Below are 55,580 nucleotides of genomic sequence, written 5' to 3' on the forward strand. Positions count from 1 at the left end.
CGTTGTGGGAAAGTCGCTATAACTGGCGTGTTGCCGGTACATCGAACTGAACCCTGTTCGGGCGCGGATGGTGGACGATGTGGCGGCCTATCCCTGGTCAAGTTATGGGCTGCAGAGCATAAAGGGGACAGATTTATTTTCCCTACTCTAATTTAAAGGAGATAAAACATACACGTTCTACTCAAGATCAAAAACTACGGGGCTACCTTCTGCGGAACTAAAGATAGGTGGAAATAATAAGAAAAATATTGCTGTAAAGATTCGTTTTGAAAATCCTTAGGGGTGTAATATGAATAGTTCCTGTCAGCATGTTTTATGTGGTTTGATGGACTTTTCAAAGAAGCTTCCAGATAATGTTGTTAAGGTAAAGAAAGGGATGGCATTTTTTGTTGAGAGATCGGCTCTATATAGTTTGAGTATTTTAAAATTGTTATTTTTTGTTAGCGTTAATTGTGGTGCGAAAAAAATATTTTTCTGCTTTTTGGTAGCCCAAAAAAATAAATTTGAGATCTCCTCGGTTTATGAGGTTGATCTGCTTGAAGTTAATTTTACTGAGATAGAGAATAGGCTGTTTTCTTTATATGAAGAGCATGTTTTAGTTGGAGAGGTAGGTAGAATAGTAGCTTTTTCAGATATGGTCTCATGGGTTCTGTATGAAGAGGTTTTAGAAGAGATAGGGGTTTTGGTTATGTTGGATGAAACGAGATCTGTATATTCGAATTTTGATTTTGGCGAGTTCGTTAGTAGAGAGTTTATGATGGAGCAGGCTGATTTGGGTTTATACCGTAAAGAGTACGTAGATAAACTTATTTCTAATTATTAACATAAAGGAAGAGTTTTTATTTTCCCTATCCTAACTTCTGAACACGGAGGCTCCAGCGCAGGCTCCGTCAAGGGGGCGACATGCCTAGGTAAGGGCGCATGGTTTAGCGAGTTATTCGCTTTGGGTTCGGCGTGGGCGCAGTCGCCGAAACTAGAGTAGTAAAAATAAATCTGTCCCTTTTTCTACTATTAACCTAGTTGTGGAAGGGGGACTTGGATTGTGATTGTTATGCGCAATTTCACTAAGGAAGAGGTAAGGAATATGACACGTAGCCAAGGATGGGACAGTCTGCCATTTTGATATGAGAGTAATCATGATCGCTAGATTAGAGACTGAGGCAGGAAGTATAGTTTTCTCTCTAAAAAGCAAAGATATGGGGAGTGATTTTTTTGGTTTTTCTGTTCATGTTTATTTGCGCGAAGATTTTCCTAAATTTTTGAGTGGGGATTTTTTTTGTGAGTTAAATTCAGCAGATATTAAAAGGTTGAAAGAATATTTTTCCTCCCATTTGGCTGGATTGAAACTGCAGCATAAAGGGGACAGATTTATTTTCCTACTCTAATTTTCTAAGCAAGGAGGCTCCAGCGCAGACGCCGTAAGGAGGCTCCGCGATGCCTAGGCAAGGGCAAGTGGTTTTACCGAATTATCCGCTTCACGTGGTCCAGCGGGGACACAATCGGCAAGTGGTATTCGCCGAGGACGAGGACTACCAACGCTACCTCTCCGACCCTCAAGACCTCGAGGATGCCTTCGGTATCAAGGTCTACGCATTTGTCTGATGACCAACCATGTCCATCTGCTCCTGGCGGCTTGCCGGCCCTACTTTCTACTGCTCCCGTCGCACAGCGCCCCAATGTACTAGTACACCGGAAACCGCCGTCTCCCGTTGAACGGGCGGGCCCCGGCCCCCTACCATTCACAGCACACCGACCCGCGCAAAGGGAGCGGGATGCCGCGTAGGCAGGCCGCCATGGAAGGAGAAGCACATATGCCGGTACTGGCTCTGAGACTCACCGCCCTGGCGGCCCTTGCGATCAGCGTGTCGGGGTGCGTCATGGAGGCCTATGGCAGTCGCGCGCGTAGCGATGCGCAGTCCTGGATCGGCTTGCCGATCCAGGACGTGATCAAGCGCTTCGGCGAGCCGGAACGCGTGACGGGGGATGCCGCCAGGCAGAAGTACGTGTGGAAGGAGTACGAAAACTATAGCCACGACTACGACTACACCTACTACGAGCAGGGTCATGGCAATACGCCCAACAGCTCGGTCCTGAACCAGAAGACCGGCACGGCCAACCAGAGCGGCTATTACACCTGTATCTACGAGTTCTTTGCCGACGCCTCGGGCAGGGTGGTCGATGCGACCGCGCGGGGTGAGTGCCGCTAGTTCCAGGCGCCCTTCACGCCGCAAAGGGCGATTGGCTCAGCCAGCCACCGCCTTGTCTCCGACGTCGCAGAGACGCCTCAGTCCAACGCGGAGGCGTCCCCTCCCCTCGCTCCGCCGTGATCGCCAGGCCGCCCTGCCTCACCCGGGTCCTGGTCCGGTCCTTGGCCTTGAAACCCGGCCGTTGCAGCCAGTAGCCGCGGAGGTTGATGCGGGGCGCCAGGCGGTTGTCGTCGCGTTCGTCCAGCGGCGCTCCGAGCTTTCCCCGGCGCCTCACAGCAGGATCAGCAGCGCTCCTACCAGCAGCCCCGCCAGGCTGAAGGGCAGCGTTTGCAGGGCCAGCCGCTTGCCGCCCACCAGCACGATCAGGCCGGCCTTGACCAGGCTGTTGCTCAGGGCGGCAAGGGCGATGCCGCGGCTGGCCACGCCTGGATCGAGTTCGCCCTGCGCCGCGCGGGCCAGGGACAGGGTGATCGCGTCGACGTCGGCGAGGCCGGAGAGCAGCGCGACCGCGTAGATGCCGGCATCGCCGAACAGCCGCCGGCCGACCTCCACCAACAGCAGGATCGCGCTCAGCAGGGCGGCGAAGCGCAGGGCCGGGAGCAGTTCGAAGGGGTTGCGCAGGCCTGGCTCGTCGGGCGCCTCCTGGCTGGCGCGGCCGCCGCGCAGGGCGTGGAACAGCGTGCCGCCAAGGTAGACGAGGGTGGTGGCGGCGAATGGCAGGGCCAGTTCCTTCAGCAAGGCCGGGTGGATCGCGCCGATCTCGACGAGGATGCGCGGGAACATCAGCGCCGAGGTCGCCAGCAGGGCGCACGCCAACAGGGCGTCGGGCATGCGCTCGCGCAGGCGCGCCAGGGTCAGGGTCATCACCGTGGAGGACACCAGGCCGCCGAGCACCGCGGTCAGCAACAGGCCCTTGCGCGAGCCGATCAGGCGGATGGCCAGGTAGGCGGAGAAACCGAGGGCGGCGATCAGCACCACCATCCACCAGGTCAGGTAGGGATTGAAGAACGCCCAGGGACCGTAGCCCTGGTTGGGCAGCACCGGCAGCAGGACCACGGAGATGAACAGCAGCTTGAGGGTGCCCGACAGTTCCTCGGCGGTCAGGCGCTTCAGCAGGGCGTGGAGCTTGTCCTTGAGGCTCAGCAGCAGGGTCAGCACGATGCCGCCGGCGGCAGCCAGCAGGCGCTGTTCGGTGAGGGCGAGGCTGCCGAGGAGGAAGGTCATCAGCAGGGCGATCTCGGTGGTCATGCCCTGGTCGCCGCCACGCCTGACGTCGCTCACGTAGCCGGCCACGGCCAGCGCCGCGAGGGCCAGCAGCAAGGCTACCCAGACCGCGCTGCCCAGTTCGCCCGCGAGCAGGGTGGCGAAGCCGCCGAGCAGGCCGGCCAGGCTGAAGGTGCGGATTCCGGCGATCTGCCGCGCATCTTCGTGGTCGCGCTCCTGCCAGCCGCGCTCGGCGCCGATCAGAAGGCCGATGGCCAGGGCCGTGCACAGGCTCAACAACAGATCCAGGGAAAGCGTCATGCTCGATTCCATTCGCCGGGAGAGAGGATGGCGACGTGCCTGTGCGCACCATAGCAGCAGACGACCCCGAGGTGCCTGCACGGTGGTACGCCGTCCGCCATGAGGCCGGCGCTGCCGCCGGTATCCATCGGGTTCTCCGCCCCGGTGTAGGCGCACGGGAGCTGGCGTAGGGAAAGTCCGCTGTTTTTCGGCCGCTGACGGTTCTCTTTCCGCGTGCTCCGACGGCCGCCAACAGTAAAAAAACCACGGCCAATCCTGATAGGCGGAGGGGCGCCTCGTTCCTAGACTGGCGGGGAAACATCAGGAGACGTCAATCATCATGCATATTCAATCATCTCAGCAGAACCCGTCTTTCGTGGCTGAGTTGAGCCAGGCCGTGGCCGGGCGCCTGGGACAGGTCGAGGCCCGCCAGGTGGCCACTCCCCGGGAGGCGCAACAACTGGCCCAGCGCCAGGAAGCACCGAAGGGCGAGGGCCTGCTCTCCCGCCTGGGGGCCGCCCTCGCGCGTCCCTTCGTGGCGATCATCGAGTGGCTGGGCAAACTGCTGGGGAGCCGTGCCCACGCCTCCACCCAGGCGCCGCTCTCCCGTCAGGACGCGCCGCCTGCCGCCAGTCTCTCGGCCGCCGAGATCAAGCAGATGATGCTGCAAAAGGCACTGCCCCTGACCTTGGGCGGACTTGGCAAGGCGAGCGAGCTGGCGACTTTGACAGCGGAGAGACTGGCGAAGGATCACACGCGCCTGGCCAGCGGCGACGGCGCCCTGCGCTCGCTGGCCACCGCCCTGGTCGGGATTCGCGATGGCAGCCGGATCGAGGCTTCCCGTACCCAGGCTGCCCGCCTGCTCGAACAGAGCGTTGGGGGGATCGCGCTGCAACAGTGGGGGACCGCGGGCGGTGCCGCCAGCCAGCATGTACTCAGCGCAAGCCCGGAGCAACTGCGCGAAATCGCCGTCCAACTGCATGCGGTAATGGACAAGGTCGCCCTGTTGCGCCACGCGGTAGAGAGCGAGGTAAAGGGCGAGCCTGTCGACAAGGCGCTGGCGGATGGCCTGGTGGAGCACTTCGGGCTGGAGGCGGAGCAGTACCTAGGCGAACACCCGGACGGGCCGTACAGCGATGCCGAGGTGATGGCGCTCGGTCTCTATACCAACGGCGAGTACCAGCACCTGAATCGTTCCCTGCGTCAGGGGCGAGAGCTGGATGCGGGCCAGGCGTTGATCGACCGGGGCATGTCTGCCGCGTTCGAAAAGAGCGGACCGGCTGAACAGGTCGTGAAGACCTTCCGCGGCACCCAGGGCAGGGATGCCTTCGAGGCGGTGAAAGAGGGCCAGGTCGGCCACGACGCCGGCTATCTCTCCACCTCCCGGGACCCCAGCGTTGCCAGGAGCTTCGCGGGCCTGGGCACGATAACCACCCTGTTCGGCAGATCCGGGATCGATGTCAGCGAGATATCGATCGAGGGCGATGAGCAGGAGATCCTCTACGACAAGGGGACCGACATGCGCGTGCTTCTCAGCGCCAAGGATGGGCAGGGTGTGACCCGTCGGGTGCTCGAAGAGGCTACGCTGGGGGAACGGAGCGGCCACGGCGAGGGACTGCTCGATGCCCTGGACCTGGCAACCGGGACGGATCGTTCAGGCAAGCCCCAGGAACAGGACCTGCGCCTGAGAATGCGCGGCCTCGACCTGGCCTGACCGGTCGACGGCAGAGACGGACACTCCCAAGGGGTGTCCGTTTTCGTTTGCGCCGTACAGCGTCGGGCGCAATGGGCGGCAAGGATGCCTGGCTGGCTGCCACCGGTGGGTGGCGGACACCGGTGCCCGGCGTCCCACCTCGATCCTGCGAACGAGACGCAGTCAGAATTCTCCGAGTATGCTTCCTGCATAACGAAACGATCGGAATAACTGTGGTAACTTTGCCGCCCACCGAGATGGCCTATTGATGGCTCATACGGTTCGTGCATCGCTTCCCGCACGATTCTTTCGGATTTCCAAGGCCGGCCGGGAGCGCCGGTTGATCGACGCATTCGTATTTCAAGGAAAGAAATCGTGGCCACCCCATTTCGCCCCTCGCCTTGGCGCGCCGCCGTGCCGCCTGGCCTTCCTCGATTTTCACTACGCCCTCTTTTCCGCACACGGGTCGGCTAGAAGCCGCTCCGCGTCGATAGCGTTTTTTTCCAGGAGAACCCCATGAGTCACAGCGCCAAGAAAACACTACTGCCGCTCCTCGCCGTTGCCACCCTGGCCGGCCTGGCGGGCTGCGCCACCGAGACCTCCACCGCGTTGCCGGTACAGCAGGTCGAGAGCGTCAACCGACCCTACAGCGGCGTGCGTTCGCCGATTGCGGTAGGCAAGTTCGACAACCGCTCCAGCTACATGCGCGGGATCTTTTCCGATGGCGTCGACCGCCTCGGCGGCCAGGCCAAGACCATTCTCATTACCCACCTGCAGCAGACCAATCGCTTCAACGTGCTGGACCGCGACAACATGAGCGAGATCCAGCAGGAAGCGGCGATCAAGGGCCAGGCCCAGCGCCTGAAGGGTGCCGACTACGTGGTGACCGGCGATGTCACCGAGTTCGGCCGCAAGGAAGTCGGCGACCGCCAGCTGTTCGGCATCCTTGGCCGCGGCAAGTCGCAGATCGCCTACGCCAAGGTGGCGCTGAACATCGTCAACATCTCTACCTCGGAGGTCGTCTATTCGACCCAGGGCGCTGGCGAGTACGCCCTGTCCAACCGCGAGGTGATCGGCTTCGGCGGCACCGCCAGCTACGACTCGACCCTCAACGGCAAGGTTCTCGACCTGGCCATGCGCGAGGCGGTGAACAAGTTGGTCAACGCGGTCGATAGCGGGGCCTGGAAGCCACAGAACCAATAATCCACTAGAAACCAGGGAATCACGGCACACATGAGCAAGACGATCACATGGACGGCGGCGCTGCTGGGGAGCATGGCGCTGGCCGGGTGCAGCGGACCGAAGACGCTGTACCAGTGGGAGGGCTACCAGGCCCAGGTCCACGAATACTTCAAGGGTGAATCCAAGGAGGCCCAGGCGCAGGCGCTGGAAGCCGACCTCGAGAAGATCCGGGCGAAGAACGGCGCGGTGCCGCCGGGCTACCACGCCCAGCTGGGGCTGCTCTATTCCAGCATCGGCAAGGACGACCAGATGGTCCGCGAGTTCGAGACCGAGAAGGCGCTGTTTCCCGAGTCGGCGACCTACATGGACTTCCTCCTGAACAACGCCCGTGGAGGTGCCCGTTGAAACTCGCCCGACTGTCCGGCCTGGTGGCCGGTTTCACCCTGCTGGCCCTGCTCGGCGGCTGCGCGCCGACCAAGAGCGTCGACTACTCGGCGTTCAAGCAGGCCAAGCCGCGCTCGATCCTGGTCCTGCCGCCGCTGAACGAGTCGCCCGACGTGAAGGCGACCTACAGCATGCTCTCGCAGGTCACCTTCCCGCTGGCCGAGGCCGGCTACTACGTGGTGCCGGTGGCGCTGGCCGACGAGACCTTCCGCCAGAACGGCCTGACCAGCGCCGGCGACGTGCACCAGGTGTCCCCGGCCAAGCTGCGCGAGATCTATGGCGCCGACGCGGCGCTGTACGTCACGGTGAGCGACTACGGCACGCGCTACATGGTGATCAGCAGCGCGACCATCGTCACCGCCAGCGCCAAGCTGGTCGACCTGCGATCCGGCACCACCCTGTGGACCGGCTCGGCGACCGCCTCCAGCGAGGAAGGCAACGGCGGCAACAACGGCGGCCTGGTGGGCATGCTGATCACCGCGGCGGTCAAGCAGATCATTAACAGTTCGGTGGAGGACGCCGGTTATCCGATCGCCGGGATGACCAGCGCGCGCCTGCTCTCGGCCGGCCAGCCGGGCGGACTGTTGTACGGCCCGCGCTCGCCGAGGTACGGCAGCGACTGAGCCGTGCGCCGGGGCTACGGGGACGTCTCCGTGGCCTCGGTGCAAGCCGCCGGGAGGGGCTTGGCCGCTGCGTTGCGCTTGGCCATGTACTGGCGGATCAGGTCGTCGAGCAACGCCCGGATGGCGCGCCGCTCGTCCAGCCGCAGGCGGCCGATGGCCTCGAACTGCAGGCGCAGGTCTTCCGGTAGCGCCTGCCGCTCGCTGCGCTCGCAGACCAGCCAGTCGAGGGGCACCGCGAAACGTCCGGCGATGGTTTGCAGCACCACCAGCGACGGGTGCCCGCCCTTGGTTTCGAAGTGCCGCAACTGGCTCACGGTGACGCCCAGTCGCTCGGCCATCTGCCGTTGGGTCAGGGCGTTCTGCTGGCGTAGGCGTAGGAGATTCTGCGCGAAGCTCATGGAAAACTCTCCAAGTCAGGGGAAATCCTTGCCACCGCCCCGGTGATGCGGGCGATGGCGGTTGTCTCCATCATCGGCGTTCGCACTCTTCGACTCTGCCCTACCGTTCCGGCGCGGGCTTGGGAAAGCTCCGGGTCGTGAGTCCGAGGTTTCCCCGCGTGCCGCCTTTTTCGATTCAGTAGAGGCTGAAGCGACGGGCTACCGTCCCGTTGGCCTGCGTCGGCGGCAGTTTGGCTCCGCGGCGAAGCGATAGGACGCGAGGGCCTTGCGCCTGGCGAGGACTAGTCCGCTTGCGCCCCCTGCGCCAGGGCGTTGCCGACGCCCACCAGCAGCGCCCGGGTCTGCGCCACGATGGCGCTGCGGTAGGCCTCGTAGCGGGCGTCGCTGATGGCGTTGTCGTTGCGCGCGCCGCCGCCGCTCGCCGGTACGCCGGTGTAGTAGTTGTTCATCACCGGGACATGGATGTGCCCGGCGGGAATCTCCAGGCGGAACGCGTCGCGCAGCACCGTGTTGCGGTAGGCGCTCTCGTTGGACAGGTAGTCGCCGCCACCGCCGTTGCGCGCGCAGATCCGTCGGTTCGGCGGGAGCACCAGGGAGGGATCGGGCATGGCGTTCATCACCCCGTTGGTCGGTACGTTTTCGGTGCGCGGGTTGGCGCAATCGGGGAAGAAGTCGTAGTTGGTGTGCCAGGTGACGTCGAAGCCTTCCGCGGCCTGGCTGGTAGCGCCCGGCGGCCGCTCGATGCCGCGCCAGGTATCGGCGGCGAGCAACTGGCGGACCGGCAGCGAGGCCTTGGAGAACTGTGCCGGCAGGTTCTGCCGCCAGCGGCTGGCGCTGTCGTAGCCGAGCCAGCGGCGCGGCGGGTTGATATTGCAGCCGGAGCCCCGCAGGGAAATCGGCGCGGTGCCGGGATTGGTCACGCTGCCCAGGGGAAGCACGTAGTTGGGCAAAGCGCTGTCGGCGGGGCAGTAGACGATGCCGTCGTTGCCGGCGGAGGAGCCGTGGAAGCGGCCGTTCCAGGCCTCCAGCCAGAACTGGTTGGCGCCGCCCTGGCTGATGGTGATGGAGGCGTCGACCCGGCGCGGGCCGGGGCGGAACCAGGGGCCCAGGGTGTCTTCCTGCATGCCGCGGTTGAACGGGTCGTAGCTGACCGGCAACAGGTAGGCCTCGATACGCAGCAGGCTGCCGTCGGCCAGCCTGAACTCGCGGCCGTCCAGCGCAAGGGCGGTGGCGCCCGAGGGGTTGCCGTTGCGCAGGCCGGTGTTCGCCGTCCCGGGAGTGCCCAGGGTGAAGACGTCGAAGCCGCTGATGATCATCCGCCGGTAGCGCGAGCCGTCGGCGGCGTAGCGGCGCGGCAGGTCGATGTCCAGCTGTCCGCGCGAGGCGCGTTCGAAGCGCCATTGCAGCGCCTGGGCCTGGGCCTTGCCGAGGTGGAAGGATGGCGCCCACTGGCGCAGGGTGCGGGTCATGTAGAGGCGCGTCCAGTAGAGCATGCGGTCATCGCTGGCCGGCAGCGCGCCGGCGGGAATGGCGCGGCGACCCTGGGCCCGGTCGACGGCGGCGCGCCACAGCGCGCGGCCCTCTTCGGTGACCAGCTTCAGTGCCTTGGCGTAGCTGGTGACCGGGGTGCGGCCGTCGGCGGCGCACAGGCGCTTGGCGAAGGCCGGTTCGAAGCCGTCGAAGCCGGCGCCCTTGACGATGCGCTCGGCCAGCGGCGTCTGGTCATGGGTGACGACGTTGGCGCCGCTGAACGGCAGCGGCGTGTCGAGCCGGCGCTCCTCGTAGGACAACGCTGCCTCGCGGTTCCAGGAGCAGGCGACGCTGGGCGGCTTGCGGGCGCCGGCGAGGTCGCCGTTGGCGGCCCAGCCGGCGCCGGGCAGCAGGGCTGCCGAGACGGCCAGGGTGAAGAGGGAGTATCGGCTTGCGTGACGGGCGTAGCGCATCGGGTGGACTCCTGTTCTTGTTCGGTTCATGGGTCGATCGGTGCGGCGGGCGGAGCGCGGGCGAGCGGCGCCCGCCGGCGGCGTGGGCCGGGACCGACGCAAGGTGCGTCGCGGGTTGCTGCGGTGGCGGACGGGAGGGCGGTGCTAGGGGGCGCGTGTCGCCGGTAGACGGAGGCGCGCGGAGGGAGGGTTGCGGGACGACGCGGAGGCGTCTGGGAAAGTCAGGTCCTTTGCCATGGATGCACCGATCGTTGTTCTTGCTGTTGTGGGGCGTCGGTGGGTGCACGGCCGGACTTCGCACCCGTGCGGCATTCTTGGAGGCGCCGGCGCGGTGCGTCCAACGAATTTATGTGGCCGCCGGGGATAGGAAAAGTTGATGGCGAACCGGTGCCGAAGCCCCCTGCCCCGGTACTTTCGCTGGCGCTGCGGCAATCCACCGCACTGGCGCGTTCGCTCGGGCTGGTCTTTGCTCTCCGGGGTCCGGCGGCTCGCCGGCGAGTCTTGCGGTGCGCCGCGAGCGGACGGGCGTTCGGTCCTTCTGCAGGCAAATGCCCTTGTTTTCGGAGAAGGACACGGATCGTTGATCGCTGTTTCGACCAAGGAGGTCAGATGAAAAGGAAGATGCTGGCGGCTTCGCTGCTGCTGTGGATGTTCTCGCTGACGGCGCAGGCGGACTGCGCGGTGCTCGGGCCGGGGGAAGATCCCTGCGCGGGCCCGGTGCTGGGACCGACCGTCTGCGAGTGCCCGTGATGACCGACTGTACCCTCGACCAGGGACAGGGAGCGTTCGATTACCAACCAGGAGGTTGCAAATGAAGAAAGTACTGTTGGCTGTGTTCCTGCTCTATGGCTTCTCTCTTACCGCCCAGGCCGCGTGCCCGGTTTTCGGCCCGTCCGAGGACCCGTGCAGCGGGCCGGTGTTCGGTCCGTCGACCTGCGAATGCCCTTGAGGTAGGTCGTCTGGCGGGCCCGGTGCAGCGGGCCCGCTTCCGGATGTATCGCTCGCTCGAAGTTGCCTTCTTTAATTCTCCATTCCCCGCGCCGCCCTACTTTTCCCGCTCGTCCATCGTCGCGTCGAACGTTGCCACGAAATCAGCGTCGATGGACAACTCTTATATTCAATAGTTGTACGATCTGAGTTTGTTGTAGTCATTTGCTTAGTTGGCTATTCATATGATTGCCGTAAAGCAATTATAAGTTTAATTGGATTAGCCTTCTAAGTCTTTGGAAAGAGCCGTGAACGACCCTGTAATATCTGGTTGTAGAGCCGCGTAATGATGTTTCAGGATATTTCATTAATTTTGTAGATTGTTGTTTTTCCTTTGTTTTTTTAAAAACAGCTACCAGATTTAGATAGATATTAATTAACTCGGCCACGTTTTTTCCTGTTCTATCATTGGCCTTCCTTGGGCGCAGGCCTGCCGAAACTGCTTATCTTCAGGTCCTCGAAAAGTTCATACATCGACCGCCTTGGGCGAAGCATTCGTACGCCGGAAATCGTCCGGCCGCACGGATGTTTTCAGCATGTTCTCTGGATGAGTTTCCCGATAAACATCAATTAGAGGAGTTTCCCTATGTGCGGTCTCGCGGGTTGGGTGGATTACACGCGCAAGCTCGACGACGAATTTCCGGCGATCTTCGCCATGACCGATACGCTCGCCTTGCGCGGGCCGGATGCCGAGGGCATCTGGAAGCACCGCAACGCCCTGCTGGGTCACCGGCGGCTGGCGGTCATCGACCTCAGCGGCGGCGTGCAGCCGATGTCCTATCGCTTTCCCACCGGCCAGGAGGTCACCCTCGTCTACACCGGCGAGGTGTACAACCACGATGCCCTGCGCGAGCGGTTGCGCCGGGCCGGACATGAGTTCCGCACCCGCAGCGATACCGAGGTGGTCCTGCACGCCTATCTGCAATGGGGCGAGCGTTGTTGCGAGTACCTGACCGGGATGTTCGCCTTCGCCGTCTTCGATGGCCGCGACGGCCACCTGCTGCTGGTGCGCGACCGCCTGGGCATCAAGCCGCTGTATTACGCGCGGCACCGCGAGGGACTGCTGTTCGGCTCGGAGATCAAGTCCATCCTGGCGCATCCGGAATTCGCCGCCAGGCTCGACGCGGTCGGCCTGGTCGACCTCCTGACGCTGTCCCGGGGCACTTCGCAGACGCCGTTCCGCGAGGTCCAGGAACTGCTGCCCGGCCACCTGCTGTCCTGGCGTCCCAATTCCCAGGCGAAGTTGCGCCGCTACTGGGAGGTGCGCCGCCAGGAGCATGCCGACGACCTGCAGAGCACCGTGCAGCGCACCCGCGAACTGGTCACCCGCGCCCTGGGGGCGCAATTGCACGCCGACGTTCCGGTGTGTTCGCTGCTATCGGGTGGGCTCGATTCGACCGCCCTGACCGGCATCGCCCAGCGCATCGCGAAGGCGGAGCACGGCGGCGACATCAATTCGTTCTCGGTGGACTTCGTCGGCCAGGCCGAGCAGTTCCGCAGCGACGACCTGCGTCCCGACCAGGACCAGCCGTTCGCCCTGCTGGCCGCGCAGTACATCGGCAGCCGTCATCGCACCGTGCTCATCGACAATGCCGAACTGGTCTGCGAACGAGCGCGCGAAGAGGTATTCCGGGCCAAGGACGTACCTTTCACCTTCGGCGACATGGATACCTCGCTGCACCTGATGTTCGGCGAGATCCGCCGGCATTCCACGGTGGCCATCTCCGGTGAAGGCGCCGACGAGCTGTTCGGTGGCTACGGCTGGTTCCGCGATCCGCAGGCGGTGGCTGCGGCGCGCTTCCCCTGGGCCTCCAGGGTGCGCCTGCCGGCCGGCTTCATCGACGCCGGTTTCAACCGCCGCTGCGATCTCCTCCAGTACCAGCAGGCCAGCTACGACGATGGGCTGCGCCAGGTCGAACACCTGGCCGGCGACAGCCCGGAGGAGCGGCGGATGCGCGAGTTCAGCCACCTGCATCTGAAGCGCTGGATGGTGCTGCTGCTCGAACGCAAGGATCGCCTGAGCATGTGCAACGGCCTGGAGGTGCGGGTGCCCTACACCGACCATGAGCTGGTGGAGTACGTCTACAACGTGCCCTGGTCGATCAAGAGCCGGGACGGCGAGGAGAAGTGGCTGCTCAAGCGGGCCTGCGCCGACTATGTCCCGGAAGCCGTGCTCAAGCGCCGCAAGAGCCCTTATCCGACTTCTGCCAACCTCGGCTACGAGCGTTTCCTGCGCGGGAGCGTGCGGCGCCTGCTGGAGGACGCGGCGAACCCGGTGTTCGGCATCGTTTCGCGAGAGTTCCTGGCCGCCGAACTGGAGCATCCGGAGGGGTACTTCAACACCCAGGTGAGCCGCCACAACCTGGAGACCGCGCTGGCGCTGGAAGGCTGGCTCAGGTTGTACGGGCTCTCCGCCTGAGCGTGACGCGGGGCGTGGCGGGTTCGGGCTGCTGTCCGGCCCGCCGGCGTCTTCAGGCGTCGGGCATTTCGCCGCGTTCGCCGAGCCCCACCGGCATGCCTTCCACGCCGGCATGGAACAGCAGGGCTTCCACCGGTTCGGCCCCGGCTATCAGGCGATGGATGATGTTCATCAGGCAACCCGCCGCCTCGCCTTCCAGCACCCGCGTGCTCTGGGCTCCGTCGCGGGTCTCCAGGCGCAGTTCGCCCTTGAGCACGTAAAGCGCGCTGGGCATCGGATGGACCTGCCAGTCCAGGCGTTCGTGGGCGGCCAGGCTCAGGCGCTGCACGGTGAGCTGCGGCTGGCCAAGGGGATAGCCGAGGTAGAGCGAGCCGTTCCAGGCGCAGCCGCTGCGCAGCAGGGTTTCGCGGTGCGGACTGGTTGCGGCCGGGAGGTCGCGGCTGGGTGGGAACACATGCACGTGGCTGGGGCGAAGGTCCATCGGGCGTCCTGCGCTTGTCGGTGTTTTTCCTCAGTCAAGCCGGCTTTCACCGCCTGCTCCACTGCCGCTTCTGCTAGGCGGCAGCGGGCCATCAACGTTCGAGGCTCGTCTGCAGGCTGCTAGGCCATGTTGCGGTGCGCCTTGCCAGTGCTTCCGGTTTCGAGAGGACATCTGTTCCCTGCCTGCACTGGTATATGCTTGAACACTGAATATTCGTCCCCTGCCCGGGGCAGGCAGGTCCGGGAAGTGGATCCTTGGAGGTACATATGTCGCGATCGCTGCGCAAATCGAAGAAACTCGTCATTCCTCCCCGTCCTCGCGATGAGGTCGTGCGCGCGCGCCCGGCCTTGGGAGAACATCAGAAGCAGGTCGAGAACGCCTTTGCCCTGGCCTTCGAACGCTACGAAAAAACCTTCGAAGAGCTGGCCAAGGTTTAAGCATGTCGCAAGACCAGCAAGGGATACGCTATCTCTCCGTTGCAGATCTCGTTCGCCTCAATGAGTTGCTCATCCTGGCCCAGACTCCGGACGAGCCGATAGGCGTCCTCAAACCGAACGAGTTGGAGTCCGCACAGCAACGGCCAGCCAACCATCGTTACTATGCTCGAACCGACGATATCATCACGCTGGCTGCGGTCTTTGCGGAAAGCTTGGCAATGAACCACTGCTTTGCCAATGGCAACAAACGCACGGCGGCGGCGGCCGCTACGGTTTTCCTCCTGCTCAATGGCATAGAGCTGACGGGGCCCGCTCAGGACTTCGTCGACATCATGGTCGCCCTCGTGACTCGTGAAGCGAGCGTTCAGGACCTGGAAGACTGGATGTTCTACTGGCACAGACCATTCGACGCTTACAACCTGCCGGACAGCGACGCTTTCGAGCGAATGGTCGCCCGCTTGGGCATTGGTTAGTCCGTAGAACGCCTTCTCAAGCCTCGCGGATGAACCGCACGGGTACCCGCTCGGTCAGCCAGACGCCGTTCTCCGCCTGGTGGAATAGGTGCCCGGCCAGGTGCATGTCGCGCGCGTCGATTTCCAGCAGAACCGGGCTGCCGTAGCGGCGGCCGACTTCCAGGGCGGTGGCGCGGCGGGCGGAGAGATGGACGTGGTGGCGGCTGCCGGGAACCAGGCCGCGCTCGCGGATGGAGTCGAGGAAGCGGCTGGCGGTGCCGTGGTAGAGCACTGCGGGCGGGACCGCGGGGGCGTAGGCGATGGCCACCGCGGCATGCGAGTGGCCTTGCACGGCGCGGATGCGCTGGCCATCGGCGGAGAGGGCGAAGCGCTTCTTGTCGTTGTTCTCGACCACCGCGCCGAGCAGCATGCGGTCGAGGGCGCGGCCGTCCCGCGCCGCGCCGGCGATCAGGGCGTCGATGTCGGCCCAGCCTTCGCCGTCCAGCGTCAGGCCGATGGCCTCGGGCTGGTGGCGAAGGACATAGCTGAGGAACTTGCTGGTGTCGTCGAGGGTTTTCCGATCCATTCCATGGTCCTTGTGCGTGCCATCCCGGCGCGGGAACCTCAGGCGCCGCCGAGGAAGTCCATCTTGCCCAGTTCGACGCCGTTGTGGCGGAGGATGGCGTAGGCGGTGGTGACGTGGAAGAAGAAGTTGGGCAGGGCGAAGCCGAAGAGGAAGTCGCGGCCGTTGAAGCTGATCTCCTGGCCGCGCACCTTGAGGGTCACGTTGCGCTCTTCGGCGCCGTCCAGTTGTTCCTCGCGGATGCCCTCGAGGAACTCGACGGTGCGGGCGATGCGTGCCTGGAGTTCGTCGAAGGTGGTTTCCGTATCCGCGTAGCTCGGCACTTCCAGCCCGGCCAGCCGCGCGCCGGCGCCCTTGGCGGCGTCGCTGGCGATCTGCACCTGGCGCGCCAGGGGGAACATGTCCGGCGCCAGCCGGGCGTCGATGAAGATGCGCGGATCGATGTTCTTCGCTTCGGCGTGGGCGGCGGCTTTCTTCAGGATCGCCGAGAGGTTGCCGAGGGTGCGCAGGAAGGTCGGGATCGAAGCCTGGTAGATCGACAGGGACATGGACGTGCTCCAGACAGGGGATAAAGGTGCGTCGAAGGCGGCGCGTCCAGCAGTCTACCCGGCTTTCACGCCAGCGCCAGGGGGCCCGCCTCGTCCCAGTGCGGATCGGCCGCCATCCGTTCGACCAGGAAGTCCAGCAGCGCCCGCAGCGCCGGCGGCATCTGCCGGCGCGAGGCGTACACCGCGTGGATGCCGAGCACCTGCGGCGACCACTCCGGCAGCAGCGCCACCAGGCGTCCGCTACGGATCAGCGGGGCTGCCGAGTACAGCGGCTGCTGGCTGATCCCGGCACCGGCGGCGGCGGCCTCCAGCAGCACGGTGGATTCGTTGGCGCTGAGACTGCCACCCACCGGCACGCTGGTCGGCTCGCCGTCGCGCTCGAACTGCCAGAGACTGCGGCCGAAGTAGGAGTAGGTCAGGCAGTTGTGCAGCGCCAGGTCCTCCGGGCGCCGCGGGGTGCCGTGGCCGCGCAGGTAGTCCGGCGCGGCGCAGATCACCGAGCGGCATTCGCCGAGGCGGCGGGCGATCAGGTTGGGGTCGAGCTGGTTGGCGATGCGCAGGGCCAGGTCGATGCGCTCCTCCACCAGGTTGACCACCTGGCTGTTGACCTGCAGGTCGATGGCGGTGCCCGGGTAGCGCTCGACGAAGGCGGCGGCGGCACGGGTCAGCCAGGCCTGGGCGAAGGACAGGCTGCTGGTGATGCGCAGAGTGCCGCGCGGGCTGTCGCGGCGGGTCTGGCCGGTGGCCTGCATGGCGTCGGCCACGGCGAGCATCTCGCGGCACTGTGGCAACAGCTCCGCGCCGGCGTCGGTCAGGCTCAGGCGGCGGGTGCTGCGGTGCAGCAGGCGTGCGCCGACCCACTCCTCCAACTCGGCGAGGTAGCGCGAGACCATCGCCCGGGACATGTCCAGACGCTCGGCGGCGGCGGTCTGGCTGCCGCTGTCGATGACTTCGACGAAGACGCGAGTGGCGGTCAGGCGGTCCATGATTCGCTCGATCCATGCAACAAAGCTGTGATTATTGCGGGGCTTTTTGCGCGCTTTCAAGCAACTAACATGGCAAGCCTCTGATCCCACTGCCTGGAGAACCGCTCATGTCGCGCCATGGATTGCTTCGTTCCCTGTTCGCCGCCGCCGCCCTGCTGGGTGCCGCCGGCGTCTTCGCCGCCAGCGCCGAACCGCTGCGGCTGGAGGTCTACAACCCCGGCGAGAAGGCGATCTTCGCCGTGTCCTCGGAACTGCTGGTGGGCCAGCGCGAGGCGATGCTGATCGACGCGCAGTTCTCCCGCGCCGACGCCGAGCAACTGGTCAAGCGTATCCAGGCCAGCGGCAAGACCCTCAGCACTATCTACATCAGCCACGGCGACCCGGACTTCTACTTCGGCCTCGACGTGCTGAAGGCCGCCTTCCCCGAGGCGAAGATCCTCGCGACGGCGCAGACCGTCGCACACATCCAGGCGACCAAGGATGCCAAGCTGGCCTACTGGGGGCCGATCCTCAAGGACAACGCGCCGACGTCGCTGGTGGTGCCGGAGCCGCTGAAGGGCGACCAGTTGAAGCTGGAAGGCCATGCCCTGAAGGTGGTCGACCTGAAGGGGCCGAGCCCGGACCGCACGGTGCTGTGGATTCCGTCGCTGAAGACGGTGGTTGGTGGCGTGCTGGTGGAATCCGGTTCGCACGTCTGGACCGCCGATACCCAGACCCAGGCCTCGCGCCAGGCCTGGGTGGCGATGCTCGACCGGATCGAGGCGCTGCAACCGCGGCGCGTGGTGCCCGGCCATTTCACCGGCGAGGAGCCGAAGGGCCTGGACGGCGTGCGCTTCACCCGTGACTACCTGAAGGCCCTGGAAGCCGAACTGCCCAAGGCCAGGGATTCCGCCGCGCTGGTCGAGGCGATGAAGCGCCGCTACCCGAACCTGCCGGGCGAGGAAGGCCTGGAGCTGAGCGCCAAGGTGCTCAAGGGCGAGATGCAGTGGCCCTGAGCCGCGCCCGCCGATAGCCGCTGATCGAGGCGTCCCCTGCGGGGCGTCTCGTGGAGACCGAGATGAACGACCTCACCCTGCATTACCTCTACGATCCGCTCTGCGGCTGGTGCTACGGCGCCTCGCCGCTGCTCGCCGCCGCCCGCGAGGTGACGGGTCTGGACGTACGCCTGCATGGCGGCGGCATGATGACCGATGCCAACCGCCAGCCGGTCGGCGCCGGTCTGCGCCACTACGTGATGCCCCATGACCTGCGGATCGCCCAACTGACCGGTCAGCCGTTCGGCAAGGACTACTTCGACGGCCTGCTGCGCGACACCAGCGCGGTATTCGACTCGGCCCCGCCGACCGCCGCCGTGCTTGCCGCCGAAGCGCTCGACGGCCTCGGCGCGGCGATGCTGGCGCGGATCCAGCGTGCCCACTACGTCGAGGGCCGGCGTATCGCCGAGCGTCCGGTGCTGCTCGAGCTGGGTGCCGAACTGGGGCTTGGCGAGGGCTTCGCCGAGGCGTTCGACGCCTGCTCCGGCGAGCCGCTGCGCGCGCACTTCGCCGACAGTCGGCGGCTGATGAACCGTCTCGGCGCCGCTGGCTTCCCGACCTTCGCCCTGGAGCGCGACGGCCGCCTGCAGGTGCTCGACACCGGGCGCTACCTCGGCCAGCCGGACGACTGGCGGGCTTTCCTCGAAACGCAGCTGCGCCTTGCCGGCGGCAGCGGTGCCGTGGGCGGGGCCGCGGCGCCGCTCTGCCGCATCGACGGTTGCGCCTGAATCCCGCCGCCGCGCAAGCGGACTGAACTTGTCCGGCTGCGTCGTCCTCCCATGTAGACATGCCCGCTCGCCGACGCGAGCGGATGTCCATCCACAGCTCCGGAGGAGTCGACATGAAGAAGACGGCATCGGCGGTCTGGCAAGGCGGCCTGAAAGACGGCAAGGGCACCCTTTCCACTGAAAGTGGCGCGCTCAAGGACAACCCCTATGGCTTCAATACCCGCTTCGAGGGCGCACCGGGAACCAACCCGGAAGAGCTGATCGGCGCGGCCCACGCCGGCTGCTTCAGCATGGCCCTGTCGATGATGCTCGGCGAGGCCGGCCTGACCGCCGAACGTATCGAGACCCGCGCCGAGGTCACCCTCGACAAGCAGTCCGACGGTTTCGCCATCACTGCCGTGCACCTGGTGCTCAGGGCGCGCGTGCCGGGGGCGGACGCGCAGACCTTCGAGCAGATCGCCAACAAGGCCAAGGCCGGTTGCCCGGTATCCAAGGTGCTCAACGCGAAGATCAGCCTGGACGCCAGCCTCGACGGCTGAGCGGAACGCTTCCCCAGCCCGGCGAACTGGCCCTGGCCTGCCGCAGTCGAATGCGGCAGGATGCGCTGCGCAGCACTCGGCTGCCAGGCATCGACGAGGAGTGACGGGTCATGAAAACCATCGGGCTGGGGATTGCCGCCTTGCTGTTCAGCGCCACGGCGCTGGCCGCGCCGAAGCCGTGCGAGGAACTCAAGGCGGAGATCGAGACCAAGATCCAGTCGGCCGGGGTGACCTCCTACACCCTGGAGATCGTGCGCAACGACGAAGTCAGCGACCCGAACATGGTGGTCGGCAGTTGCGAGAACGGCACCAAGAAGATCATCTACCAGAAGAACGACGACTGAGCCGCTGCGTTTCAGTACGGCGGGCAGCGGCTGGTCTGGAAGTTCGAACGGGCGACCACCTCGCCACGCTCGTCGCTCAGTAGCGCCAGCGCCCTGCGCAATTGCGGGCGCACCTCCAGGCGATAGCGCCGGCCCGCCTCGAAGCCGTCATAGACCACCTGCTGGTAGCAGTTGATCTGCACCGGCTCGCCGAAGCCGCCGCCCCCGCCGCCGGAACCGCCATAGAGTTCGTACTGGAAGCGCACCTCCAGCACATGGCGTCCCGGAGTGACCTGGAAGTAGCGCCCGTCGCTCAACCGCTCGCCGTCCAGGCGCTCGGCCAGCAGGGTGTTGGCCGGCGCGCTGCGCAGCTCGACCCAGGCCATCTGCGGGTCCGGCTGCGGCAGCGGTCCGGCGCAGCCGGCGAGGAGCAGCAGCGCGAGCGGGACGAGACGGGTGAGTGGACGCATGGGGCGGGCTCCGGAGGGTGTTCAGCTCCTAGCATAGCGCCCTCGCCTTGCGCCGTTCAGACCTTCGCGCAGCGCCCCTCGCGGCCGCGCGCCAGTTCCCTGTTGTCCTGGTCGTAGAGCTTCGCCCAGGGACGGAAGCCGATGTGCCCGGCCTCCAGGCGGTAGCGCTGGCCGGCGCTGAAGTCCTTGAACTTGAGGTTGAGCTGGCAATCGCGCCAGAGCGGGCTGTCCACGGGGCCGATGTTGGTCGGGTCGACGGTGAACTGGTAGCGCACCGTGAGTTCGCGGGTGCCGGGATCGACCTCGAAGTAGCGCGTGCGGTCCCAGCTCTTGTCGTCGACTTCCACGGCGGCGAGATCGGCGTCGGGCTGGGTATCGAGGTCGACCCAGGCGCGGTTCGGGTCGGGGGTGGGCATCAGCAGTGAGCAGCCGCTCAGGACGAGCAGGCCACCGGCAAGCAGCAGCGTACGCATAGAAGACTCCGAAGCTCCTTTAACCCGGCCGCCATCCGTCGCGCCTTGGAAAAACGCCTTGCGTTCCTCCGCCTCGCCGGATCGCGGACCGGTGCTGGTAGGGCGGCGGGCGGTCCGCGTGCTGTGCTATGTTCCGCCCATGCCACGCCGCCTTCGCCATCCGCTTGCTGACCTTCGACTGCCCCGTTGGGTTCCCTGCCTGGCGCTGTTGGCGCTGAGCGGTTGCTCGACCGTCTCCTACTACGGGCAACTGGCCAGCGGCCAGTTCGCCCTGCTGCGCGCCCGCGAGCCGGCCGCCGCGGTGATCGCCGACCCGCAGCGCGACGCGCGCTTGCGCGAACGCCTGGCGAAGGCGGAAAAGGCCCGGCAATTCGCCAGCGAACGCCTCGGCCTGCCGGACAACCGCAGCTATCGCCTGTACGCCGATATCGGCCGGCCCTACGTGGTATGGAACGTGTTCGCCACCCCGGAGCTGTCGCTGCAGCCGGTCACCCATTGCTTCCCCATCGCCGGCTGCGTGGCCTACCGCGGCTACTACAGCGAGGCCGCCGCGCGCGCCGAGGCGGCGCGCCAGCGGGCGCTCGGCGACGACGTCTACGTCGGCGGGGTGCAGGCCTACTCGACCCTCGGCTGGTTCGACGATCCGATCCTCAGCAGCATGCTGCGCTGGGACGACGAACGGCTGGCGACCTTGATCTTCCACGAACTGGCGCACCAGAAGTTCTACCTGCGCGACGACACCGCCTTCAACGAATCCTTCGCCACCTTCGTCGAACAGGAAGGTACCCGCCAGTGGCGCGAGTATCGTGGACTGCCGCTGGCGGACGGCCGCGAGGAGAAGCGCCGCGAGCAGTTCACCGCGCTGGTCCTGGCCAGTCGTGCGCGCCTCGAAGCACTTTATGCCGGGCCGTTGGACGATGCCGCCAAGCGTGCCGGCAAGGCTGCCGAATTCCAGCGCCTGCGCTGCGAGTACGCGGCGCTGAGCCAGCGCGAATGGGGTGGCGAGTCGCCGTTCAAGGCCTGGATCGACGCGCCGTTCAACAATGCCAAGCTGCTTCCCTTCGGCCTCTACGACCAATGGGTGGCGGCGTTCGCCGTGCTGTTCCGCCAGGTCGGCGGCAACTGGCCGGCGTTCTATGCGCGGGTCCGTGCCCTTGGCCAGCTCCCCCTGGCGGAGCGCCAGGCGGCGTTGCAGCGGCTGGCCGCCGCAGCGCCCTGACGCCTGCTCAGGCGGCGAGCTGGTCGGCGTAGCACCAGCGCGTGGCCAGCCGGCCGATCGGCCAGAGCAGCGCCAACAGGCCGACGCCGAGCAGCGCCACCAGCAGCGTATAGCCGATGCCAGCGGGCGCCAGGCCGAGGATCATCAGCAGCGCCAGCCCCCCGCCGACCGCCAGCAGCGCGACGCTCCAGAGCAGCATGGCGACCACCGCGAGCAGCAGCGCGCGGCCGGCGGCGAAGCGTTGCAGGCGCGCCGGCAGGCGCGTGCAGACGGCGCCGAAGAGCAGCGCCGCGGGCAGCGCCACGCCGCTCAGGTACAGGCCGTATAGCCAAGGCTCGTCGTAGCGCAGCAGGGCGTAGGGAAGGAACTGCATCAGCTTGAAACACAGCGTGGCGAAACACAGCGCGGCGCCCAGGGCGACCTGCCAGGCAGCGACGCGGGCTTCTTCCCCTTCGGCCAGGCGCGGCGAGTTCACCCGGCTGCCGAGCAGCACCAGCCCCAGCGGCAGCAGGCTGCCCAGGAGCAGGTAGACCCAGCTCATCGCTTCGTTGAACGCCATCAGCCAGACGCCGTAGCTGGATTGCGCCGTCACCCACTGGTAGAACGGCAGCGTCAGCGGTGCCAGGCCGATCCCGGCGAGCATGCCGCAGACCAGGTTGAGCAGACCGTAGCCGATCAGCAGCAGCGCCAGCGGGCGGAACTCGACGAGCTGCCGCTTCTCGCGGTAGGCATGCAGCACCAGCAGGTTGGCCGCCGCGTAGAACACCAGGCCGGTGAACCAGTGCGGCGCCATCAGTTGCAGGTGCTCGGAGAAACGCTGGCGGATCTCGCCGATGTCGTTGTACCACTGGATGCCCAGGCTTACGGCGAAGGACAGGCAGGTGACCAGCGCCAGCACCGCGATGAACGCATAGGGCTGGGTGGTGGCGGGCACCTCTCTGGCCGGCGGCTGCACCGGGGCGGTGGGGGTGGCGAAGGGATTGTCGGTCATGTCAGGCGTCCTTGTCTGAAACGGAGCATGGGTCAGTGGGATTCCAATACCTGCCGCAGGGCGGCGAGGTCGGCGCAGTAATGGGTCGGCTGGTGCGCGCGCAGTTCGTCTTCGCTGCCGAAGCCGTAGCCGACGCCAATGCAGGCGACACCGTTGCGGCTGGCGCCGAGCAGGTCGTGCATGCGGTCGCCGATCATCAGGCAATGCTCCGCTGCCAGGCCTTCGCTGTCGAGCAGATGGCGGATCAGTTCGTCCTTGTGCGTGCGCGTGCCGTCCAGCTCGCTGCCGTAGATCGCCTTGAAGTGACGGTCGAAGGCGAAGTGGCGGGCGATCTCGCGGGCGAACACGCCGGGCTTGCTGGTCGCGACGTAGAGCGTGTGGCCGCGTCCGACCAGGGCTTCGAGCAGCTCGGGAATGCCGTCGAACACGCGGTTCTCGTAGAGACCGGTGACCCTGAAGCGCTCGCGGTAGTGGTTCACCGCCTCCCAGGCGCGCGCTTCGTCGAAGCCGTAGGTCTGCATGAAGCACTGCAACAGCGGGGGGCCGATGAAGTGTTCCAGGCGCGCCAGGTCCGGCTCGTCGATGCCCAGGCGGGCGAGGGCGAACTGCACCGAGCGGGTGATGCCCTCGCGTGGGTCGGTGAGGGTGCCGTCGAGATCGAAGAGGATGTTCGGGTAGCGCAGCGTGGCGTCACGCATGGTAGTCCTCGGCGATGTGCAGGTCCTTGAGCTTCACGTAGTTGCCGGCGGTGTAGGTGAAGAAGCCGCGCTCCTTGTCGCTCAGCGGACGGGCCTTCTTCGCCGGGCTGCCGACGTAGAGGAAGCCGCTCTCCAGCACCTTGCCCGGCGGCACCAGGCTGCCGGCGCCGAGGATCACTTGGTCCTCGATCACCGCGCCGTCCATGACGATCGAGCCCATCCCCACCAGCACCCGGTTGCCGATGCTGCAACCGTGCAGCAGGACCTTGTGCCCGACGGTCACTTCGTCGCCGATGCTCAGCGGAAAACCGTCCGGGTTGAAGGGGCCGGCGTGGGTGATGTGCAGCACGCTGCCGTCCTGGATGCTGCTGCGCTGGCCGATGCGGATGCGGTGCATGTCGCCGCGGATCACCACCAGCGGCCAGACCGAGCTGTCGGCGCCGATCTCGATGTCGCCGACGAGCACGGCCGAGGGATCGACGAAGACCCGCTCGCCGAGCAGTGGCGTTTTGCCCTGGTAGGAACGAATGGTCACGATAGTTTTCCTCAGGCTGCGGATGCCGCCGATTGTATTTAAGATGGTCGGGTATTTCCTTAGCCAAGGTTGCCAACGTGAGCGCGAATCCCCTTCTGCAGGCCTACGACCTGCCGCCTTTCTCCTCCATTCGCCCGGAACACGTGAAGCCGGCCATCGAGCGGATCCTCGCCGATAACCGCGCCGCCATCGCCCGCCTGCTGGAAACCCAGCGCGAGCAGCCGACCTGGAAGGGCCTGGTGCTGGCGATGGACGAACTCAACGACCGTCTGGGCGCCGCCTGGAGTCCGGTCAGCCACCTCAACGCGGTGTGCAACAGCGCCGAGCTGCGCGAGGCCTATGAGGCCTGTCTGCCGGAGCTGTCGGCCTACTCCACCGAGCTGGGGCAGAACCGCGCCCTGTTCGAGGCCTACGAGGCGCTGGCGAAGAGCCCCGAGGCGGCCGGCTTCGACGTGGCCCAGAAAACCATCCTCGAACACGCCCTGCGCGACTTCCGCCTGTCCGGCATCGACTTGCCGGCGGACAAGCAGAAGCGCTATGCCGAGGTGCAGTCGCGCCTGTCCGAGCTGGGTAGCCGTTTCTCCAACCAGCTGCTCGACGCCACCCAGGCCTGGACCAAGCATGTCACCGACGAAGCCGCGCTGGCCGGCCTGACCGATTCGGCCAAGGCCCAGATGAAGCAGGCCGCCGAGGCCAAGGGTCTGGACGGCTGGCTGATCAGCCTGGAGTTCCCCAGCTACTACGCAGTGATGACCTATGCCGATGACCGCGCCCTGCGCGAAGAGGTATACGCCGCCTACTGCACCCGCGCCTCCGACCAGGGCCCGAACGCCGGGCAGAACGACAACGGTCCGGTGATGGAAGAGATCCTCGACCTGCGCCAGGAGCTGGCCGGCCTGCTCGGCTTCGCCAACTACGCCGAGCTGTCGCTGGCGACCAAGATGGCCGAGTCCAGCGACCAGGTGCTCAGCTTCCTCCGCGACCTGGCGGTGCGCAGCAAGCCGTTCGCCGCCCGCGACCTGGAGCAGCTGCGCGCCTACGCTGCCGAGCAGGGCTGCACCGAATTGCAGAGCTGGGACGCCGGCTACTACGCCGAGAAACTCCGCGAGGCGCGCTACAGCGTGTCCCAGGAGGCGCTGCGTGCCTACTTCCCGGTGGACAAGGTGCTTTCCGGCCTGTTCGCCATCGTCGGGCGCCTCTACGGCATCCAGATCCGCGAACTGCACGATTTCGAACGCTGGCACGCCGACGTACGCCTGTTCGAGATCCTCGAGAACGGCGAACACGTCGGCCGCTTCTACTTCGACCTCTATGCCCGCGCCAACAAGCGCGGCGGTGCCTGGATGGACGGCGCCCGCGACCGCCGGCGCGACGCCCAGGGCCGGCTGATCGACCCGGTGGCCTACCTGGTGTGCAACTTCACCCCGGCGGTGAACGGCAAGCCGGCGCTGCTGACCCACGACGAGGTCACTACCCTGTTCCACGAGTTCGGCCATGGCCTGCACCACCTGCTGACCCGCGTCGAGCATGCCGCCGCCTCCGGGATCAACGGGGTGGCCTGGGACGCCGTCGAGCTGCCCAGCCAGTTCATGGAGAACTGGTGCTGGGAACCGGAAGGCCTGGCGCTGATCTCCGCCCACTACGAGACCGGCGAGGCGCTGCCGCAGGACCTGCTGGAGAAGATGCTGGCGGCGAAGAACTTCCAGTCCGGGATGATGATGGTCCGCCAGCTGGAGTTCTCCCTCTTCGACTTCGAGCTGCACGCCACCCACGGCGACGGCCGTAGCGTGCTGCAGGTGCTCGAGGGCATCCGCGACGAAGTGGCGGTGATGCGTCCGCCGGCGTACAACCGCTTCGCCAACAGCTTCGCGCACATCTTCGCCGGCGGCTACGCGGCCGGTTACTACAGCTACAAGTGGGCCGAGGTGCTGTCCGCCGATGCCTTCTCGCGTTTCGAGGAAGAAGGCGTGTTCAACCCCGATACCGGGCGCGCCTTCCGCGAGGCGATCCTGGCCCGCGGCGGCTCCCGCGAGCCGATGCTGTTGTTCGTCGATTTCCGCGGTCGCGAGCCGTCCATCGACGCCCTGCTGCGTCACTCCGGGCTGGTCGGGGAGGCCGCATGAGCCCGGCGATCACCAGGAAGCGCTTCATCGCCGGGGCGGTCTGCCCGGCGTGCAGCGAACAGGACAAGATCCAGATGTGGGAAGAGGACGGCGTGCCGCACCGCGAATGCGTGGCCTGCGGCTACGCCGACACGCTCAACGCCCAGGGCCAGTCGATCCCGAAGGAGCTGGGTACGCGGGTCAACCAGAACGCGCCGAAGCCGGCCAACCCGAAGGTGCAGTCGGTGCAGTTCTTCCCCAATCCCAAGCTGAAGAAGAAGCCCGACGCCTGACCGCTCGCCGCCGACCGGCGGCGATGGCTGTGGGCCGGGGCCCGGTGCGATACTGTATCCATATACAGTATTTCGCCGGGTTCCCCTCATGAGCGCTCCCCTGCCCCCGCGCGGTCGCGGTACCGCTAGCAACCCCCTCAACCGCTTCGCCCCGACCCACAGCGAGGCCTTCGACGATGGCTGGGAGCAGGACGTGCCGCCGATCCAGCTCACCGAGGTGCGCGAGGAGATCGCCCGCACGGTGATCTCCCGCAACCAGTCGCCGGACCTCCCTTTCGATCGTTCGATCAATCCCTACCGTGGTTGCGAGCATGGCTGCATCTACTGCTATGCGCGGCCCAGCCATGCCTATTGGGACCTCTCGCCGGGGATCGATTTCGAGACCCGGCTGATCGCCAAGAGCAACGTCGCCAGCGCGCTGGAGCAGGAACTGAGCAAGCCCGGCTATCGCTGCGCGCCGATCAACCTGGGCGCCAATACCGACCCCTACCAGCCGCTGGAGCGCGAACGCCGCCTGACCCGCCAGGTGCTGGAGGTGCTGCTGCGCTTCCGTCACCCGCTGACCATCGTCACCAAGGGCTCGCTGATCCTTCGCGACCTCGACCTGCTGCGCGAACTGGCGGAGCAGAACCTGGTGGCGGTGATGATCAGCCTGACCACCCTCGACGACGAGCTGAAGCGCATTCTCGAACCGCGCGCGGCGGCGCCCTCGGCGCGACTGCGGGCGATCCGCACGCTCAGCGGCAACGGCATCCCGGTGGGCGTGCTCTGCTCGCCGATGATCCCGATGGTCAACGACATGGAGCTGGAGCGCCTGCTCCAGGCGGCGCGGGACGCCGGCGCGCGCAGCGCCGCGTACATGCTCCTGCGCCTGCCGCGCGAAGTCGGCCCGCTGTTCGAGGAATGGCTGGCGGCGCACTACCCGCAACGCGCCGAGCATGTGATGAGCCTGGTCCGCCAATGCCGTGGCGGCGAGGTCTACGACAGCCGCTTCGGCCACCGCTTTCGTGGCCAGGGACCGTTCGCCGACCTGCTGGCGCAGCGTTTCGCGGTGGCGATGAAGCGCCTCGGGCTGGACCGCCGCGAGGGCTTCGGGCTGGATTGCAGCCGGTTCGCCGTGCCGGGGGCGCAGATGGCGTTGTTCTAGCGTTTTCCCCGCGGTGCAGCATTTCGTATAGGGCGGAGTAGCGGCGGAGCGTGCCGGTGGCGATATCCGCCCTGCGGGAAGAACCGCTGCCGCCGGGAAGCCGGAAACGTCGGAAGCAGCCGTCCCGGCGAACGCTCGACCTTCAGGCCGGTCGGGTCAGCGCGCCAGCCCCCTCAACGAAACGGCGACCCGAAGGTCGCCGTCGCGTTCGTGCCGGTAACGAGGCCGATCAGGCCTTGGCGCAGCTCGGCGGCGCCCAGTCGCCCATGTCCGGGCTGTTGCAGACTTCCCGGATCATGCCCTGGCCCTGGGAGGCCACCTTGTTGCCTTCGCTTTGCGCGTCCTGGGCCTTGCGGATGGTCTGCTCGGTGGCGACCGCTTCCTTCGGCACCTTGGGATTGCTGCCGGTCTTGGGCTTGCTGCCGCCTTTCGTAGTGCTGGCGCGGTTCTCGGCCTCGGCGACCTTGGTCACCTCGGCGCGCGGTACGCCGACCTGCTGCAGGTCTTTCTCGTAGGCCTGGGTGTAGTTGCTGATGTTCTCGCCGGCACGGCCGTTGGCGGCGACCAGCAAGGCGTTGGTCTCCTGCAGGCCGCTGACGATCTCGGCCAGGCGCTTGCGCCCTTCGGCTTCGTTGATCGACTTGTTCTTGCGACCGTCGAGCAGAGCCTTGAACTGGCTCTGGTAGCAGCTTTGCGCCGACTTGGCGTAGGCCACGCTACGGTTGATCTCGACGGTGCTGCGGTCGACGTCGGTACCGTAGGAGCCGATGCGCGCGCGGTCATCGCTGATCTGCTTCTGCTTCTCCATGTAGTAGCCCGCCGCGCCGCCGGCCAGGGCGCCGCCTGCGGCAGCGAGGGCGGCATTGCGGCCGCGGTTCTCGTCGCTGGCCAGGCCGCCGGCCAGGCCGCCCAGGAGGCCGCCGGTAATGGCGCCGGTGATGGCCGAATTGCGCACTGCGTTATCGGTGCTGCGCAGGTGCGACACCGGCTCGTAGCAGGACGGGTAGTATTCCGCGCGGGTGGTCTGGGCGACCGAGCCGACGCCGCTGCTGGCGCAGCCGCTGAGCAGCACGCCGCTGGCGGTCAACAGGCAGAGCGCGTAGCGCGCCGAGGTGATCAAACGGTTTTCGCTGGGTTGGCTCATTGCATCTCACTCCTGGTTTGATGAACCGCCCGGCTGCCGAGAGGGGCCGGACGGAACTCCTTCAACGCCCGCTGGACGCGAGCAATTCCTTCAATACCGCCTCCGGCTCGGCCCGGTGCTGCTGGCGATAATCTCCGACGTGTTTGACGAACAGGGTCGCGCGCTTGACCAGGCTCTTGCCCAGAACCGGGTTGCGATTGAGTTCTTCCTGGATGCGCTGGAACTGCGCCTGGATCACCGCGTCGGTGTAACGGGTGCCGGTGGCGAGGTTGTCGATGTAGATGGCCAATGCGCCATCGAGGGCGCTGCGCCCGTTGGCGATGGCGCCGGCATAGAGCTGGGCGGTCGCCTGATCCCTGGCTGCCACGGCTTTCTCCCTGTCCTTCTTGAGGTTGGTCAGGCGTATGTTGTAGTTGTTGATCGTCTCGGCGACCAGTGCCGCCGACTGTATCAGGTTTCCGGCGGCCTCTTCGCGCTGCCGGGCGATCAACGAAACGTTACGCTTGAGTTCCTCGTTTATCTGGGCCAACTGCGCCTGCATCTGCGGGTCGCGGGTGGCGGCAATGATTCCGTCCAATTGCTTGGTGGGATCTTGAGCGTCATCGATGGCATCGGTCAATGCCGCTAGTCGGCCTTCCTTCTGCCATTGGGCGAACAGCTCGGGATAGCGCGAGCGCGGCGCGGACAGCGCGCCGATGGCGACACGGAAACCGGTGGTCTCGTTGCGCTGTTCGCTGCCGTCGGCGGCGAACAGCGGGTATTCGCGGCGCATCCCGGTGAATAGAGTCATCTCGCCTTCGAGATAGTTCCCGCCCTTCACCACGAAACCGCCATATGTGCCCTGCCGGCGACCGGCGTGGACCAGTTGGAAGGACTCCTGGACCATCTCCGCGGCATTGCCGATCACGTCGAACAGGCCCAGCGGGTTCGGCCGCTTCATCCCTACCGGCAACAGTCGCGCGGCCTGCCCGGTGCCGCCGGCGACCTGGTTGTACACCGCCCAGTCGCCCAGCGGGCCTTCCTGGTCGCTGCCCTCGACCTTGCGCGGGAACAGCCGGCCTTCCAGTTCCTGGCGGCTTACCGCCTGGCCGCCGCGCGCGGCGAACTCCCACTCGACCTCGGTGGGCAGGCGGACGAAGCCGATGCCGCCGTCCTCGGGATTCTTGCCGCGGCCGCTGACCGGCAGCAGTTCCGGGTGGTTCTTCAGCAGCCAGGCGCTGTACACCGCGCCGAAGCGTTCGGCGTCGAAGCGCGAGAGGTTGACCTTGGGCAGCCGCGCGGCCATCCCGTCCGGCACGTCGCAGGCCGGCGCCTCGCCCTGGCCGGAGAGCGCGGCCGCCTGGCTCATCACCGCGGCGTACTGGCGGGCGGTCACCTCGTACTTGCCGATGAAGTACAGCATCGGCTTCAGCGGGGTGCCGGCGGCAGGCTTCGGCAGGCTGGCGGAGAGCTTCTGCTGCCAGGCCGGTGCCAGGTCGGCGAGGCTGAACTGGCCGTTCACGTAGTCGCGCCGGTAGCCGGAGATGAACGACTGCTGGTAGCCCGCCTCGCCTTCGTTGAAGGCGTAGCCGAGGTTGACCTCGCGATCGTCGAGGGCGCCTTCGGCGAGTACGTAGACATGCCGGAAGACCATCTCGCCGCCACACGGCAGCGGCAGGGCGACGTCGTCGGCCAGCGGCTTGGGATTGTCCGGCGAGTCGCCTTCGGCCCAGGCCGGCGCGGCAAATGCCAGGCAGGCGCCGAGTGCGAGCGGAAGAATGGCTTTCTCAAACATCGCGTAATCCCTCTGCGGCTTCGATCCGCGCCGCGCGCCAGCCGCCGCTGGCGGCGGCCAGGACGCTGCACAGCAGCGTGGCGAGCAGCGCCGTCAGGTAGTGGCTGGGCAGCAGGCGGCAGACGAACTCGCCGCTCTGGTTGTCGAACAGGTGGTTCAGCGCGCCGGCCGTGGCGGCGTACAGCAGCCCGGCGAGGAACAGGCCGAAGACGGCGCTGAACAGCGCCAGGAGCATGACGAAGCCGACCAGCGCGGCGGTCGGGAAGCCCAGCAGACGCAGCACCGCCAGGGCGCGGCGCTTGCGTTCGACGGCGGCCAGGCTGCTGGCGGCGATGGCGGCGAAGGCACCGCCGATGGCCAGCGCGGCGACGATCCAGAACACCAGGCCGAGGTTGCGGCTGAGGCTGCGCACCTGGGCGATGGCCTCGGCCTGGGTGGCGACTTCCACGCCACTCGCGACGAAGTGCCGGCGCAGCCCTTCCACCGCATCGAGGTCTCGGGCGTACAGGCGGAAGCCCGGGTAGATGCGTGCGCGCGGGGTCTCGCCGGCCTTCCCCGGCCAGCCGTAGGCGGCCACCGCGCGACCGTCGCGATAGTCCTCGGCGGCTTCCAGCAGGGCCAGCGGGGCGAACAGCGCGTCGCGGGCGAAACGCTCCTGCGGCAGCACCGCGAGCACATCCAGCTCCAGGCGCTGGCTCTGTGCCTGGCCATCCATGCGCCGGCCGATGCGCGCGACGATGCGCTCGCCAGGCTGGGCGCCGAGTTTTTCCGCGGCGCCGTGGCTGAGCACCACGCGGGTCGGCCGGTCGGGTTGCGGCAGGCCGGCCAGCAGCGGGTCGCCGGCGGCGCTGGGAATCATCTCGACGCTCAGGGCGGTCTCGCCGCCGCCGCTGAGGTCGGCGGTGGCGGCGATCTGCCGGGTGCGCGGCACGGCGAAGGCGACGTCCGCGCGTGCGGCCAGGGCGGCGATGTCCTCGGCACGGTAGCGGGCGCCGCCGACCGGAATGATCTCGCGCACCGAAGGCGCGCGCTCCAGCCGCTCGGTGAGGGTGCTGACCAGGCCGTACTTGAGGCCGAACAGCACCAGCAGCGGGGTGATCACCGCCGCCAGGGCGAAGATCGCGCAGAGCGACAGGCGCGCCTCGCCGCGGTAGTCGGCCCAGGCCAGCGAGAGCAGCAGGCCGGCGCGCATCAGCCAACTTCCTCGAGGCAGGCGCCGACGCTGTCGTCGGCCTCGCGTTGCCAGCGGATGGCCAGGACTTCCAGGCCGGCGGCGCGAGCCAGGCGCTCGTCGTGGGTGGCGACCACGGTGCAGGCGCCGCGCTCGCGGGCCTGCTCCACCAGCAGGCGCATCACCCGTTCGGCGTTCAGCGGGTCGAGCGCCGCGGTCGGCTCGTCGGCCAGCAACAGGCGCGGCGCATGCGCCAGGGCGCGGGCGATGGCGACCCGCTGGCGCTGGCCGACCGACAGCGCCGCCGGTTTCTTGTCCAGCTGGTCGCCGATTTCCAGCCGCTCGGCCAGCGCCTGCACGCGCTCGGCGGACGGGGCGCCGAGCAACGCGCAGGGCAGGCCGATGTTGCGCCGCACATCGAGGAACTCGAGCAACCCGCCGCTTTGCAGCACGTAGCCGCAGTGCTGCCGGCGCAGCGCCGCCAAGCGGTCCTGGCGGCCGTCGCGCCAGAGCGCGGCGATGTCCTGCGGGCGTTCCCCGGCGAGGAATTCGAAGCGCCCGCCCGGGTCCGGCGCCAGGGCCAGCGCCAGCAGGTCGAGCAGGGTGCTCTTGCCGCAGCCGCTGGGGCCGACGATGGCCAGCTGGCGACCCGCGCGCAATTCCAGCGCCGGCACCCGCAGGCGGTAGCGCTGGCGACCGGCGCCGTGGCTGCGGGCGACCTCGTGCAGGCGCAGGATCATGGCAGCGTCGACAGCGGCACGCGGTACAGCGCGTCGCCGGCGTCGGCGTCGCCGAACCGGACCCAGTTGGCGACGTCGTTGTGGAAGGTTTCGTAGAGGCGGATCTTCGACTCCAGTTCGTCGATGAAGTCCTGCTGTTCGGCGACGCTCAGCGACAGCCAGAGGTCCTGGGTCATGTTCAGCGACTTGCTGCGGTACGGCAGGCCTTCCAGGTATTCGCCGAGCACGCCGCTCTGCGCCAGGTTGCTGCCCTTCACCAGTTGCGCCGGGTCGCGGCTCATGTAGGCGCTGGCGCTGGCGATTTCCTGGAAGAAGTCCTTGGGCGAGGTCTGGGTACGCTTGGCCGCGTCGACGATCAGTTTCAGCGACTGTTGCAGTTCGTTGAGTTGCAGCTTGCTCAGCAGCACGCAGACCTGGAACGCCGGCAGCGCCGGGTTGGTCAGGTCACGGTCGGCGGTCCAGGCGGTGACGACCTGCGGCGCGCGCACCGGGTCGCGGCGACCGAGGAATTCCATCTGCATGGCGTAGCCGATGGCCGCCGACTTGCTCGCCACGCTTGGCGCGGCGTCGAAGCGCGGCGCCTGCGGCTTGCGGTTGCCGGCGTCGTGGACCAGGTCGGCGAACACCGTGCCGATCTCCTTCACCGTGTTGCCGAAGGCGTTCACCTCGCCGCCGGCCACCGGGATGTAGAGGTCGGCGATCTTCGGGTTGGCGTCGGCGGTGAGGCTGCGGTACTGCTGCTCGGCGTAGCCGTGGTTGTTCTTCCCGGCCGGGGTGCGCAGGTGCAGGGCATAGATCTTCACGCCCTTGCGCAGCGCCGCCTGGCGGACCTCGGCCTCGTTCATCTGGGTGCGCCCGAGCGGGTCGTTCTTGCGCAGCGCGCCGGCGTCGGTGACCAGCAGCACCACGCGCCCGGCGTAGGGCGACCAGTCCATTTCGTCGACCGCCTGCATGATCCCGGCGAAGGCGTCTTCGTTGAACGAGTGGCTGGAAACGTCGGTGGCGCGCACCTGGCTGCTCAACTCGGCGAAGCGCTGCGCGTCGTTGCCCGGTTGCAGCGGCACCAGGGTCTTGCTGACGTATTCCAGGCCGGGGGTCTTGTCGGTGTTGTTGCGGAAACCGACCAGGCCGAAGCTGACCTTGTCCAGGTCGCCGCGCTCGCCGATCTGCCGCTGCAGGCCGTCGATCACCTCGCGCACGCGGTCGATGTAGGGCTGCATCGACACCGAGGTGTCCACCACCAGGACGATGCCGGTGCGGAAGGTGTCGCTCGCCGCGCCGCTGGCGCCGCCCTGCCCGGCCTGGCCCGGCGCCTGGGGCGCCGCGGCGCTGCCGCCGGGGTCGATCGAGGCGACCTCCAGCAACTGCGCCGGCTGGCCGTCGGCGTCGAAGCTTTCCTTCGAGTCGAAGATCGGCAGCAGGTAGAACTGGTCCTGGGGGATCGCCCGGTCGTTGGGCTCGACCGCGACCACCTGCGGATCGCCCTTGTGATCCACCGCCTGGGTCAGGGTGTCGCGCGCTGCGCGGGTATCGCCGAGCAGGCGCTCGACCTGCTCGGCGCTGTTGAGGAACATCACCGGCGCGCGGCCGGAGCGTTCGGTGAACTTCAGCACCAGGCTCTGCTTCCAGTCGCTCACCGCGCTGGCCGGCAGCCAGCCGTCGCCCTCGCCGTTGCTGGAGGCGCCGACGCGCAGCCAGGGGCTGCCGCCGACCTGCTTGCGGGCGTACACGTAGAGCACCGAGAAGGCCGGCACCGCGCCGGCCCGGGGCGGGCCGCCAGCCTCGGCGGAGATGGCCGCGCCGGGTTTGGTCAGGACGCGCTGGAACAGGGTCTTCTTGCCTGGCATCAGCAGCGGACGCTCGCCGCCGTCCTGTTCGGCATCGGCCACCGGGGTCTGCTGCTGCGGCTTGTCCGCCGGCGTCTGTCCCAGCGGCGCTGGATCGGCAGCGCTCGGCGCGTCGCCCGAGCCCAGCAGCCACCAGGCGCCGCCGCCGATCGCCAGGAGCACGGCGGCCGCGGCCGCGGCGGCGGCGATCAGCGGCGTGCGGCTGCCGCCGGCACGCGGCTTTGCCGGTGGCAGCGGAGGCGGCGGGGGCGATGGCGGTTTCGCCGCTTGCGATGGCGGAGGCGGGGGCGGCGTGGCGCCGCCGGCGCTGGGCGTGACCGGCGGCAACTGGATCGATACCGGTTGCAGGCCGCCGAGGTCGGCGGGCGGCATGGGCGCGGGTTCGGCCGGCGGCGGGTTGCTCGCTCGCGGCGAGCCCTGCGGCGTCGCCAGCGGACGGATCTGGGTGGCTTCCAGGGCGCTCGGCGCCAGGCGGTCGAGGGCGGCGATCAGCGCGCCGGCGGTTGGGAAGCGCTCGGCCGGGTCCTTGGCCAGCAACTGGCGCAGGATGTCCTGGTAGCGGCCCTGTTCGATCGGCAGTTCCGGCAGCGGCTCGGTGAGGTGGGCCAGGGCGGTGGAGAGCGAATCCTTGCCGTTGTAGGGCAGCTTGCCGGTGAGGATCTCGTAGAGCACCACGCCCAGCGCGTAGAGGTCGGCGCGGCCGTCGATCTCCTGCCCGCGGGCCTGCTCCGGGCTCATGTAGCTGGGGGTGCCGACGGCGAAGCCGACCTGGGTGAACTGGGTATTGTCCTCGATCGACTTGGCGATGCCGAAGTCCGAGAGCACCGCGGTGCCGTCGGCGCGGAACAGGATATTGGCCGGCTTCACGTCTCGATGCACCAGGCCCTGGGAGTGCGCGTAGCCGAGCGCGGCGGCCACCTGCCGTACGTAGACCAGGCCCAGCTCGGGATCGAGGCCCTGCTGGATGCGCTCCTTGAGCGTGCCGTTGGGCAGGTATTCCATGGCCATGTAGTAGCAACTGCCGACGTTGCCGATGTCGTGGATGGTCACCGTGTTCGGGTGCGACAGCCGCGCCAGGGTCCGACCTTCGCGCAGGAAGCGTTCGGCGAAGCTCGGGTCGGCGGCCAGCGCCGCGGCCATCACCTTCAGCGCCACCTTGCGCTGCAGCGAGCGCTGGGTGGCCAGGTAGACCGTGGCCATGGCACCTTCGCCCAGCTCGCGTTCGATGTCGAATCCCGGAAGTTCTATGTCCATGTCCGTCTCAGAAGGCCCTGACCACCAGGGCCGTGATGTTGTCCGGGGCGCCGCGGGTCAGGCCCAGGTGGACCAGGCTGCGGACCACCGCATAGGGATCGCTGTGGCTGAGCACGTCGCGCAGTTCGCTGTCGTCGGCGGTCTTGTTGAGGCCGTCGCTGCAGAGCAGGAAGCTGTCGCCGGGCAGCACGTGCAGCGCGGCTTCCGACAGTTCCAGTTGCTCGTGCACGCCGACCGCGCGGGTGACCACGTTGGCGCGCGGATGGTGGCGCGCCTCTTCCTCGCTGATCAATGCGTTGTCGAGCAGCTCCTGGACGTAGCTGTGGTCCCGCGAGATGGCTTCCAGCACGCCGCCGCGCAGGCGGTACAGGCGGCTGTCGCCGGCCCACAGGCAGCTCGCCTGGTTGCCGCGCGCGGCGAGCAGTACCAGGGTGCTGCCCATCACGCTGACGCCACGCAGGCCGGCCTCCTGGCGAACCCGCTCGTTGACCTGGGCGAGGCCGGTGCGCAACGCGCCGACATAGGCCGGTAGCGAGGAGGCCGCCGGGATGCGCCGCAGGGTATCGACGATCAGGCTGCTGACGAAGTCGCCGGCGGCGTGGCCGCCCATGCCGTCGGCGACCACCCAGAGTCCCGCCTCGGGGGCGTCGAGACTGGCGTCTTCGTTGACCTTGCGGACCATGCCGACGTGGCTGTAGCTGGCCGACCTGTAGTAGCTGACTGAGTTGGGCACCATCAGTTGTCCTTAACCGGGTATGCCGGGAAAGAGCGGGATCACCTCGCCCTCTCCGGTGAGGAATCGTCCGAACGCCGGCGCCGGCGGCAGGCCCTGGTAGCGCATCAGGCCGGCGGAGATCCGTGCCGAGCCGCGTCCCCACCAGTGGCTGGCGCCGTCGCAGGCGTGCTGGGCCAGCGCGGCGAGGCGCTGCGCCGGGGTCACCGCTTCGCTGCGCAGCAGGTTGCCGCTGATCAGCGATTGTTCGATGCGCGGTCCGCAGGGCGGTGCCGGGAGCTGCGCCACCGCCTGCTCGAAGGCCTCGACCTCGGCCTCCGGTTCGAGGGTGGAGAGCAGCAGGCTCTCGACCTGTTCGAACCAGCCGTCGTCGCCGCCGACCAGCCCGCCGAGGTCGGCGTTCGCCGGTAGCAGGCAGGCGACGGTCAGCGGGAAATAGCGACCGACCCGGTCGATGCTCGGCATCACCACTCCGGTCACCGCTTCGCCGCCGAGCAGGCCGGGGGCGATGGCGAAGCGCCACAGCGGGCTGGTCAGGTAGGCGTCGAGCCAGGCCGCGCCGAGCTCGTCCTGGCTGGCGCGCATGCCGCTGGCCAGCCAGGCGTCCCAGGGTTCGACGAAGGTGTTCGGCAGGCCGCGGCTGACGAAATCGCCGCGGCCGGCCAGCTTGCCGTAGAAACCGACGCTGTTCAAAGGCGCTCCGGGAGGCTGAAGCCGGACACGACCCGGCTCTTGAAGGGGTTGAAGGCGCTGCTGGCGCGCAGCTCGCAGGCGATGCTGGAGCCGTCGATGCGCAGCCGCAGGGTGAAGCGGTCCGGCGAGTTGCCGCGTTCCAGGTCCGACTGGTCGAGCAGGCGGAACCAGGCCCAGGGGCCTTCCAGGGTCAGGCCGGAACGGCCGCTGCTGGGCGGCGGCGTCACCGTCAGGCGGACCACGCCGAGGCCGTTGGCGCTCGGCCACTGCATCGCCACCGGGCGGCTGGGGCCGTGGTCGTAGGTCAGCTGCTGGCCGTCGAGGTCGAGGATGAACTGGCTGATCGCCGCGTCCATGGTCACCGGCTTGAGCTTGAAGCGCACCGTCGGTTGCATGCCGCCGGAGCGGAAGAAGGCGTCGCGGATCGCCGCTGCGCGCTGGAAAGTGTGCAGCACGCCGGGGTTGATGCCGAGCTTCTGCGCCGCGCCGGGCTGCCAGCGCCAGGTGCTGGCGGAGGTGTCGACGTAGGGTTGCAGGTACTGGCGGAAGTAGCTGTCCATCACCCCGCCGGCACCGAAGAAGTGGCCGAAGTCTTCCAGGGTGGCGTCGCGCGAACTGCCGGCGGCGATCGGGTAGCGCCCGGCCAGGGATTGCCGGTAGACGCTGACCACGTCGCTGATCCAGGCCGCGTTGAGCTGGTTGCGCACGCTGCCCATCATGCTGCTGGTGGTGGAGTTGACCACGTTCTTCACCAGGCCCTGGACCACCGGCGGCTGGCGCTCGGCGCTGAGGGCCACGCGCGAGGCGGCGGCGGCCACCTGGTTCTTGGCGTCGCCGAGCAGCGAGTCGCCGCTGGCTCCGGCCATGGCGCTGACCTGCACGTAGAGCGCGTTCATGTCTTCCAGCAGGCTGTCGATCGGCGCCGGCTCGTTGCCGCCCTCGCCCTTGCTGACCAGGCTGTTGAGTTCGGCGAAGTGGGCGCTGATCGGGTCGCTGTCGACCTGCCGCGGCTGTTCGCGGGCGCCCTCTTCCTCCTGGCCGACCAGCGAGCCGAGGCGCTGCTTGAGCTTGTCCACGGTGCCGTCGGCGGCCTTCTTCACTTGCGCGGCGACCAGCCGGTCGCCCTTCTGCAGGTCGGTCTCGCGGGCCACTGCCTCGAGCAGCTTGCGGAACGGCGAGGTCGGTCCGGAGAGAATGCGCAGCACGTCGGCGGCCTGGGTGACATTGGTGATCGGCACCACGGTGAGGTCGGCGAGCAGGTCGTCCCACTGCCGCAGGTAGTCCTGGAAATACAGGCGACGCACGTCGAGGGCCAGGTTGGCGGCGTCGCCGGCATCGTTCAGGTCGCGCCCGAGCACCCACTGTTCCTCGGCGATGGTGCCGGCCTGGCTGAGGCTGGCGGTGAGGAACACCTCGCGATAGCCGCGGTAGGTGAAGAAGCCGCTGAGCGGGTCGGTGAGCGGCTTGCCGCTCTTGCGCGCGAACACCAGCGGCGCGTCGCGGCCGGCGGCGTCGCTGATGCGGAAGTCGGGCACGTCCTTGGGCAGCCTCTGCCGCTTGACCCGGTCGTAGACCCGCTGCGCCACCGGCAGTTGCTGCAACTGGCGGCGCAGGTCCTCGACCAGGTCCTGGTCCAGGCGCGCCGACGGCGGCCGTCGTTCGAGCAACGCGTCGAGGTGCGCGTGCAGCGCCTGGCGCTGTTCCGGCGAGAGGTCGCGCGGCAGGTTGCGTTCCCAGTCGAGGCTGATCCAGGCCTTGATGAAGTCGGCGTCGTAATGGTCCGGGCTGCCGAGCATCAGGTAGGCCTTCAGGCCCTCGTAGAGGAAATCGCTGCTGCCGCCGGAGCGCAACTGTTCCTCGATGCGGGTCACCAGGCGTGGGGCGAACACCGCGATCAGCAGCTTGCGGTAGACGCTGGCGGACTCCTCGCCGAGCATGTCGCCCTGGTACAGCCCGTAGCCTTCGGCCCAGCTCGGCGCGTCGCCGGCGAGATTCTGCACCGCGTTGAGCTGTGGCAGTACGGCCAGGACGTCGCGCTGGGCCGGGCTCAGCGACTCGATGCCGCGCGCCAGCGGGTCGACGCGCTGGTCGACCGCGGCGATGTAGCTCTGGTTGGCGCGGTAGCTGGCGATCCATACCGCCGTCACCGCCAGCACCACCAGCGCGGTGGCGCTCAGCGCGCCGATGGTCAGCCACTTGCGGCGGCGCTCGACCTTCGGGTTGGTGCCGACCAGGCCGCGTTCGCCGAACGCCACTTCGCGGAACAGCCGCTCGATGAAGTAGCTGCGCCCGGTTCCGGTCTGCCGCGCCAGGTGCTGGCGGTCGAGGTTCATCGACTGCGCCATGCTGCCGATCAGGCGGTCGATCGGACTGCCTTCCTGGGTTCCGCTGGTGAAGTACAGGCCGCGCAACAGCGGGCGTTCCTCGTAGGGGTTGGGCTTGAACACGCCGTTGAGGAACTCGCCGAGGCATTCGCGCAGGGCGGCGAATTGCTGCGGGAAGCCGTAGACCAGGTCGCGCCGCGCCGGGTCGCGCTCCTGCTGCAGGCGTTCCACCAGGCGCGCGGTGAGACGCTGTTCGAGCAGGGCGAATTCGCTGTCGAACACCGCCAGCGGGCCTTCCGCGCTCTTGCCGTCGTCGAGGGCGAAGGTCATCCCCCAGACCTGCGCGCGTTCCTCGCGGTTCAGGCTGTCGAAGAACTCCATGAAGCCCGGCACCAGGTCGAACTTGGTCAGCATCACGTAGATCGGGAAGCGCACCCCGAGCTGCTGGTACAGCTCCTGGATGCGTGCGCGGATCGCCTGGGCATGGGCGGCGCGCTCGGCGTCGCTGCCCAGCAGCAGGTCGGAAAGGCTGATGGCGATGAACGCGCCATCGATGGGGCGGCGCTTGCGCTGGGTCTTGAGCAGGTCGAGGAAGCCCAGCCAGGCGGCCTTGTCCACCTGGGCGTGGCTGTCCTGGGTGGTATAGCGGCCGGCGGTGTCCAGCAGCACCGCTTCGTCGGTGAACCACCAGTCGCAGTTGCGCGTGCCGCCGACCCCGCGGATCGCCCCGGCGCCCATCTGTGCGGCGAGCGGGAAGTCCAGGCCGGAATTCATCAGCGCGGTGGTCTTGCCCGAACCGGGCGGGCCGATGATCACGTACCAGGGCAACTCGTACAGGTTGCGCCGCTCGCTGCCGCCCAGCTTGGCCCGCTTGAGCAGGGCCAGGGCCTCGTCCATGCGTTGCTTGAGGGTCGCCAGCTCTTCGGCGGTGGCGACGCTGGCGGCGTCCGGCGCGCTGACCTCGGCGAGACTCTGCATGACCTTCGCCGCGTTGCGCCGGGCCTGCACGATGCGCAGCACGCGGAAGCCGATCCAGACCAGGAACAGCAGGACGATCAGCACCCAGCGGCTGGTCGCCGAGGCCAACGGTTCGTAGTTGCCCAGGCGCAGCAGCGGGCCGAGGAACCAGATGATCAGGCTCAGGGCGAGCAGGCCGAGCACCGGCACCACCCAGCGCGCGAAGAAGTTGAGGAAGCCTTTCATTGCGCGCCCTCCGCGAATACGGTGATTTCCACCCGGCGGTTGCGTGCGCGGCCTTCGGCGCTGGCATTGGTCGCCACCGGCTCGGTGTCGCTGCGCCCTTCGGCGGTGAAGCGGCCGGCGTCGCCGGTGGTCGCGCCGAGCAGGTCGGCGACCTCCTGGGCGCGGGCCTGGGACAGTTTCCAGTTGGACGGGTAGCGCAGCGTGGCGATCGGCCGGTTGTCGCTATGGCCGGTGACCAGCACCTGGCCCTTGACCTTGCGCAGGGCGTCGGCGATGCGCAGCAGCAGCGGCTGGAACTCGTCGCGCACGCTGGCGCTGGCGCTGGCGAACAGCTCGTCGCCGCGGATGGTCACCACCGAGCGGTCGACGGCGTCCTCCACCGCCACCCGCTGGGCCTTGATCTCGTCGGCGAGGAAGCGCGCCAGGCGTGGCCGCTCGATCACCCGCGGCTGCACCGCCGGGCGGTCGATGGCCTGCACCGGGATCTCGCCGATGGCGTGGATGCGCTTGAACACCGGCTCGGCGTCGGCGGCCAGCTTCATCCGCAGGCCGAACAGCAAGGCCAGCAGCAAGGCCAGGCCGATGGCGATACCGACCCACGGCGGCAGGTATTGCGAAAGGCGGTCGCGCATCACGCTGAGGCCGCGCCAGTGCGGCGACAGTTCGTGCTCGTACTCGCCGCGGGTGCTGCGGATCACCGCCGCGGTGCGCTCGCGCAGCGCCTCCAGTTGGCTGCGGCCGTCGTGCATGACCCGGTAGCGGCCTTCGAAGCCGAGGCTGGTGCACAGGTACAGCAGCTCCAGCAGGTGCAGGCGCTGGTGCGGGTTCTGCAGGCAGTGTTCGAGCAACTGGAAGACCTTCTCGCCACCCCAGGCCTCGTTGTGCAGGGTGATCAGCAGGCTCTGCTTGCCCCAGTCGCTGGTGCTGCCCCACGGCGTGCTGAGCACCGCTTCGTCGAGGGCGGTGCAGAGCACGTAGCGCGCCAGCATCACCTCGTCCGGCGCCACGCCGGCCTGGCGTGCCTTCTCCTCGAACTGGCGCAGGTAGCCGAGCAGTTGCGCGCGCAGGCTGGCCGGCGCCGGATGGGCGATGGTGTTGCGCAGGCGGGTGAGCATCGCCAGCAGTGGGCCGGCGGCCTGCTCCAGCGGGTTGAGGCCGTCGCCGCGGCCGCTCAGCGGCGCCAGGCTGGCCATCGGCGGCGGCGTGTAGGGATCGCCGCCGCGGGGGCCGCCGGCCGGTTCCGGGGCGCGGCCGCCGGGACGCGGCATGATCATGGTGCGGTCGTCGGGCGGGCTTCCGTTGCCGCCGCCGGCCGGGGTGCCGAAGGGATCGTCGATGGGAGGCATCGTTGCTTATCCTCGAATGGCCCAGAAGGCCAGGTTCAGCCCGGGGAACTGGCCGGCGATGTGGAAGGCGAAGCCGCCGGAGTGCGTCAGCTGCTTCCAATGCGCGCTGCCGCGGTCCAGTTCGAAATAGGTGGAGCCGGCGTGGTAGGGGATCTGCCGCGGCGCCACCGGCATCGGCAGCAGGCCGATACCCGGCAGTTGCAGGTTGACCAGGTCGCGGATGTGCTCCACCGAGCCGACCTTGGCCTGCTGCGGGAAGTGCCCGCGCAGGCTCTCGCCGGGGACGTCGGCGCGCACCACCAGGACGAAGCTGGCGTTGTCGATCAGGCTGCGGTCGCTGAGCATCGCGACGTGCACGCCGTAGGCCTTCTCGACGATCGGGATGGCGATCGCCTTGGCGTCGATCACCGTCGCCAGCGCCTGGCGCAGGGCGAGCATCACCGGGGCGAAGCTGGCGGCCAGGTCGTCGTGGTTGTACACCGGGTACTCCTCGGGACGCCGCTGGCTGGCGGTGAAGGTACAGAACTCGCCGGCCAGGGCCACCAGTTCGCGGTACAGCTCCTGCGGGTGCAGCGGGCGCACGCGGGACAGGTGACCGGTGAGGGCCTCGGCGCGGTTGACCAGTTGCAGCAGCAGGAAGTCGGCGATTTCCGAGGCGCCCCCGGCGCTGGATGCCACCACCCGCCCGGCGAGGGCTTCGCCGCGCTGGTGGAGCAGGCCCAGCAGCTCCTTGGCGAAGGACGCCAGGGGCGGCGCGGCGGCAATGTCGAGCACCGGCGGCAGGTAGTCCTCGTCCAGGCTCAGGGCCTGGTCCGCGCGCTTCTCGCGGACCCGCGCGACGCCCACCGCGGCGTATTCGCCGAGGCCGTCGCGCTCGGTCAGCAGGCGGAACGCCTGGCTGCCCAGGGCCACCGGGGCGCGGCTCTCGAAGGCGGCATTGTCGTCGCGCACTTCCTGCACCTGGCTGACGTAGCGGGCGCCGCCGAGGGCCTCGCCCTCCTCTACCGTGTCGCGGGTGCCGACCCGCTTCAGCGGCAGGCCGAGGTAGACGATGCCATCGCGCAGGCTTTCCTCGACATTCAGCGGCGCCGGCGCCGGATCGTCGGCGGGGATGTTGAACGGCGTACCATCCGGCAGCACGCCGCGGGCGCTGACGATGGCCAGCTTGCCCTGGGTCAGCAGGGCATCGTCCAGCTTCAGCTCGGAAAAGCCCCAGCCGCCCGCCAGGAGCGAGCGGCAGCGGCCATCCACCAGGGTTTCCAGGTAGCGGTCGTGCTGCTGGAAATGCTGTGGCCGCAGGAACATGCCTTCGGACCACACCACGCGGTTATTCCAGGACATAGGGACTCCGAAGGTTCAGGGCGCGGGACGCGCGACGATGCCGATGGCCTGCGCGCCGAGCGTGATGTCGAGATGGCTGGTGCGTTGCCCCGGCACGTCGAGGACCTGGCGCCAGGTGGCGCGGTCGAGGTCGCGGTAGGCGGCGACGAAACCGAGCTGGCGGGTCTGCTCGTCGAGCGTGCGTTCGATGCGCCGTTCCTCGCCCGGACGCAGGAGGAACTCGTCCTGCTCCACCAGGTCGCCACCGAGGGTCGACTGGGCGTTGTCGGTGAGGGCGAAGTAGTCGGCGCGGCCGAATGCGGTGTCTTTCTTCAGCTCGTACAGCCGCAGGCGCAGCGGCGCCGCCTGGCCGGCGGCGGACGGGTTGAGGTTCGGTGCGGCGTGGAGCCAGATCACCACCCGGGTCGGCGGGGTTTCCGGCGGGCTGGACGAACAGGCGGCGAGCAGCAGCCCGAACAGCGCGACGATCAGTTTCTGCATGGTGTCGTCCTCATTGACGTTGTTTCTCCTGGTGTTCGTTGGCGTCAGGAACGCCGTAGTCGAGCGCTGTGTTCCTCGTAGGCGCGGCTGAATTCGCGGCCGAAAAGCTCTTGGAAGTCGTCCTCCGCCTCGCGCAGGATCTTCGCGTACAGCTCGGTGAAACTGTCCCAGTTCTGTGCCTGGCGGGCCCCCGGCAGCAGGCCGGAAAGCCCGGCCGGCTTGCCGAAGCGGGCTTCCAGCGCGGCCGGTTCGAAGCGCGCCAGCAGGTGGCGGATGGCGGCCTGCACGCCGGCCATCACCGCCAGCTGGTGTGCCTTGAGGTCTTCGAAGCTGTCGGCCACCGCGCGATCCGGCGCCATGAACGCCTGGTTGTCGCGGCGCAGCAGGAGCAGCATGGCCTCGTCGACGTTCGGCGCGAACTTCAGCGGGTTGTTCTGCACCGGCTGGATCATGGTCTGCGCCATGCGGAACTCGCCCTTCAGGCTGGCCCGCGCGCGCAGCACGTCCACCAGTCCTTCCACCAGGCCGCGATAGCTGCGGCCGATGGCTTCCATCTGTGCTTCGGCGCCGGCCGGGTCGACCTTCAACTGGGTCATGCCGGCGCCGCGCAGGAACGCTTGCAGCAGGTCGCCGCCGGCCGACGCGGCGGCGCTTGCCGGCGGCGTCGGCGCCGCCACGCTCGCTGGCTGTGGCTGTGGCTGTGGCTGTGGCTGTGGCTGTGGCTGTTGGGTGATCCCTGGGTCGGCGAAGGGCATCGCCAGCGGCGTCGGTTCGGCCGTCGGCAGCGGCTGGGCGACGGGCGTGGCGCTTGGCGCGGGCGTGTTGCCGAGCAGTTCGGCGAACGGGTCCCAGTCGGCCGGAATCAGCGGTGCGCCGCCAGCGGGCGGTGGCGCCAGGGTGGTCGCGGGGGGCGGCGGGATCACCGGTTCCGGCGGGCGGAAGTCGTGCTGTTCGGCCGGTACATGGTCCGGACGCGGCGCCGCGCCGGGCGGCGGCGGGGTGAGGAAGTCGAACAGGTCGGGCTTGGTGTCCAGCGGCGAGCCGCCCTGGAAATGCGCCGTCACCGCGGGGTGCGGGGTGGGCGCCGGTTCGGCGAAGGCAGGCGCCGATCCGGCGGCCTGCCGGCTCATCAGGGCGTCGAAGCTGGTGAACGGATCGGTCTGCGGATTGCCGCTGCCGGGCAGGGCGATGTCATGGCCGAGCTGGACGAGGATGTCGTATTCGCCGAGGCGGACGGTCTCGCCGTCCTGCAGCGGCTCGCTGTTGCCGCGGCGCAGGCGGTGCCCGGCATTGACCAGCAGCACGCCGTTGGTGCTGGTGTCGGTGAGGTAGTACACCCCGTCGCGGTTGAGGATGGTGCAGTGGCGGCTGGAGACCAGGCGCTCCGGGTCCGGCAGGACCCAGTCGTTGTCCGGGCCCCGACCGATGGTCAGCTGTCCCTGGTCCAGTACCTTTTCCGAACACTGACCGGGGGTCAGCTTGTGGTAGCTGGTGATGGTCAATCGCAGCGGCATTGCTACTCCTTGCATTGCCAGCGCCCGGCTCTTCCAGGCGCTCACCCCCGTGCCCGAGGGATTTCGGTTCGCATCCAGGCTGGCCCGACGGCTTTCCGGCGTTTCGTCGCCTCGGGAAGACACATCGGGTGATACCGGATTATAAAAGACTAATCCTACGTCTTTTAAAGATTTGTCCGATCTGCGGTGTCATGCAACTAGTGGCGTTGTGCCTTCCTTGACAAGCCTTGCGGCATGCCACAAGAATTTTGCCAACCTTTCGAGTCATCCGATATTCATCAATGGCTCCTACAAGATCCGACGGAGTGGATCTTACAAGCGAAGGTGAGGGCCGCGCAGCGGCTTCGATGATAGGGAGATCGTCACCGTGCTGGATGTACCCGTTTTGCTGGCTGCCGTATCCCCGGACTCGCCCTGTGGCGACGATCTGGAGTACGACGCCGCGTTCCTCGAACTCGAACGCATCGCCCAGGGCCAACCCGAGCGCCAGATGGGCGATGCCGTGCTGCCCGCCGAGCCGCCGGAGTGGCCGCGCGTACGCGCGCTGGCCAGCGAACTGTTCGGCCGTAGCAAGGACCTTCGGGTAGCCAACCTGCTGCTGCAGAGCAACGTCGCCCTCGACGGCCTGGACGGGCTCGCCGACGGCCTGCTGCTGGTCCGCGAGCTGCTCGGCCAGTACTGGGACGGCGTCTATCCGCTGCTCGACGCCGATGACGACAACGACCCCACCTTCCGTATCAACGCCCTCACCGGCCTGGTCGCCGAACCGTTGCTGCAACTGGTATGGGCGATCCCGCTGGTGCGCTCGCGGGCGTTCGGCCCGGTCAACCTGCGCGCCGCGCTGAACGCCGCCGGGCTGCAACGCTTCGCCAGCGAGACCCTGAGTCCCGAGCAGATCGCCGGCGCCTTCGCCGATGCCGACGCCGATGCGCTGGCCGCCACCCGGCGCGCCCTGGAAGGCGCCCAGGAACATGCCCTGGCCATCGAGAGCGGCGTCGCCGAACGGGTCGGCTCGGCCCAGGGACTCGACCTCGGTCCCCTTCGTCAACTGCTGCGCCAGGCCCTCCAGGTGTTCGACCTGTACGGCCCGCAGGGCGCCGGCGAGCCCTTGGCGCCGGGCGCCGAAGCGGCCGCCGACGAGCAGGGGGGCGCCGCGCCTGTCGCAGCCGTCGCCGCGCCGGCACCGCGAGCCAGCGGCGAGATCGCCAACCGCGAAGACGTCCTGCGCCAGCTCGACCGCCTGCTCGAGTATTACGTTCGCCACGAGCCGTCGAGCCCGGTGCCGGTGCTGCTCAAGCGCGCCAAGACACTGGTGACGGCCGACTTCGCCGAAATCGTGAGGAATCTCATCCCCGATGGGATTTCCCAGTTCGAAACCCTGCGAGGCCCGGAAAGCGAGTAACGCCTAGCGGCCGTCCGGGCCAACGCTGCAAGCCGCCGGGGCGATTCCGACGGCGCTAACAACCGCCGTCGCGCGAGGGAGAAACAAGATGGGAAGCACTACCAGCAGTCAGAAGTTCATCGCCAGGAACCGGGCGCCACGCGTGCAGATCGAGTACGACGTGGAGTTGTACGGTGCCGAGAAGAAGGTCCAGCTGCCCTTCGTCATGGGCGTCATGGCCGACCTCGCCGGCAAGCCCGCCGAACCCCAGGCGGCGGTCGCCGACCGCAAGTTCCTGGAGATCGACGTGGACAACTTCGATGCCCGGCTGAAGGCGATGAAGCCGCGGGTGGCCTTCAACGTACCGAACGTGCTGACCGGCGAAGGCAACCTGAGCCTGGACATCACCTTCGAGAGCATGGACGACTTCAGCCCCGCCGCGGTGGCGCGCAAGGTCGATTCGCTGAACAAGCTGCTCGAGGCGCGTACCCAGCTGGCCAACCTGCTGACCTACATGGACGGCAAGACCGGCGCCGAGGAAATGATCATGAAGGCGATCAAGGACCCGGCCCTGCTTCAGGCCCTGGCCAGCGCGCCGAAGCCCAAAGACGACGAGCCGCAGGCGTAAGAGGATTCCAGCATGGCCGAATTGAGCACCGAGAACCTGGCCCAGGGCCAGACCACCACCGAGCAGACCAGTGAGTTCGCCAGCCTGCTGCTGCAGGAGTTCAAGCCCAAGACCGAGCGCGCCCGCGAAGCGGTGGAGACCGCCGTGCGGACCCTCGCCGAGCATGCCCTGGAGCAGACCAGCCTGATCTCCAACGACGCGATCAAGTCGATCGAGTCGATCATCGCGGCGATCGACGCCAAGCTCACCGCGCAGGTCAACCTGATCATGCACCACGCCGACTTCCAGCAACTGGAAAGCGCCTGGCGCGGCCTGCACTACCTGGTCAACAACACCGAGACCGACGAGCAACTGAAGATCCGCGTGCTGAACATCTCCAAGCCGGAGCTGCACAAGACCCTGAAGAAATTCAAGGGCACCACCTGGGACCAGAGCCCGATCTTCAAGAAGCTCTACGAAGAGGAATACGGCCAGTTCGGCGGCGAGCCCTATGGCTGCCTGGTCGGCGACTACTACTTCGACCAGTCGCCGCCGGACGTCGAGCTGCTCGGCGAGATGGCGAAGATCTCCGCCGCCATGCACGCGCCGTTCATTTCCGCCGCCTCGCCGACGGTGATGGGCATGGGTTCCTGGCAGGAACTGTCCAACCCGCGCGACCTGACCAAGATCTTCACCACCCCGGAATACGCCGGCTGGCGTTCGCTGCGCGAGTCCGAGGACTCCCGCTACATCGGCCTGACCATGCCGCGCTTCCTGGCGCGCCTGCCCTACGGGGCGAAGACCGATCCGGTGGAAGAGTTCGCCTTCGAGGAAGAAACCGACGGCGCCGACAGCAGCAAGTACGCCTGGGCCAACTCGGCCTACGCGATGGCGGTCAACATCAACCGCTCCTTCAAGCTCTACGGCTGGTGCTCGCGGATCCGCGGCGTCGAGTCCGGCGGCGAGGTGCAGGGCCTGCCGGCGCACACCTTCCCCACCGACGACGGCGGCGTGGACATGAAGTGCCCGACCGAGATCGCCATTTCCGACCGCCGCGAGGCGGAGCTGGCGAAGAACGGCTTCATGCCGCTGCTGCACAAGAAGAACACCGACTTCGCCGCCTTCATCGGCGCGCAGTCGCTGCAGAAACCCGCCGAGTACGACGATCCGGACGCCACCGCCAACGCCAACCTGGCGGCGCGCCTGCCCTACCTGTTCGCCACCTGCCGCTTCGCCCATTACCTGAAGTGCATCGTTCGCGACAAGATCGGTTCCTTCAAGGAGAAGGACGAGATGCAGCGCTGGCTGCAGGACTGGATCCTCAACTACGTCGACGGCGACCCGGCCCACTCCACCGAGACCACCAAGGCCCAGCACCCGCTGGCGGCGGCCGAAGTGGTGGTGGAGGAAGTCGAAGGCAATCCGGGTTACTACAACTCGAAGTTCTTCCTTCGCCCGCACTACCAGCTCGAGGGACTGACGGTATCGCTACGCCTGGTATCCAAGCTGCCTTCGGCCAAAGAGGCCTGAGGCATTCAACGACAGCGCCTGCCATGGTGGCGGGCGCTTGCATAGCGTAGTGGCGCGAGCCACACGGGAGGAAAGATGGCTGTTGATATGTTCATCAAGATCGGCGACGTCAAGGGTGAGTCCAAGGACAAGACTCACGCCGAGGAAATCGACGTGCTGGCATGGAGCTGGGGCATGTCCCAGTCCGGGTCGATGCACATGGGCGGTGGCGGCGGCGCCGGCAAGGTCAACGTGCAGGACCTGTCGTTCACCAAGTACATCGACAAGTCCACGCCCAACCTGATGATGGCCTGCTCCAGCGGCAAGCACTATCCGCAGGCGAAGCTGACCATCCGCAAGGCCGGCGGCGAGAACCAGGTCGAGTACCTGATCATCACCCTGAAGGAAGTCCTGGTGTCCTCGGTGAGCACCGGCGGCAGCGGTGGCGAGGATCGCCTGACCGAGAACGTGACCCTGAACTTCGCCCAGGTCCAGGTCGACTACCAGCCGCAGAAGGCGGATGGCGCGAAGGACGGCGGTCCGGTCAAGTACGGCTGGAACATCCGCCAGAACGTGCAGGCCTGATGAGCCGGCTGCCGGTCATGGCGTGGCCAGGCCATGCCGTGGCCGGTGCGAGCGCCCGCCATGCCGGGTGCCGAAGGCGCGCGCGGCGCGCCGCGGACCTCGTCCGCCCGACCTCCTGCCGGAGGTACTGAATTCCACCGGGTCGTCCGTCGCGTCCGCCGGGCGCCATGGCCGACCCTTCATTCGCATCCGGGCGCCTGGGCTCCCGGCTACAGGGAAGTATCGCGATGATCGCCGAAGAACTGTTGCGCGCCGGGCGCCTGGACGATGCCTTGAAAGCCTTGCAGGAACAGGTGCGCAGCCAGCCGTCGAACGCTACCCTGCGGATCTTCCTGTTCCAGCTGCTGGCCGTGATGGGCCAGTGGGCGCGGGCGCAGAACCAGCTCAAGGTGGTCGGCGAACTGGATGCCTCGGCGCTGCCGATGGTACAGACCTACTCCACCGCCATCGACTGCGAGGCGCTGCGCCGCGAGGTGTTCGCCGGGCGCCTGACGCCGGTGATCCTCGGCCAGCCGGCGGAATGGATCGCGCCGCTGTTGCAGGCCCTGAGCCTGGACGCCGAAGGCCATGGCGAGGCCGCCCAGGCCCTGCGCGAGCAGGCCTTCGACGCCGCGCCGGCGGTGCCCGGGCGGATCGGCGAAGCGCCGTTCGCCTGGCTGGCGGATGCCGACACGCGCCTCGGCCCGGTGCTCGAGGTAATCGTCAACGGTCGCTATGCCTGGTTGCCGATGAGCAACCTGCGCAGCCTCAAGGTCGAGGCGCCGAGCGACCTGCGCGACCTGGTCTGGCTGCCGGCCGAACTGACCCTGGCCAACGGTGGCGCCACCGTCGCGCTGCTGCCGGCGCGCTACGCGGAAACCGTCGAGCACGGCGACGACGCCGCGCGCCTGGGGCGCAAGACCGAATGGCTGGACAGCGGCCTGCCGGTCGGCCAGCGGCTGTTCGTCACCGATGCCGGCGAGACCGCGCTGTTCGACCTGCGTGAACTGGACTTCGAGCCGACGGACGCCTGACATGGCCGAACTGACCCTCCAGGAGCGCCTGCAGCCGTCGCTGCTCGACCGCCTCACCGACGACGAGCCGGGCAACCTCAAGGAAGCCGCGGAGCGCCGGGTGCTGACCCTGAACCAGCTGAAGGCCTCGGTGCTGCGCGACCTGGCGTGGCTGTTCAACACCACTTCGCTGTTCGACCACGGCCCCGCCGCACGGATGCCGGCCGGCAACTCGGTGCTCAACTACGGGCTGCCGGCGCTGGCCGGGCACACCGCGTCGAGCGTCGACGTGCATGCCATCGAGGCGCTGCTCACCGAGACCATCGCCACCTTCGAGCCGCGCATCATCCGTTCTTCGTTGCGGGTGCGCGCGCAACTGCTGCCCGGCGAGATGGACCACAACGCCCTGAGCTTCGAGATCGAGGGCGACCTCTGGGCCGAACCGGCGCCGCTGCGCCTGCTGCTGACCACCAACCTGGACCTGGAGACCGGCCACGTGCGCGTCGCCCAGGGCGAGCGGAGGCGTACATGAACCCGCGCCTGCTCGAGTACTACAACCAGGAATTGCAACACATCCGCGAAAGCGCCGCGGAGTTCGCCGAGGAATTCCCGAAGATCGCCGGGCGCCTGTCGCTGTCCGGCTTCGAGTGCGCCGACCCCTACGTCGAGCGCCTTCTGGAAGGCTTCGCCTATCTCACCGCACGGGTCCAGCTGAAGCTCGACGCGGAGTACCCGACCTTCACCCACAACCTGTTGGAAATCGCCTACCCGCACTACCTGGCGCCGACCCCGTCGATGACCGTGGTGCAGTTGCGCCCGGACCCCAACGAAGGCGCCCTGAGCAGCGGCTTCAGTGTCGAGCGCGGGGCCTCCCTGCGCGGCCAGCTCGGCCCCGATGACCAGACCGCCTGCGAATACCGCACCGCCCATCCGGTGACCCTGTGGCCGCTGGAAGTGGCCCAGGCCGACTACTTCGGCAATCCCGCCGCGGTGCTCGGCCGCCTCGCCGCCAGCGAGCCGCGGGCCAAGGCCGGCCTGCGCATCCGCCTGCGCAGCGGCGCCGGCATCCCGTTCGACAGCCTGTCGCTGGACGCCCTGCCGCTCTACCTGCACGGCGCCGACGAACAACCCTACCGCCTCTACGAACAATTGCTCGGCAACGCCTGCGCGGTGTTCGTCCGCGCCCCGGACAATGCCTGGGTCGAACGCCTGCCGACGAGCAGCCTGCGTGCGCGCGGCTTCGACGACGAGGACGCGCTGCTGCCGGTGGTGCCGCGGGCGTTCCAGGGCTACCGCCTGCTGCAGGAATACTTCGCCCTGCCGGCGCGCTTCCTGTTCGTCGAGTTCTCCGGCCTGAACCGCGCCCTGCGTCGATGCCACGGCGAGGAGCTGGAACTGGTCGTGCTGTTCGGCAAGCACGACCAGCGCCTGGAGGGCACGGTGGACGCGGAGCAACTGGTGCCGTTCTGCACCCCGGCGATCAACCTGTTCCCGCGCCGCTGCGACCGCATCCACCTGTCCGACCGGGTCAACGAGCATCACGTGATCGTCGACCGCACCCGTCCGCTGGATTTCGAGGTGCATTCGCTGCAACAGGTGAGCGGCCACGGCAGCGGTCCGGAGCAACCCTTCCAACCGTTCTACGCGGTGCGCGACCCGGCGCGCTACGGCCGCGAGCAGGCCTACTTCAGCGTGCGCCGCGAACCGCGCGTGCTGTCCAGCAAGCAGCGGCGCAAGGGCCCGCGCTCGACCTACGTCGGCAGCGAGACCTTCGTCGCCCTGGTCGACGCCAACCAGGCGCCCTATCGCCACGACCTGCGCCAGCTCGGCATCGCCGCGCTGTGCACCAACCGCGACCTGCCGCTGTTCATGCCGATCGGCGCGCACAAGAGCGACTTCACCCTGGAGGACAGCGCGCCGGTCATGCAGGTGCGCTGCCTCGCCGGACCGAGCCGGCCGCGCGCCAGCCGTGCCCACGATGCCAGCGCCTGGCGGCTGATCAGCCAGCTGTCGCTGAACTACCTGTCGCTGGCCGAGCGCGGCCAGGGCGCCGCCGCCCTGCGCGAGCTGCTGCGGCTCTACGGCGACAGCGGCGATCCGGCGCTGCAATTGCAGATCGAGGGCCTGCGCGAGGTCAGCAGCAAGCCTTGCACGCGGCGCCTGCCGATGCCCGGGCCGATCGTCTTCGGCCGTGGCCTGGAGATCACCCTGGACTTCGACGAGAACGCGTTCCGCGGCACCGGGGTGTTCCTTCTCGGCGCTGTGTTCGAGCGCTTCCTGGCACGCTACGTGTCGATCAACAGCTTTACCGAGACGGTGCTGCGCACCGGCGAACGGGGCGAGGTGATGAGATGGCAGGCGAAGCCGGGCAGCCGTCCGAACCTCTGAACCTGCTCGCCGGGATGGCGGCGGCGCCCTGGGACTATGACTTCTTCCAGGCGCTGCGGCGCATCGAGTGCGAGTCGCCGCAACTGCCGCGCCTCGGTCATTCGGTGCGGCTGGCGGACGACCCGCTGCGTCTCGGGCAGAAGCCCGACTGCACCTTCGCGCCCTCGACCCTGGCCTCGGTGAGCCAGGCCGGCACCGCTGCGGTGCCGCGCCTGGACCAGTTCTTCTTCGGCCTCACCGGCCCCAACGGGCCGCTGCCGCTGCACCTCACCGAATACGCCCGGGAACGCCAGCGCAACGTCAACGACGCGACCTTCAAGCGCTTCATGGACGTCTTCCACCACCGCCTGCTGACCCTGTTCTACCGGGCCTGGGCGGAGGCGCGGCCGGAGATCAGCCACGACCGGATCGACGACGACTACTGGTCGGCGCGCCTCGCCGCGCTCTCCGGGCGCGGCATGCCGAGCCTGCGGGGGCGCGAGCCGCTGGCGGATACCGCACGCTACTACTACACCGGCCACCTCGCCGCGCAGACCCGCTACCCGGACGGCCTGCGGGTGATCCTCGCGGAGTATTTCGAGGTCCCGGTGGCGGTCGAGGAATACGTCGGCCAATGGCTGGAGCTGCCCGAGCGCAGCCGCCTCGGCGTCGACTCGACGAGCCTGGGCATGGACGTCTGCCTGGGCACCCACGTCTGGGACCGCCAGCACAAGTTCCGCCTGCGCCTGGGGCCGCTGGACCTCGATCAATACCAGCGCTTCCTGCCCGACGGCGACCACTTCGTCGAGCTGGCCGCCTGGGTCGCCGAATACCTGGGCGAGGAGCTGGACTGGGACGTCAACCTGGTCCTGCAACGCCACGAAGTACCCCCGCTGGGCCTGCAGGGCGGCGGGCGGCTCGGTTTCAACACCTGGCTGGGCGATCCCGGCCAGGACGCCAGGGATCTACTGCTGGCCCGCCAGTACGCCACTGCGCGGCCGCACGAGCACAAGGAGAAGGAACATGAGTGAGATCAGTCGCGTTGCGCTGTTCGGCAAGCTGAACAGCCTGGCCTACAAGGCCATCGAGGCCGCCACGGTATTCTGCAAGCTGCGCGGCAATCCCTATGTCGAGCTGGTGCACTGGTTCCACCAGATCCTCCAGTTGCCGGACTCGGACCTGCACCAGATCGTCCGCCAGTCCGGGATCGACCCGGCGCGCCTGGCCAAGGACCTGACCGAGGCCCTCGACCGCCTGCCGCGCGGCTCGACCTCGATCACCGACCTGTCCTCCCATGTCGAGGAAGCGGTGGAGCGCGGCTGGGTCTACGGCAGCCTGATGTTCGGCGAGAGCCAGGTGCGCACCGGCTACCTGGTGATCGGCATCCTCAAGACGCCGAGCCTGCGCCATGCCCTCACCGGGCTGTCGGCGGAATTCGCCAAGCTCAAGGTCGAGGCGCTCACCGAGCGCTTCGACGAGTACGTCGGCGCCTCGCCGGAGAACGGCCTGTCGGCCAGCGACGGCTTCAACGCCGGCGCCGCCCCGGGCGAGGCCAGCGGCGCCCTGGCGCCGAGCGCGATGGGCAAGCAGGAGGCGCTCAAGCGCTTTACCGTGGACCTCACCGAGCAGGCCCGTAGCGGCAAGCTCGACCCCATCGTCGGGCGTGACGAGGAGATCCGCCAGTTGGTGGACATCCTCATGCGCCGCCGGCAGAACAACCCGATCCTCACCGGCGAGGCCGGCGTCGGCAAGACCGCGGTGGTGGAAGGCTTCGCCCTGCGCATCGTCGCCGGCGACGTCCCGCCGGCGCTGAAGGACGTCGAACTGCGCGCCCTCGACGTCGGCCTGCTGCAGGCCGGGGCGAGCATGAAGGGCGAGTTCGAGCAGCGCCTGCGCCAGGTGATCGAAGACGTGCAGAGTTCCGAGAAGCCGATCATCCTGTTCATCGACGAAGCCCACACCCTGGTCGGCGCCGGTGGCGCGGCCGGCACCGGCGACGCCGCCAACCTGCTCAAGCCGGCCCTGGCGCGCGGCACCCTGCGCACCGTGGCGGCGACCACCTGGGCCGAGTACAAGAAGCACATCGAGAAGGACCCGGCGCTGACCCGGCGTTTCCAGGTGGTGCAGGTGGACGAGCCGTCCGAGCACAAGGCCATCCTGATGATGCGCGGTGTCGCGTCGACCATGGAGAAGCACCACCAGGTGCAGATCCTCGACGAGGCGCTGGAGGCGGCGGTCCGGCTGTCGCACCGCTACATCCCGGCGCGCCAGCTGCCGGACAAGTCGGTGAGCCTGCTGGATACCGCCTGCGCGCGCACCGCCATCAGCCTGCACGCGGTGCCGGCCGAGGTCGACGATAGCCGCCGGCGCATCGAGGCGCTGGAAACCGAGCTGGCGATCATCCGCCGCGAGAGCGCCATCGGCGTCGCCACCGCCGAACGCCAGCGCAACGCCGAGACCCTGCTGGCCGAGGAGCGCGAGCGCCTGGCCGCCCTGGAGCAGCGCTGGGCCGAGGAAAAACGCCTGGTCGACGAACTGCTGGAGACCCGCGCCCGTCTGCGTGCCGCCGCCGAAGCGGTGGACGCCGGCGGCGTGCCGCTGGGCGAAGGCGAGGCGCGTCTCGACGAGGAACAGCGCCAGGCGCTGCATGCGCGGCTGGCGGAGCTGCAGGCGCAACTGAGCGCATTGCAGGGCGAAGAGCCGCTGATCCTGCCGACCGTGGACTACCAGGCGGTGGCCTCGGTGGTCGCCGACTGGACCGGCATCCCGGTCGGCCGCATGGCACGCAACGAGATCGAGACCGTGCTCAACCTCGACCAGCACCTGAAGAAGCGCATCATCGGCCAGGACCACGCGCTGGAGATGATCGCCAAGCGCATCCAGACTTCCCGCGCCGGCCTCGACAACCCGAGCAAGCCGATCGGCGTGTTCATGCTCGCCGGCACCTCCGGGGTGGGCAAGACCGAGACCGCGCTGGCCTTGGCCGAGGCCATGTACGGCGGCGAGCAGAATGTCATCACCATCAACATGAGCGAGTTCCAGGAAGCCCACACCGTCTCCACCCTCAAGGGCGCCCCGCCCGGCTACATCGGCTACGGCGAGGGTGGCGTGCTGACCGAGGCGGTGCGTCGCAAGCC

The 55,580-nt window shown here is 67.7% G+C and carries 53 protein-coding genes and 2 pseudogenes (1 of these 55 running past the window's edge); 31 read left to right on the forward strand and 24 right to left on the reverse strand.

Annotation, left to right across the window (positions count from 1 at the left end; translation table 11 throughout):
- Nucleotides 1-22 precede the first annotated feature (22 nt).
- The 5 genes and pseudogenes from JHD77_RS25815 to JHD77_RS25835 form a co-directional block, all read left to right on the forward strand.
- A pseudogene (locus JHD77_RS25815) lies at nt 23-118 on the forward strand (transposase); the annotation flags it as partial.
- 171 nt (nt 119-289) lie between these two features.
- On the forward strand, nt 290-823 hold the full coding sequence (locus JHD77_RS25820; RefSeq protein WP_169311240.1) for a hypothetical protein: 534 nt from the start codon (nt 290-292) through the stop codon (nt 821-823).
- 313 nt (nt 824-1,136) lie between these two features.
- A complete protein-coding gene (locus JHD77_RS25825; RefSeq protein ID WP_123789209.1) occupies nt 1,137-1,385 on the forward strand; it encodes a hypothetical protein in 249 nt (82 codons plus the stop codon).
- Nucleotides 1,386-1,434: 49 nt separating this feature from the next.
- Nucleotides 1,435-1,631, forward strand: a pseudogene (locus tag JHD77_RS25830) (transposase); the annotation flags it as partial.
- 180 nt (nt 1,632-1,811) lie between these two features.
- Entirely contained in the window at nt 1,812-2,207 is a 396-nt protein-coding gene (locus tag JHD77_RS25835) for a hypothetical protein (RefSeq protein WP_003083536.1), read from the forward strand.
- A 270-nt stretch (nt 2,208-2,477) separates the two neighbouring features.
- Here JHD77_RS25835 and JHD77_RS25840 read toward each other — a convergent pair whose 3' ends face one another.
- Nucleotides 2,478-3,887, reverse strand: a complete 1,410-nt coding sequence (locus JHD77_RS25840) for an MgtC/SapB family protein (protein WP_073647740.1) — start codon at nt 3,885-3,887, stop codon at nt 2,478-2,480.
- 163 nt (nt 3,888-4,050) lie between these two features.
- Here JHD77_RS25840 and exoT point away from each other — a divergent pair, with 163 nt between their 5' ends.
- The 4 genes from exoT (at nt 4,051) to JHD77_RS25860 (ending at nt 7,652) form a co-directional block, all read left to right on the forward strand.
- Nucleotides 4,051-5,424 (forward strand): T3SS effector bifunctional cytotoxin exoenzyme T, encoded by a 1,374-nt coding sequence (gene exoT / locus JHD77_RS25845; protein ID WP_003118491.1) that lies wholly within the window; start codon nt 4,051-4,053, stop codon nt 5,422-5,424.
- A gap of 495 nt (nt 5,425-5,919) precedes the next feature.
- The gene (locus tag JHD77_RS25850; protein ID WP_003104306.1) at nt 5,920-6,606 is read left to right on the forward strand and encodes a CsgG/HfaB family protein; all 687 of its coding nucleotides are present in this window, start codon (nt 5,920-5,922) and stop codon (nt 6,604-6,606) included.
- A 30-nt stretch (nt 6,607-6,636) separates the two neighbouring features.
- Nucleotides 6,637-6,990, forward strand: coding sequence for a DUF4810 domain-containing protein (locus JHD77_RS25855; protein WP_003083569.1), 354 nt, complete (start codon nt 6,637-6,639; stop codon nt 6,988-6,990).
- Entirely contained in the window at nt 6,987-7,652 is a 666-nt protein-coding gene (locus JHD77_RS25860; protein WP_003083573.1) for a DUF799 domain-containing protein, read from the forward strand. Before JHD77_RS25855 ends, JHD77_RS25860 begins: the two co-directional genes overlap by 4 nt.
- Nucleotides 7,653-7,666: 14 nt before the next feature.
- Here JHD77_RS25860 and JHD77_RS25865 read toward each other — a convergent pair whose 3' ends face one another.
- A complete protein-coding gene (locus tag JHD77_RS25865) occupies nt 7,667-8,050 on the reverse strand; it encodes a helix-turn-helix domain-containing protein (RefSeq protein ID WP_003118492.1) in 384 nt (127 codons plus the stop codon).
- 281 nt (nt 8,051-8,331) lie between these two features.
- The gene (locus JHD77_RS25870) at nt 8,332-9,993 is read right to left on the reverse strand and encodes a hypothetical protein (protein WP_003114581.1); all 1,662 of its coding nucleotides are present in this window, start codon (nt 9,991-9,993) and stop codon (nt 8,332-8,334) included.
- Nucleotides 9,994-10,602: 609 nt separating this feature from the next.
- Here JHD77_RS25870 and JHD77_RS25875 point away from each other — a divergent pair.
- The 3 genes from JHD77_RS25875 to asnB all read left to right on the forward strand — a co-directional run bounded on the left by JHD77_RS25875 (nt 10,603) and on the right by asnB (nt 13,399).
- Nucleotides 10,603-10,743 carry a PA0050 family protein gene (locus JHD77_RS25875; RefSeq protein WP_003083582.1) on the forward strand — a complete coding sequence of 47 codons (141 nt, stop codon included), beginning with the start codon at nt 10,603-10,605 and terminating at the stop codon, nt 10,741-10,743.
- 61 nt (nt 10,744-10,804) lie between these two features.
- On the forward strand, nt 10,805-10,942 hold the full coding sequence (locus JHD77_RS25880) for a PA0050 family protein (RefSeq protein WP_031755845.1): 138 nt from the start codon (nt 10,805-10,807) through the stop codon (nt 10,940-10,942).
- Nucleotides 10,943-11,566: 624 nt separating this feature from the next.
- A complete protein-coding gene (gene asnB, locus JHD77_RS25885) occupies nt 11,567-13,399 on the forward strand; it encodes an asparagine synthase (glutamine-hydrolyzing) (RefSeq protein ID WP_012613433.1) in 1,833 nt (610 codons plus the stop codon).
- A 52-nt stretch (nt 13,400-13,451) separates the two neighbouring features.
- Here the strand turns inward: asnB and JHD77_RS25890 are convergent, their stop codons facing one another.
- Nucleotides 13,452-13,880: a cupin domain-containing protein gene (locus tag JHD77_RS25890; protein WP_003083588.1), complete on the reverse strand. Its 429-nt coding sequence runs from the start codon at nt 13,878-13,880 to the stop codon at nt 13,452-13,454.
- A 266-nt stretch (nt 13,881-14,146) separates the two neighbouring features.
- Here JHD77_RS25890 and JHD77_RS25895 point away from each other — a divergent pair, with 266 nt between their 5' ends.
- On the forward strand, nt 14,147-14,317 hold the full coding sequence (locus tag JHD77_RS25895; protein WP_003111525.1) for a hypothetical protein: 171 nt from the start codon (nt 14,147-14,149) through the stop codon (nt 14,315-14,317).
- A 2-nt stretch (nt 14,318-14,319) separates the two neighbouring features.
- Nucleotides 14,320-14,790 carry a type II toxin-antitoxin system death-on-curing family toxin gene (locus JHD77_RS25900; protein ID WP_003111524.1) on the forward strand — a complete coding sequence of 157 codons (471 nt, stop codon included), beginning with the start codon at nt 14,320-14,322 and terminating at the stop codon, nt 14,788-14,790.
- A 16-nt stretch (nt 14,791-14,806) separates the two neighbouring features.
- Here the strand turns inward: JHD77_RS25900 and JHD77_RS25905 are convergent, their stop codons facing one another.
- The 3 genes from JHD77_RS25905 to osaR form a co-directional block, all read right to left on the reverse strand.
- Entirely contained in the window at nt 14,807-15,355 is a 549-nt protein-coding gene (locus JHD77_RS25905) for an RNA 2'-phosphotransferase (RefSeq protein WP_003111523.1), read from the reverse strand.
- A gap of 38 nt (nt 15,356-15,393) precedes the next feature.
- Nucleotides 15,394-15,900 (reverse strand): DUF1993 domain-containing protein, encoded by a 507-nt coding sequence (locus JHD77_RS25910; RefSeq protein ID WP_003083593.1) that lies wholly within the window; start codon nt 15,898-15,900, stop codon nt 15,394-15,396.
- 65 nt (nt 15,901-15,965) lie between these two features.
- The gene (gene osaR, locus JHD77_RS25915) at nt 15,966-16,886 is read right to left on the reverse strand and encodes an oxidative stress response transcriptional regulator OsaR (RefSeq protein ID WP_003128174.1); all 921 of its coding nucleotides are present in this window, start codon (nt 16,884-16,886) and stop codon (nt 15,966-15,968) included.
- Nucleotides 16,887-16,993: 107 nt separating this feature from the next.
- On the opposite strand from osaR, the gene JHD77_RS25920 reads away from it, so the two are divergent.
- The 4 genes from JHD77_RS25920 to JHD77_RS25935 all read left to right on the forward strand — a co-directional run bounded on the left by JHD77_RS25920 (nt 16,994) and on the right by JHD77_RS25935 (nt 19,531).
- Entirely contained in the window at nt 16,994-17,881 is an 888-nt protein-coding gene (locus JHD77_RS25920; protein ID WP_003083599.1) for an MBL fold metallo-hydrolase, read from the forward strand.
- Between the two features lie 62 nt (nt 17,882-17,943).
- Nucleotides 17,944-18,648: a disulfide reductase DsbM gene (dsbM, locus tag JHD77_RS25925; RefSeq protein WP_003111521.1), complete on the forward strand. Its 705-nt coding sequence runs from the start codon at nt 17,944-17,946 to the stop codon at nt 18,646-18,648.
- An 83-nt stretch (nt 18,649-18,731) separates the two neighbouring features.
- On the forward strand, nt 18,732-19,187 hold the full coding sequence (locus tag JHD77_RS25930) for an OsmC family protein (RefSeq protein WP_003118563.1): 456 nt from the start codon (nt 18,732-18,734) through the stop codon (nt 19,185-19,187).
- A 110-nt stretch (nt 19,188-19,297) separates the two neighbouring features.
- Nucleotides 19,298-19,531 carry a DUF1161 domain-containing protein gene (locus JHD77_RS25935; protein WP_003083610.1) on the forward strand — a complete coding sequence of 78 codons (234 nt, stop codon included), beginning with the start codon at nt 19,298-19,300 and terminating at the stop codon, nt 19,529-19,531.
- 11 nt (nt 19,532-19,542) lie between these two features.
- Here the strand turns inward: JHD77_RS25935 and JHD77_RS25940 are convergent, their stop codons facing one another.
- On the reverse strand, nt 19,543-19,980 hold the full coding sequence (locus JHD77_RS25940) for a PA0061/PA0062 family lipoprotein (RefSeq protein ID WP_003083612.1): 438 nt from the start codon (nt 19,978-19,980) through the stop codon (nt 19,543-19,545).
- Nucleotides 19,981-20,036: 56 nt separating this feature from the next.
- A complete protein-coding gene (locus tag JHD77_RS25945) occupies nt 20,037-20,453 on the reverse strand; it encodes a PA0061/PA0062 family lipoprotein (protein WP_003083614.1) in 417 nt (138 codons plus the stop codon).
- A 91-nt stretch (nt 20,454-20,544) separates the two neighbouring features.
- On the opposite strand from JHD77_RS25945, the gene JHD77_RS25950 reads away from it, so the two are divergent.
- Nucleotides 20,545-21,672, forward strand: a complete 1,128-nt coding sequence (locus tag JHD77_RS25950; RefSeq protein ID WP_049950140.1) for an aminopeptidase — start codon at nt 20,545-20,547, stop codon at nt 21,670-21,672.
- A gap of 7 nt (nt 21,673-21,679) precedes the next feature.
- On the opposite strand, the gene JHD77_RS25955 is transcribed toward JHD77_RS25950, so the two are convergent.
- Genes JHD77_RS25955 through JHD77_RS25965 form a run of 3 tightly spaced genes read right to left on the reverse strand, consistent with a single transcriptional unit; the run spans nt 21,680 to nt 23,896 of the window.
- On the reverse strand, nt 21,680-22,663 hold the full coding sequence (locus JHD77_RS25955; protein ID WP_003114660.1) for a hypothetical protein: 984 nt from the start codon (nt 22,661-22,663) through the stop codon (nt 21,680-21,682).
- A 32-nt stretch (nt 22,664-22,695) separates the two neighbouring features.
- On the reverse strand, nt 22,696-23,361 hold the full coding sequence (locus JHD77_RS25960) for an HAD family hydrolase (RefSeq protein ID WP_003106611.1): 666 nt from the start codon (nt 23,359-23,361) through the stop codon (nt 22,696-22,698).
- Nucleotides 23,354-23,896: a gamma carbonic anhydrase family protein gene (locus JHD77_RS25965; protein WP_003106612.1), complete on the reverse strand. Its 543-nt coding sequence runs from the start codon at nt 23,894-23,896 to the stop codon at nt 23,354-23,356. Before JHD77_RS25965 ends, JHD77_RS25960 begins: the two co-directional genes overlap by 8 nt.
- Nucleotides 23,897-23,973: 77 nt before the next feature.
- On the opposite strand from JHD77_RS25965, the gene prlC reads away from it, so the two are divergent.
- The 3 genes from prlC to JHD77_RS25980 all read left to right on the forward strand — a co-directional run bounded on the left by prlC (nt 23,974) and on the right by JHD77_RS25980 (nt 27,438).
- Complete coding sequence (gene prlC / locus JHD77_RS25970; RefSeq protein WP_003106613.1) at nt 23,974-26,019, forward strand: oligopeptidase A; 2,046 nt, start codon at nt 23,974-23,976, stop codon at nt 26,017-26,019.
- Nucleotides 26,016-26,291 carry a YheV family putative zinc ribbon protein gene (locus JHD77_RS25975; protein WP_003083624.1) on the forward strand — a complete coding sequence of 92 codons (276 nt, stop codon included), beginning with the start codon at nt 26,016-26,018 and terminating at the stop codon, nt 26,289-26,291. The genes prlC and JHD77_RS25975 overlap by 4 nt, the downstream gene beginning before the upstream one ends.
- 88 nt (nt 26,292-26,379) lie before the next feature.
- A complete protein-coding gene (locus JHD77_RS25980; protein ID WP_003083628.1) occupies nt 26,380-27,438 on the forward strand; it encodes a PA0069 family radical SAM protein in 1,059 nt (352 codons plus the stop codon).
- Nucleotides 27,439-27,667: 229 nt separating this feature from the next.
- Here JHD77_RS25980 and tagQ read toward each other — a convergent pair whose 3' ends face one another.
- From tagQ to tagH, 12 genes are all read right to left on the reverse strand, one after another.
- A complete protein-coding gene (gene tagQ, locus JHD77_RS25985) occupies nt 27,668-28,582 on the reverse strand; it encodes a type VI secretion system-associated lipoprotein TagQ (RefSeq protein WP_003106614.1) in 915 nt (304 codons plus the stop codon).
- Nucleotides 28,583-28,643: 61 nt separating this feature from the next.
- Complete coding sequence (tagR, locus tag JHD77_RS25990) at nt 28,644-30,356, reverse strand: type VI secretion system-associated regulator TagR (RefSeq protein WP_003106615.1); 1,713 nt, start codon at nt 30,354-30,356, stop codon at nt 28,644-28,646.
- On the reverse strand, nt 30,349-31,548 hold the full coding sequence (gene tagS / locus JHD77_RS25995; protein WP_003158496.1) for a type IV secretion associated ABC transporter permease TagS: 1,200 nt from the start codon (nt 31,546-31,548) through the stop codon (nt 30,349-30,351). Before tagS ends, tagR begins: the two co-directional genes overlap by 8 nt.
- A complete protein-coding gene (tagT, locus tag JHD77_RS26000; protein WP_003114657.1) occupies nt 31,548-32,267 on the reverse strand; it encodes a type IV secretion associated ABC transporter ATP-binding protein TagT in 720 nt (239 codons plus the stop codon). Before tagT ends, tagS begins: the two co-directional genes overlap by 1 nt.
- Nucleotides 32,264-35,368: a serine/threonine protein kinase PpkA gene (ppkA, locus tag JHD77_RS26005; RefSeq protein WP_033943335.1), complete on the reverse strand. Its 3,105-nt coding sequence runs from the start codon at nt 35,366-35,368 to the stop codon at nt 32,264-32,266. The genes tagT and ppkA overlap by 4 nt, the downstream gene beginning before the upstream one ends.
- Nucleotides 35,369-35,375: 7 nt before the next feature.
- Complete coding sequence (gene pppA / locus JHD77_RS26010) at nt 35,376-36,104, reverse strand: serine/threonine phosphatase PppA (protein ID WP_003106965.1); 729 nt, start codon at nt 36,102-36,104, stop codon at nt 35,376-35,378.
- Nucleotides 36,105-36,113: 9 nt separating this feature from the next.
- Nucleotides 36,114-36,794 carry a type VI secretion system-associated protein TagF gene (gene tagF, locus JHD77_RS26015; RefSeq protein WP_003106966.1) on the reverse strand — a complete coding sequence of 227 codons (681 nt, stop codon included), beginning with the start codon at nt 36,792-36,794 and terminating at the stop codon, nt 36,114-36,116.
- Nucleotides 36,791-40,321 carry a type VI secretion system membrane subunit TssM gene (tssM, locus tag JHD77_RS26020; RefSeq protein WP_031755435.1) on the reverse strand — a complete coding sequence of 1,177 codons (3,531 nt, stop codon included), beginning with the start codon at nt 40,319-40,321 and terminating at the stop codon, nt 36,791-36,793. Before tssM ends, tagF begins: the two co-directional genes overlap by 4 nt.
- On the reverse strand, nt 40,318-41,667 hold the full coding sequence (locus JHD77_RS26025; protein WP_003158499.1) for a DotU family type VI secretion system protein: 1,350 nt from the start codon (nt 41,665-41,667) through the stop codon (nt 40,318-40,320). Before JHD77_RS26025 ends, tssM begins: the two co-directional genes overlap by 4 nt.
- 6 nt (nt 41,668-41,673) lie before the next feature.
- Nucleotides 41,674-43,008, reverse strand: a complete 1,335-nt coding sequence (tssK, locus tag JHD77_RS26030) for a type VI secretion system baseplate subunit TssK (protein ID WP_003115052.1) — start codon at nt 43,006-43,008, stop codon at nt 41,674-41,676.
- Between the two features lie 15 nt (nt 43,009-43,023).
- Nucleotides 43,024-43,488, reverse strand: coding sequence for a type VI secretion system lipoprotein TssJ (tssJ, locus tag JHD77_RS26035; protein WP_003083660.1), 465 nt, complete (start codon nt 43,486-43,488; stop codon nt 43,024-43,026).
- A 44-nt stretch (nt 43,489-43,532) separates the two neighbouring features.
- A complete protein-coding gene (tagH, locus tag JHD77_RS26040; RefSeq protein WP_073698771.1) occupies nt 43,533-45,002 on the reverse strand; it encodes a type VI secretion system-associated FHA domain protein TagH in 1,470 nt (489 codons plus the stop codon).
- 367 nt (nt 45,003-45,369) lie between these two features.
- Between tagH and tssA the strand changes: the two genes are divergently transcribed.
- The 9 genes from tssA to tssH form a co-directional block, all read left to right on the forward strand.
- Nucleotides 45,370-46,404 (forward strand): type VI secretion system protein TssA, encoded by a 1,035-nt coding sequence (gene tssA, locus JHD77_RS26045; RefSeq protein WP_003104975.1) that lies wholly within the window; start codon nt 45,370-45,372, stop codon nt 46,402-46,404.
- Nucleotides 46,405-46,492: 88 nt separating this feature from the next.
- On the forward strand, nt 46,493-47,011 hold the full coding sequence (gene tssB, locus JHD77_RS26050) for a type VI secretion system contractile sheath small subunit (RefSeq protein ID WP_003083666.1): 519 nt from the start codon (nt 46,493-46,495) through the stop codon (nt 47,009-47,011).
- Nucleotides 47,012-47,023: 12 nt separating this feature from the next.
- Nucleotides 47,024-48,520: a type VI secretion system contractile sheath large subunit gene (gene tssC, locus JHD77_RS26055; protein WP_003104973.1), complete on the forward strand. Its 1,497-nt coding sequence runs from the start codon at nt 47,024-47,026 to the stop codon at nt 48,518-48,520.
- 75 nt (nt 48,521-48,595) lie between these two features.
- A complete protein-coding gene (gene hcp, locus JHD77_RS26060) occupies nt 48,596-49,084 on the forward strand; it encodes a type VI secretion system receptor/chaperone Hcp (RefSeq protein ID WP_003083670.1) in 489 nt (162 codons plus the stop codon).
- A 167-nt stretch (nt 49,085-49,251) separates the two neighbouring features.
- The gene (gene tagJ, locus JHD77_RS26065; protein ID WP_003119488.1) at nt 49,252-50,097 is read left to right on the forward strand and encodes a type VI secretion system accessory protein TagJ; all 846 of its coding nucleotides are present in this window, start codon (nt 49,252-49,254) and stop codon (nt 50,095-50,097) included.
- 1 nt (nt 50,098) lies between these two features.
- The gene (gene tssE, locus JHD77_RS26070; protein ID WP_003104971.1) at nt 50,099-50,608 is read left to right on the forward strand and encodes a type VI secretion system baseplate subunit TssE; all 510 of its coding nucleotides are present in this window, start codon (nt 50,099-50,101) and stop codon (nt 50,606-50,608) included.
- Entirely contained in the window at nt 50,605-52,464 is a 1,860-nt protein-coding gene (tssF, locus tag JHD77_RS26075) for a type VI secretion system baseplate subunit TssF (RefSeq protein WP_003083676.1), read from the forward strand. The genes tssE and tssF overlap by 4 nt, the downstream gene beginning before the upstream one ends.
- A complete protein-coding gene (gene tssG, locus JHD77_RS26080; RefSeq protein WP_003104969.1) occupies nt 52,428-53,474 on the forward strand; it encodes a type VI secretion system baseplate subunit TssG in 1,047 nt (348 codons plus the stop codon). The genes tssF and tssG overlap by 37 nt, the downstream gene beginning before the upstream one ends.
- A protein-coding gene (tssH, locus tag JHD77_RS26085) for a type VI secretion system ATPase TssH (RefSeq protein WP_003104967.1) crosses the window boundary here: on the forward strand, nt 53,467-55,580 show its 5' portion. 595 nt of this gene lie beyond the right edge of the window; the window shows 2,114 of its 2,709 coding nt (coding positions 1-2,114); its start codon is at nt 53,467-53,469; its stop codon lies off the right edge, out of view. Before tssG ends, tssH begins: the two co-directional genes overlap by 8 nt.

The organism is Pseudomonas sp. P20, assembly GCF_016463925.1.
GTDB lineage: Bacteria > Pseudomonadota > Gammaproteobacteria > Pseudomonadales > Pseudomonadaceae > Pseudomonas > Pseudomonas aeruginosa.

Bases quoted from the DNA above. Each gene is read 5' to 3' on its own strand.
- JHD77_RS25880 (WP_031755845.1), top strand. From the start codon at position 10,805: ATGAAGAAAGTACTGTTGGCTGTGTTCCTGCTCTATGGCTTCTCTCTT.
- ppkA (WP_033943335.1), bottom strand. From the start codon at position 35,368: ATGGACATAGAACTTCCGGGATTCGACATCGAACGCGAGCTGGGCGAA.
- JHD77_RS25895 (WP_003111525.1), top strand. From the start codon at position 14,147: ATGTCGCGATCGCTGCGCAAATCGAAGAAACTCGTCATTCCTCCCCGT.
- JHD77_RS25875 (WP_003083582.1), top strand. From the start codon at position 10,603: ATGAAAAGGAAGATGCTGGCGGCTTCGCTGCTGCTGTGGATGTTCTCG.
- pppA (WP_003106965.1), bottom strand. From the start codon at position 36,104: ATGGTGCCCAACTCAGTCAGCTACTACAGGTCGGCCAGCTACAGCCAC.
- JHD77_RS25920 (WP_003083599.1), top strand. From the start codon at position 16,994: ATGTCGCGCCATGGATTGCTTCGTTCCCTGTTCGCCGCCGCCGCCCTG.
- JHD77_RS25850 (WP_003104306.1), top strand. From the start codon at position 5,920: ATGAGTCACAGCGCCAAGAAAACACTACTGCCGCTCCTCGCCGTTGCC.
- exoT (WP_003118491.1), top strand. From the start codon at position 4,051: ATGCATATTCAATCATCTCAGCAGAACCCGTCTTTCGTGGCTGAGTTG.
- asnB (WP_012613433.1), top strand. From the start codon at position 11,567: ATGTGCGGTCTCGCGGGTTGGGTGGATTACACGCGCAAGCTCGACGAC.
- tagS (WP_003158496.1), bottom strand. From the start codon at position 31,548: ATGCGCGCCGGCCTGCTGCTCTCGCTGGCCTGGGCCGACTACCGCGGC.
- JHD77_RS25975 (WP_003083624.1), top strand. From the start codon at position 26,016: ATGAGCCCGGCGATCACCAGGAAGCGCTTCATCGCCGGGGCGGTCTGC.
- JHD77_RS25825 (WP_123789209.1), top strand. From the start codon at position 1,137: ATGATCGCTAGATTAGAGACTGAGGCAGGAAGTATAGTTTTCTCTCTA.
- tagR (WP_003106615.1), bottom strand. From the start codon at position 30,356: ATGTTTGAGAAAGCCATTCTTCCGCTCGCACTCGGCGCCTGCCTGGCA.
- tssK (WP_003115052.1), bottom strand. From the start codon at position 43,008: ATGTCCTGGAATAACCGCGTGGTGTGGTCCGAAGGCATGTTCCTGCGG.
- JHD77_RS25890 (WP_003083588.1), bottom strand. From the start codon at position 13,880: ATGGACCTTCGCCCCAGCCACGTGCATGTGTTCCCACCCAGCCGCGAC.
- tssM (WP_031755435.1), bottom strand. From the start codon at position 40,321: ATGAAAGGCTTCCTCAACTTCTTCGCGCGCTGGGTGGTGCCGGTGCTC.
- JHD77_RS25960 (WP_003106611.1), bottom strand. From the start codon at position 23,361: ATGCGTGACGCCACGCTGCGCTACCCGAACATCCTCTTCGATCTCGAC.
- tssF (WP_003083676.1), top strand. From the start codon at position 50,605: ATGAACCCGCGCCTGCTCGAGTACTACAACCAGGAATTGCAACACATC.
- tssG (WP_003104969.1), top strand. From the start codon at position 52,428: ATGGCAGGCGAAGCCGGGCAGCCGTCCGAACCTCTGAACCTGCTCGCC.
- JHD77_RS25900 (WP_003111524.1), top strand. From the start codon at position 14,320: ATGTCGCAAGACCAGCAAGGGATACGCTATCTCTCCGTTGCAGATCTC.
- tssB (WP_003083666.1), top strand. From the start codon at position 46,493: ATGGGAAGCACTACCAGCAGTCAGAAGTTCATCGCCAGGAACCGGGCG.
- JHD77_RS25835 (WP_003083536.1), top strand. From the start codon at position 1,812: ATGCCGGTACTGGCTCTGAGACTCACCGCCCTGGCGGCCCTTGCGATC.
- osaR (WP_003128174.1), bottom strand. From the start codon at position 16,886: ATGGACCGCCTGACCGCCACTCGCGTCTTCGTCGAAGTCATCGACAGC.
- JHD77_RS25980 (WP_003083628.1), top strand. From the start codon at position 26,380: ATGAGCGCTCCCCTGCCCCCGCGCGGTCGCGGTACCGCTAGCAACCCC.
- tagT (WP_003114657.1), bottom strand. From the start codon at position 32,267: ATGATCCTGCGCCTGCACGAGGTCGCCCGCAGCCACGGCGCCGGTCGC.
- JHD77_RS26025 (WP_003158499.1), bottom strand. From the start codon at position 41,667: ATGCCTCCCATCGACGATCCCTTCGGCACCCCGGCCGGCGGCGGCAAC.
- hcp (WP_003083670.1), top strand. From the start codon at position 48,596: ATGGCTGTTGATATGTTCATCAAGATCGGCGACGTCAAGGGTGAGTCC.
- dsbM (WP_003111521.1), top strand. From the start codon at position 17,944: ATGAACGACCTCACCCTGCATTACCTCTACGATCCGCTCTGCGGCTGG.
- JHD77_RS25945 (WP_003083614.1), bottom strand. From the start codon at position 20,453: ATGCGTACGCTGCTGCTTGCCGGTGGCCTGCTCGTCCTGAGCGGCTGC.
- tssE (WP_003104971.1), top strand. From the start codon at position 50,099: ATGGCCGAACTGACCCTCCAGGAGCGCCTGCAGCCGTCGCTGCTCGAC.
- tagJ (WP_003119488.1), top strand. From the start codon at position 49,252: ATGGCCGACCCTTCATTCGCATCCGGGCGCCTGGGCTCCCGGCTACAG.
- JHD77_RS25910 (WP_003083593.1), bottom strand. From the start codon at position 15,900: ATGTCCCTGTCGATCTACCAGGCTTCGATCCCGACCTTCCTGCGCACC.
- JHD77_RS25955 (WP_003114660.1), bottom strand. From the start codon at position 22,663: ATGACCGACAATCCCTTCGCCACCCCCACCGCCCCGGTGCAGCCGCCG.
- tssJ (WP_003083660.1), bottom strand. From the start codon at position 43,488: ATGCAGAAACTGATCGTCGCGCTGTTCGGGCTGCTGCTCGCCGCCTGT.
- tagH (WP_073698771.1), bottom strand. From the start codon at position 45,002: ATGCCGCTGCGATTGACCATCACCAGCTACCACAAGCTGACCCCCGGT.
- tssC (WP_003104973.1), top strand. From the start codon at position 47,024: ATGGCCGAATTGAGCACCGAGAACCTGGCCCAGGGCCAGACCACCACC.
- JHD77_RS25930 (WP_003118563.1), top strand. From the start codon at position 18,732: ATGTCCATCCACAGCTCCGGAGGAGTCGACATGAAGAAGACGGCATCG.
- tagQ (WP_003106614.1), bottom strand. From the start codon at position 28,582: ATGAGCCAACCCAGCGAAAACCGTTTGATCACCTCGGCGCGCTACGCG.
- JHD77_RS25935 (WP_003083610.1), top strand. From the start codon at position 19,298: ATGAAAACCATCGGGCTGGGGATTGCCGCCTTGCTGTTCAGCGCCACG.
- JHD77_RS25865 (WP_003118492.1), bottom strand. From the start codon at position 8,050: ATGAGCTTCGCGCAGAATCTCCTACGCCTACGCCAGCAGAACGCCCTG.
- JHD77_RS25905 (WP_003111523.1), bottom strand. From the start codon at position 15,355: ATGGATCGGAAAACCCTCGACGACACCAGCAAGTTCCTCAGCTATGTC.
- JHD77_RS25940 (WP_003083612.1), bottom strand. From the start codon at position 19,980: ATGCGTCCACTCACCCGTCTCGTCCCGCTCGCGCTGCTGCTCCTCGCC.
- JHD77_RS25820 (WP_169311240.1), top strand. From the start codon at position 290: ATGAATAGTTCCTGTCAGCATGTTTTATGTGGTTTGATGGACTTTTCA.
- JHD77_RS25855 (WP_003083569.1), top strand. From the start codon at position 6,637: ATGAGCAAGACGATCACATGGACGGCGGCGCTGCTGGGGAGCATGGCG.
- JHD77_RS25870 (WP_003114581.1), bottom strand. From the start codon at position 9,993: ATGCGCTACGCCCGTCACGCAAGCCGATACTCCCTCTTCACCCTGGCC.